Source organism: Terriglobia bacterium, assembly GCA_020072815.1.
GTDB lineage: Bacteria > Acidobacteriota > Terriglobia > Terriglobales > Acidobacteriaceae > Angelobacter.
This window is the reverse complement of the sequence record JAIQGE010000012.1, coordinates 172,566-230,236: the sequence shown is the minus strand read 5'-3', so window position 1 is coordinate 230,236 and position 57,671 is coordinate 172,566. Positions and strand designations below refer to the sequence as shown.

The following is a 57,671-nucleotide window of genomic DNA, read 5'->3' as shown; positions in this document are numbered from 1 at the left end:
TTGGGGACTTGATTCCATGCAGCCATATCCAAAACTTCGAGTTAGAGGTGGAATCGAAGAAAAGCTCTGTTCAACCTGCCGCACATGGAAACCGCTTACGGATTTTTCGCCCGGAGGCAAAAGCCACGAAGGATCGGAAGGAGGTAGACATTGCGAATGCCGGCCTTGTAACGCCAAGCGCCACAGAGATCGTCGCAAAATTATATGAAACCTTGTGTTTGCGAAGGAAGTAACGAGAACTGCCGATATTGCTCAGGATCTGGTTTCGTTCACGACAATATCGGCATCCCACATCCTCGGACTGATCTAAACACATGGAAGCCAGAATCGTTCGTTGAACATCCCCGCCAAAGGACGTCTCCGACCGCACCAAGGTCACATCAAGCTCTCCCTGGACTATGGGGATGCCTGATGTACTTCACCGCTCCAATTCTTGTTTTCCTTCTGCTGCGGCTTTTGTTTGGCAAGTGATCCGCGAAAAACCAGCAAAAAGTTCTACATCGCTAGCCGGTGGCTGCTCTCTTTACGCCCTTGCCGGATCCACCTTTTCCGTGTCCACGCCGAGATCAACGTGGGCCTGCTGCGCGGCTTTGGGATCAAACTTGCCATCGCGGGCCAAGGCCGACAGCGCCGCTGCCGCAATGGACTCCGCGTTGATCTCAAAGTGCCGGCGCAGGTGCGCGCGATTGTCGCTGCGGCCAAAGCCGTCGGTGCCCAGCGTGGACAGGCGCGTTCCCAGCCAGGGAGCCAGTTGGTCGGGGACGGCCTTCATGTAATCGGTCGCCGCGACGATCGGCCCCTGGGCCCCAGCGGCTTCGAGTGTAGAGAGAATGTATGGCTGCTTCATTTTCTCCGCGGGATGCAGACGGTTCCAGCGCTCGGTGGCCAGGGCCTCGCGGCGCAGTTCGTTGTAGCTGGTCACGCTCCACACGCTGGCCTGGACTTTGTATTTCTCCGCCAGGATCGCCTGGGCCGCCAGCGCTTCATTGAGAATGCTGCCGCTGCCGAACAACTGCACTTGCGACTTGCCTCCGCTTGCGTCTTTCAGCTTGTAGAGGCCGCGCAAAATTCCTTCTTCGCAGCCCTTGGGTATCTCCGGCATGTTGTAATCTTCGTTGTACAGCATGATGTAGTAGAAGCGGTCTTCGCGCTCCTGGTACATGCGGCGCAGCCCGTCTTGCACGATCACCGCGACTTCATACACGTACGCCGGATCGTAGCTGGCGCAGGTGGGGACCACGCTGGAGAGCACCAGGCTGTGCCCGTCCTGATGCTGCAGGCCTTCGCCCAGCAGAGTGGTGCGGCCGCCGGTGGCGCCCAGCAGGAAGCCTTTGCCGCGCGCGTCGGCGAACGCCCAGATCAGGTCGCCGATACGCTGGAAGCCGAACATGGAGTAATAAATAAAGAAGGGAACCATGGGCACGCCGTAATTCGAATACGCCGTGCCGGCCGCCGTGCATGACGCCATGGAGCCGGCTTCGGTGATGCCTTCTTCCAGAATCTGCCCGTCTTTGGCTTCGTGATAATAAAGGAGCATTTCCTGGTCGTGCGGTTTATAGAGCTGGCCCTGGTAGGCGTAAATTCCCACCTGGCGGAAAATTGATTCCATGCCGAAGGTGCGGGCTTCGTCGGGGACGATGGGCACCACCAGCTTGCCCAGCTTGGGATGCTTGAGCAGGCTGCGCAGCATGCTGACGTAGCCCATGGTCGTGGATACGGCGCGGCCTTTGGATCCGGCCAGCGATTCGGCGAAGAAATCCAGCGGCGGCGCTTCAAACTTGAAGTCCGGGACCTCGCGCGAAGGCGTGTATCCGCCCAACTGCTTGCGGCGTTCTTTGAGGTAAACGATCTCCGGGCTGTCGTCCGCCGGTTTGTACGGCAGGCCTTCTTTGGCGGCTTTGTCCGGAATGGGAATCTCAAAGCGCGCGCGGAATGCCGACAGCGCTTCGTCGGTCATCTTCTTTTCCTGATGGGTGGCGTTGCGGGCCTGCGCCGACCCCAGCCCGTAACCTTTAATGGTCTTGGCCAGGATCACCGTAGGCTGGCCGGTGTGTTCCACGGCGCGCTTGTAGGCGTTGAATACTTTCTGCGGATCCAGGCCGCCGCGCTGCAAGTGCCAGATCTCATCGTCCGTCATGTGTTCGACCAGCGCCAGGGTCTCAGGATACTTGCCAAAGAATTCTTTGCGCACAAAGGCGCCGTCTTTGGCTTTGAAACTCTGGTATTCGCCGTCCACGCACTCTTCCATGCGCTTGAGCAACATGCCGGATTTGTCGCGGGCCAGAAGGTCGTCCCAGTTGGAGCCCCAGACGACTTTGATCACGTTCCAACCGGCGCCACGGAAGTCGGCTTCCAGTTCCTGGATGATCTTGCCGTTGCCGCGCACCGGCCCATCCAGGCGCTGCAGGTTGCAGTTGACCACGTAGATCAGGTTGTCCAGCTTCTCGCGCGAGGCCATGGTCAAAGAGCCCAGCGCTTCGGGCTCGTCGGTTTCGCCGTCGCCCAGGTAGGCCCAGACTTTGCGCGGCGTCTTCTGGATGATGCCGCGATTTTCCAGGTAGCGCATAAAACGCGCCTGGTACACCGCGCTGATGGGGCCCAGCCCCATGGAAACTGTAGGGAAGCGCCAGAAGTGGGGCATCAACCAGGGATGCGGATAGGAAGACAGCCCCGGCGTGTCGCGCAGCTCATGGCGGAAATTTTCCACCTGCTGCTGGCTGATGCGGCCTTCCAGAAACGCCCGGGCATAAACGCCGGGCGACGCATGGCCTTGAAAGTAAATGAAGTCGCCGGGCTGGTCGCCGTAGCTGGCGCGGAAGAAATGGTTGAAGCCGACTTCCAGCAGAGTCGCCAGGGATGAGAACGTGGAAATGTGCCCGCCGATGCCAGGATCTTTCTTGTTCTGGCGATGCACCATGGCCATGGCGTTCCAGCGGATCAGGCTCTTGATGCGCCGTTCCAGCACGCGATCGCCCGGGTAGGGGAACTCTTCTTCCACGGGAATGGTGTTGATATAAGGAGTATTCAGCGTGGCCGGGACATTGACGCCGGCTTCACGGGCCCGCTTGCCCAGGGCTTCCAGTAAACGCGTGCCTTGCGTGGCGCCTTCCTGAATAATGACTTCGTCAAACGCCTCAATCCATTCTTCAATTTCCTGCTGGTCCGGCCGCGCCGGCGTGGTCACTTTGGTTTCCATAATCCTTCTAGTATGACGCGAACGGGGCGCGATGACAATTGGCCATGTGTTACAACGAAAGCAGAAGATGAACGGACTCAAAAAACTCGCCGCCGATCCGCGCGTGACCGTCCGCCGCGCCGGCGCGCCTGATCCTAACGGCAAATGCGTTGTGTACTGGATGCAGCGCTCGCAGCGCGCGCTGGATAATCCCGCGCTGGAGGTGGCGGTGCGCGCCGCCAACCTGCTGGGCCAGCCCTGCGTCGTGTTCTTCGCGCCCGTGCCGTTCTATCCGCACGCCAATCTGCGCCACTACCATTTTCTGAACCAAGGGATCCCGGCGATCGCCAAGCGGCTGGCGCAGCGCGGCATCGGATTTGTGTTGCGGCGATTTCCTGATCACCATCTGCTCAAGTTTTGCGATGAAGTTCTTCCGGTGCTGGTCGTCGGCGATGAGAACCCCATGCGCGAGCCTGAAAGCTGGCGCGCCCGAGTGATGCAGCGCCTGCGCGTGCCGTTCTGGACCGTGGACGCCGACGTGATCGTCCCCAGCAAGCTGCTGATGAAAGAGCAGTACGCGGCCTACACCGCGCGTCCGGTGATCCGTCGTTTGTTGCCGGAGTTTCTGCGCCCGGTGGGGAATACGAAAGCAAAAGTGAAGTGGAAGGCGCCAGAAGACTTGCAGTCGCTGCAGGCGGACGTGGATATTACAGAAGGCTGGCCGCTGGACCGTTCCGTGCCGCCGAGCAGTTACTTTGTCGGGGGAACCGACGAAGCGCTGAAGCGCGTGAAGCATTTCGTCAAAAACCAGCTTGCCGGATACGTTGCTGATCGCAACAAGCCGGAGCTTGATTCCACCAGCCATCTGTCGCCTTACCTGCATTTTGGACACATTGGGCCGCACACCGTGGCGCTGGCTGTCCAGAAAGCGGCCGCGCCCAAGGCCGCCAAGGCCGCGTTTCTGGAACAGATGATCGTCCGGCGCGAGCTGGCGGTGAACTTTGTGCGCTTCAATCCTGATTACGACAACTTTGAGAGCGGACCACCCTGGGCGCACAAGAGTCTGGCCGCCCACGCGGGCGATGGCCGCACGATTTACACGCAACGCCAGCTCGAATACGCGCGAACCCACGATCCCTTGTGGAACGCCGCGCAGCAGCAGATGACCGTGACTGGCTGGATGCACAACTACCTGCGCATGTACTGGGCCAAGAAGATTCTGGAATGGAGCAAGACACCGGCGCAGGCGTTCAAGACCGCCGTCTATCTGAATGACAAATACGAACTGGATGGCCGCGATCCCAATGGCTACGCGGGCATCGCCTGGGCGATTGTGGGCAAACATGACCGACCGTGGTTTGACCGTCCGGTGTTCGGCATGGTGCGTTACATGGCGTTCAACAGCACTTCCAGGAAGTTTGACAGCAAAAGGTATATCGCCCAGATGCGGAGCCTGGTTGACGCCCAGTCTTCTTAAGTTCAGTCCAGGTCCGCCAATATATAGACTGCCAAGATGCAGGGACGCGTGTCGAGACACTTTTATGGCACCGCAGCACCGTCCTTGGGCATCTAAGTTAAGCGGCAGTTAAAAATCGATTTTTTTTCAAAAGGGAGTTCCCCATGAAACTGGACAACGTGGCTTACGTCGGTCAGCAGGTAAAGGACGAAATCGCAGAAGCAGTAGAAAAAACCAAAGAAATTCCCGCCATCATCAAGAAAAATGTGGATGAAGCTTACAAGTCGGTGGCCAAAGGCGTCCGCCGGACGCAGGTTGCGGCGGAAGAGGCCGCTGAAGATGCCCGCCGGGGGATCAAGGCCCGTCCGCTTACGTCCGTCACCGCTGCGGCGGTCGCCGGTATCGGAGTTGGCGTGCTGGTGGGATGGCTGATTCGCGGCCGTCGCTAACCAAGCGACAGCGGCAAGTCCTTGTTAACATGAAAGCGGGTGATACACGGCATAGGCTGCGTGTCACCCGTTTCGTCTTGCGGCAAGGGGAGGAAACATGTCTGCTGTTCGGGGCATTGCCTTGACGTTGTTCTTGTTGCTTACGCTTCCGACGTTCTCGCCGGTACAGCGCACTCACCGCGGCGGACGCTATGACGAAGGGATTCGCACCGCTGTTGGCCGGTTGCTGGCGGGCAAGAGCGACTACAAGAACGTAAAAGCCGAGGTCGGCGACAGCGTAGTAACGTTGACGGGCAGCGTTGAGCTGGCGAGCACGCGCAAGTTTCTGGTGCGCAAGGTCCGCGACATCGCCCACGTAAACAGCGTCCGCAATGAGATTGCGCTCGATCCCCCGGCGGAAAATGACACGGCAGTTCTGGGACGGGTGCAGCAGCGGCTGGAAGACGCCGGACTGAAGGGCATCACGCTGCGTGTCCGAGAAGGAGCAGTCACGCTGGAAGGAATGGTGCGCAACACGCGCGACCGTGAACGCGCCATGCAAATGGTCCGCGAAACCCCCGGCGTGAAAGAAGTGGAATCAAAGCTGACGGTGGCGGAAGAATAAGCAACTAGCAATTGGCAGCTAGCAGCTAGCCAAGGCAAAGTGTCAACTAGTCTTTGGCACACACGCTCTTATTTCGGTCTTGTCATTCCGAGCGCACCAAGGAATCGGTTTTTGCTATTTGCCAGCTGCTAGTCGCTAGCTGCTTTTTTCAATCCCCCGTCGCCTGCGCGTGTTCTCCTGATTGATCGCGCAAGCCCTCCCACATATGCACGACGCTTTCGCGGAGTTGTCCTGTGATCTGCTTGTAGGTTTCTTCGGGATTCTTCACCGCGTCGGGCGGCTGGATGGGGTCGCCAAACTGCACGCGCAGCTTTGACAGGCGGGGAAGCCGCTTGCTGCGCGGCCAAGCGTCGTAGAAGCCTTCCAACGCTACCGGATAGATGGGCACTTTCAGGTGCGCAGCCAGGATGGCGGCGCCTTTCTTGAACTTCTTCGGCGTGCCGTCAATGGAGCGCTCGCCTTCAGGATAAAGAACCAGGTTGTTGCCGCGACGGAGTCCGATGGCGCCGGCGCGCATGGCGTTGACCAGGTTGGAGTCGGGGTCCACGGGGACGAGCTTGAACATCCGGGCCACAAACTTCAGGATGCCCCGGCCAAAGATTTCACTGGTCCCAACGTAAAACATGTTCTTGAAGAGCCGCCAGGGAATCTGGCTGGCGACTACGGGCCCATCAAGAAAACTCTGGTGGTTGGGTGACAGGATAAACGGCCCGGACTTGGGCAGTTTATCTTTGCCGCTGACGCGCAGATTGAAGAAGACGCGCATGAGCACAGCCACGCATTTGCCCAGCAAGAACCACCACAGCGTGAGCAGCACGTTGTTGTGCAGGGACTTCAAAACGGCCGGGTCATCGGGGTCAGAGGCCAGGATGGCGTCCCATCCGGGAAGGCCGGTTCGCGTGCCGGCAGCGCCGCCACGGGCCTGAAGAATGGCGTCCACCATTTCGCGGACGGTGTAAACCTCAGAGATGACTTTGTCGTCGGCCTTGGCGTCAAGCTCGCGTTCCAGCGCGACGATGAGTTCCACGCGCTCCATGGAGTCAAAGCCCAGATCAAGCTCCAGGTTGGACGAAGGCAGCACGGGCTTCTTGGCCTTGCTGGCATCTTTGATCACAGCCAAGGCCTTTTGCACGTCCGGCTGCGACAGCCACATGGCTTCTTCCGCTGTGGGCTCTTCTACAGCAGAGGCGCTCTCCGCGCCGCCACGCTCACCGGCCATCACGCGACGCAGGATTTCAAAACGCTTGAGCTTGCGCGTGCTGGTGCGAGGCAGCGGATCAAGCCACAGATCAAAACTCAGGATGCGTTTGGTGCTGGGCAATTCGGCGGAAAGATTCTCCACGTCAAAGCGGATGACCTCATGCGAGTTGACGATCTTTCGCTCGCGCAGCACGTCAAAGTCAGGCACAATCACCGCGTGCAGGCGCTCGGAAAACGGCTCGCCCGGCCGGCTCACCAGCCCCATCACGCAGATCTCCTTGATAAAAGGAGAATGCAGGTAATGGTTCTCCAACTCCTCGGGATAGATGTTCTTGCCCGAGCTGAGGACGATGATTTCCTTCTTCCGTCCGGTAATAAAGAGGGTGCCGCGCCGGTCCAGGTAGCCCAGGTCGCCGGAGTAGAGCCAGCCGTCGCGGATGGTTTCGTTGGTTGCGTCGGCACGGTTGTAGTAACCCTTCATCACGATGTCGCCGCCGATGATGACCTCGCCCACGGGATGGGGCAGACCTTCCACGGGCTGCGGGTCAACGACCTTGACTTGCACGAACTGGAGCGGCGGTCCGACCGAGCCCATCACGCCGCCTTTGGGCCGGGTGACGGTGGCGGCGCCGCTGCACTCGGTGAGGCCGTAGGCCTGCAGCACGGTGAAGCCGAGTTTTTCCAGATCGCGGCCTACCGCGGCGTCAAACGCCGAGCCGCCAGTGACGAAGTACCGCATCTTCGGGCCCAGCAGCCGGTGGACTTTGCCGAAGAACAGTCTCCCCAGGTTGATGCCAATCGCGTTCAGGCCGGTGACCCGTCCCGCGGCGGAGATGTTCATGAGCGCGCGGAAGGCCATCCGCGAGGCCCACGGGCGTTTTTTGACTTCCTGCATCACGCGCTCGTGGATCAGGTAGAAGAATTGGGGGACACAGGCAAAGAGCGTGATGTTGCGTTCGCTCAACGCGCGCAGCAAGTCCGTGGTGTTCAGCTCTTCCAGATACACCACGCGCGCGCCCACAGCATAAGGAAGCAGCAGGTTGGCCATCTGCGCCAGCGCGTGGAAGAGCGGCAGCACGCCCAGAATGGCGTCTTTTTCGCTCACCGCAATGGTGCTGAACACGGACTTGGCTTCCGCCAGCAGGTTGCCGTGAGTGAGCATTACGCCTTTGGGATCAGAGGTGGTGCCGGAGGTGTACAAGATCACCGCCAGGTCGCTTTCCTGGATGGTGGCGGGAGTGAAGTCTCCGGGGCCGGCGGCGAACATGCTCAGCAAGTTGGAGTAGCGGCCTTCACCGGAACCGTCAATCATCACCACGCGGACCAGCGTCTGGTCCACGGCCTCTTCGACCACGGGCAGATTCTTGGAATCAGTAAAGATCACGGACGCGCCGCAGTCCCACAGCAGCTTGTTAACCTGGTGGGCGTTGAACGCCGTGTCCAGCGGAACAGCTACGGCTCCGGCGGACATGATGCCCAGGTAGGCTGAGACCCACAGCGGCCCGTTGCCGGCCATGATGGCGCAGCGCACGCCGGCTGACATGCCGGATTCGCGCAGCCAGCGGCCCGCCGACTCCGACTGGCGGCGCAATTCGGCGTAACTGAGGCTCTCCACCGCGCCTGACGTCCGCTGCAACTCGGTGGCGACGCGGTCAGGGAACCTCTCTGCGGATTGGAGAAAACCACTATAAAAGCCATGCATGGCGATATTGGGCTGCGCTCGGGGGTAGGTCTTTGGCTTAACCGAATCTTACCTGCGCGGGCGCAAGAGGACAAGAGTCTGCTGGATTCGAGCTATCATCAAACATATTGGGGTCGCTGTGATTTCTGGAGCGATGGGGGCCCGGGGGCCGTTTAATCGAATGAAAATGTCTTTGTCCTATTTGTGTGCTTCGCCTTTCTGGCGGATGGCGGGCGTGTGTCTCATGGTTGTGTGTCTCGGCCTGACGTGCGCGGCTGTCGCCGCCGATACCGGCCCTGCGGCGCTGGTGAGCGCCGGCCACTTCAAGAGAGCGCGCGTGATTTTGGAGGCCCGCGTGGCGGAGAATCCTCAGGACGCGGATTCGCTCGTGCTGCTGGCTCGCGTGCGCCTGGCCTACGAAGACCACGAGGAAGCTGCCCGGCTGCTGCAACAAGCGCTGGACGCTCAGCCGGCGCACTCGGACGCGCACGTGTACCTGGCGGAAACCTACAGCATGAAGGTGGAGCACGCGGGCGTTTTTGAGAAGCCGGGCATGGCCAGGAAGATCAGGAGCGAATGCGAACGCGCGCTGGCCGCGAATCCCAACAACATTGATGCTATGGAAACGCTGCTGGACTTCCACCTGGAGGCGCCGGGCATGGTCGGCGGCGACAAAGGCAAGACGCACGAGCTGGCTGCGCGCATTGCCAAGCTTGACGCCGTCCGCGGAAATTTTGCCAAAGCGGAAATCGCCGCCAAGGAGAAACGTTTCGACCAGCAGGAGGCCTTTCTGCTGCAGGCCGCCGCGGCCGATCCGCGGTCGTACCCCGCGCTGGTAGCTGTGGCTGAGCTGTACCTCAAAGAGCGCAGGCAAGATTACAACAAAGCCGCCGACTACGCGCACAAGGCGATCGCCGTGGACCCGGGCCGCGTGCGGGCGTACGCAATCCTGGCCCAGGTGCACGCCGCCCGAGATCAGTGGCCTGAACTGGAGCGGATTCTGGCACAGGCGGAAAAAGAAGTGCCAGACGATCTCTTTCCCCACTTTGCCGCCGGCAACACGCTGCTGCTGAGCGGCCACGAGCCCGCGCGCGCAGAGACGTACTTCCGCAAATATCTAACGCAAGAGCCGGAAGGCGAAGCGCCCACGCTGGCTGAGGCCCACTGGCATCTGGGGCTCGCGCTGGAACAGCAAGGGCGCAAGCATGAGGCCATCCGGGAAATCCAGACCGCGCTGAAGATGAAGCCGGGACTAAAAGAGGCGCAAAGGGACCTGAAGAGATTGAAGGGTTAGAATGCTGCGCTGGCGAGGCGGGCCATGCTTTATACCGTGTTTGTTGACGACAATTATCACTACATGGATGAAAGTGAGCGCTACAAGGCGGGCGAGTTCGCCGACTGCGCCTCGGCGGTGGCCGCCTGCAAGCGCATTGTGGACGAGTTTCTTGCCACCTGCACCTTGGAAAACGGCGAAGATGAAATCCTCAAGCAGTACCTCCTTTTTGGCGAGGACCCCTGGATCAGCAGCGATGACCGCGAGTGCCGGTTCTCCGCCAGGGACTATGCGCGGCAACGCGTGCAGGAACTTGCCGGCAAAGACAAGAGTTCTCAGTGATATTCACTTACCGGCATCCCGGCCATCACTGCCAGAGATTTAGAATGCTTCGCGCATGACCATGCAGGAGTCCAACTTCATCCTGACCTCGTCTGACGGCGCGGAGATCTTTGTCTATCGCTGGCTGCCGACGTCCGCGCCGAAAGCCGTGGTGCAGATCGTCCACGGGATGGCGGAACATGCGGGACGTTACGCGCGCCTGGCATCGGCGCTGACTTCCGCAGGCTACGCGGTTTACGCCGGTGATTTGCGCGGGCACGGCCGGACGGCGAAAACTCCAGGGGACCTGGGGCTGTTTGCCGAGCGCGACGGCTGGCACAAATGCCTGGACGACATCTGGCAAATCAACCGGCGCATGGCGGCTGAACATCCGCAAATTCCGATCGTGGTGATCGGCCACTCCATGGGCTCCACGCTGGTCCGCCAATTCATCGCCGAACACGGTGACGCGCTGGCCGGCGCGGTGCTTTCAGGTTGCAGCGGCCAGCCTACGCCGCTCGCCCAGGCCGGGAGGCTCATCACGCGCCTCGAACGTTTGCGTCTGGGCCGGCGGGGAACCAGTTCGCTGGTGCAATCACTCACCTTTGATGCCTTCAACAAAAAGTTTGAGCCGGCACGCACCAAGTTCGACTGGCTCTCCCGCGACCCGGCTGAAGTGGACAAGTACATCGCGGATCCATTGTGCGGCTTTGCCGCGCGCGTCCAACTGTGGATTGACCTGCTGGACGCCTGGGCCAAGATGGCCAAAGCAGCCAGCATGGCGCGGACGCCAAAAGACCTTCCGGTCTATGTGATCTCAGGCACGCATGACCCGGCGAGCGCGGGAACGAAAGCGCTGGAGCCGCTGCTGGCGGCGTATCGGACGGCGGGTCTCAAGAATCTTTCACACAAGTTCTATTCCGAAGCCCGGCACGAGCTGTTCAATGAGACAAATCGGGACGAGGTGACGCGGGATTTGATTGCATGGATGGATACTGTCGTCTGAAGCAGGGAAAAACTGCAACTTTCGGTGTCTAAGGTAATTGAAATGAAAGCGCTCCTCTGGCTCAGCTTGCTGCTTCTGGTTTTTGCAGTTTTGGTTGTGACATACACGGTCTTCCACGGCTACACAACGGTGTTTTGGTTTAGGCCGGCAACGGTAGTGAACGTGAACGGGAGGGCGGTGAAGGGTTTCGTACATCAGTCAACGCAGGCGATGATCATCACGCGGAAGGATAGAGGCGTGTCCCATTCCTACCTCGTCGGATTCAGAGATACCATGAAGCAGCCGGTTCTGGATTGTAGAACCTGGGTTGCTCCGCGATCGCCGATTCTCCTGAGCAATCATCAGCGTCCGCTTTGCCTGTCCTGGTTCTTTGATGACGAAGCGCCGCCTTTAACCATGGAATCACCAGTCGGAGCCGCAAAGATCGATGCGGATCACGTGGAATTCAGGACCCGCGCTGGCGACGTTGTTCGAGTCAACCGCTGAGGCGAGCGGCGGCGTTTGGGGTTTCCCTAGCACGCTTCAGCGCAGGCGAGGGCGGGAAGAATCGCCAGAATCGCGCGCGATCGCCGACCTCGCTGTGATCGGAAAAGCAGATTCCTGGCCTTCGGTGCGGAATGAGAATTCTTGCTGGCTAGCCGTCATTCGCCGTTTTCCAAGCCTGAAACCTGCGCAGGCAAGGGCGACTGCGGTCCATGAAACCCAGTTCAAATGCAGAGATCTTTCGCGCTGCCGCGCTCAGGATTTCGGCTGGCGGCTCGGACGCCGCCAACTCGCCTCAGCTTGCCAGCCTCACACCCGCCGTGTTATTCTGCATAAGTTACTAGAGGGACAAGATTTAGAGATAGGAGTGCACCAGCTTAAGTGTTAGCGAGAGAGCGCAAGTCCGACGTCATCCACCGTTACCGCAGGGACGAGTCCGATACCGGTAGCCCGGAAGTGCAGATTGCCATCCTGAGCGAGCGGATTGGTGAGTTGACCGAGCACTTCAAGACCCATAAGAAGGACCATGCCTCCCGGCGCGGTCTGCTCATGATGGTCAGCAAGCGTCGTCGTTTGCTGGACTATCTAAAGAAGTACGATACCGAACGCTATAAAGACGTCATCCAGAAACTTGGAATCCGTAAATAACCGATTGACCGGACGTTTTTTGCCGACGAATCCCGCGGACGGCACACGTGTGTGAAACGCGCACGGACCAGTGTGCCTATGCCACGCGACTCTCGGAATCGTACTTAGATTGCTCTCGCTCTAAAGAACTGCTGGTCCTCCTGGAAAAGAGGAACTCATGAAACAGACAGCCACTGTTGAACTTGCAGGCGGCAAAACTCTCCTATTGGAAACTGGACATCTGGCCAAACAAGCCCAAGGCTCAGCCATTGTCCGCAGCGGCGACAACGTTGTGATTGGCACGGCGTGCTGCAATCCTGAACCGCGGGAAGGCATAGACTTCTTCCCCCTGACTGTTGACTATCGCGAATACACCTACGCCGGCGGACGCATTCCCGGCGGCTTCATCAAGCGTGAAGGCCGTCCCAGCGAACGCGAAGTCCTCACCTGCCGGCAGATTGACCGCCCCATCCGCCCGCTTTTTCCGGAAGGCTTCCGCAATGAGACCCAGGTGATCTCCCTGGTGCTCTCCGCCGACTCGGAAAACGATCCTGACGTTCTGGCCATCAACGCCGCCTCCTGCGCCCTGACGCTTTCTGACATTCCGTTTCACGGCCCGGTGGGCGCGGTGCGCATTGGCATTGTGAATGACCAGATGGTGGTGAACCCCACCTACGCGGAAATGGCCGAGAGCCTGCTCAACATCATGGTGGTGGGCACGGCGGAAGGCATTTGCATGGTGGAGTCCGGCGCCAAGGAAATCTCTGAAGACCGCGTGCTGGAAGCCATTGAGTTTGGCCACGAGCAGGTCAAGAAGATCTGCGCGGCCATCAGCGACCTGGCGGGCAAAGCGGGCAAGAAGAAGCGCGAAGTCGCAGCGCCGGAGTTCGATCAGGCCTACTTCGACCAGCTGAAGTCCAAAGTCGGCGACGAACTGACCGACGCGCTGGACACCAAGAAGCATCCTAAGCTGGAAAGCTACGAACTGGTCAAACAGATCAAGGACAAGCTGAAAGCCGAGCTTCCGGAAGATGACGACGAAGCCAAACACAAGCTCTCGCATTATTACGAAGCGCTACGCGAGAAGATTTTCCGCGACCAGGTGACGCACAAGCGGCGCCGTCCGGATGCCCGCGAGTTTGACCAGATCCGCGACATCTGGATTGAAGTGGGCGTCCTGCCGCGCGTGCACGGTTCGGCGGTCTTTACCCGCGGCGAGACCCAGGCGCTGGTGACCACCACGCTGGGCACGCCCGATGACGCGCAACGCATCGAGCGTTTTGAAGGCGAAACCCGCAAGCGCTTCATGCTGCATTACAACTTCCCGCCATTTTCCGTGGGCGAAGTCGGCCGCATGACCGGCGTGGGACGCCGCGAAGTCGGACACGGAGCACTGGCGGAACGCGCCATTCTGGCCGTGATGCCCAGTGACGACAAGTGGCCTTACGCCATGCGCGTGGTTTCCGACATTCTGGAATCCAACGGCTCGTCTTCGATGGCCACGGTCTGCGGAGCGTCACTCTCGCTGATGGACGCCGGCGTGCCGCTGTCGTCCGCGGTGGCCGGAGTCGCCATGGGACTGGTAAAGGAAGGCAACGATTACGCCATCCTCACCGACATTGCCGGAGCGGAAGACCATTACGGTGACATGGACTTCAAAGTCGCCGGAACACGCAAGGGCATTACCGCGCTGCAGATGGACATCAAGGTGATGGGCATAACGTCCAAAATCATGCATGAAGCCATGGAGCAGGCGCGGCGCGGGCGGCTGTACATCCTGGACAAGATGGAAGGCGTGATCAGCGGCGGGCGCGAAGATATCTCCGCGTTTGCTCCGCGCATTTACACCTTGCAGATTCCCACGGACAAGATCCGCGACCTGATCGGACCCGGCGGCAAGATGATCCGCAGCATCATCGAGCAGACCGGCGTGAAGATTGACGTGGACGATACCGGCAAAGTCAACGTGGCTTCCAGCGACGGACCTTCCGCGCAGAAAGCCATCCAGATGATCAACGATCTGACCGCGGTGCCGGAAGTTGGCAAGACGTATCTGGGCAAAGTGGTTCGGATCGCCGAGTTCGGCGCCTTCGTGGAGATCATCCCGGGAACGGACGGCCTGCTGCACATCAGCGAGATTGCGGAACATCGCGTGCGCAGCGTGGAAGACGAGCTCAAAGAAGGCGACCAGGTGCTGGTGAAAGTCCTGGGCATTGAAGGCAACCGCATCAAGCTGAGCCGCAAAGCCATCCTGCGCGAACAGCGCGCCAAGATGGGCGGAGGCGGCGGCGAAGGGGAAGGCGGACCGGCGCCGTCCGGCGACGGTGGCGAGGCTCCGGCCCCGCGCGCAGCTTCCAACGCACCCGGAGAAGAAACCGTCACCTTTGAAGGCGGCGGCAACTTTGAAGAAGCTGAAGAAGGCGAACCGAACTTCAATCGTGAAGACGCCAACCGGGAAACCGTTGGCGCCGTTCCGCGGCCTGATCGTCCGCGTGGCGGTGGTGGCGGCCGGCCCGGTGGCGGAGGCGGTGGACGCCGTCATGGCGGAGGCGGTGGTGGACGCGGCGGCCGCGGAGGTCGTGGCGGTCCGCGCGGTGGTGGCGGCGGACGCGGTCCCGGCGGCGGAGGCGGTCACTAGAACTTTCCCAGCGTGTTTCTAAAGGAGCGGGTTCCGAGCCCGCTCCTTTCTTTTTGTGAAGATGGCATTTGGCTCTTGGCAGTTGGCTTTTGGCCGCAGCTCACTTGAAGCCTTCTTCTAGCTTCCAAGGGCCAAGAGCCAAAGGCCAACAGCCGTTTTGTGCCACCCCCTGTTCAGTTGTCAAAAAACGAAATCGGCGAACCGATGTTGTTCATCCGGTCCGCCGTAGCTTCTGGAAGCTAAGAACGTGTCGCCCCTAAAGGGGCTTTCGTTTTTTTTCTACGCTTACCCAGGCCTTAACCACCCCAGCAAGCCAAAGTCGGGCTTGCCGGGGGCCCCGGTCCGGCCTGGGCTAACTCATCCCGCGCCTCCGGCGCTGGGGGCCAATCTGACTTCAAGTTAACCAAAGCCGCAAATTCCATTCCGGCACTGCTTGACAGTAAGGGTGAACGGCCAAGTGCCAATGGCTAAGTGCCAACCGCTGAGTGGTAATGGCTAATGCTAATGGCTAATGGCCAAAAGCTAGCAGCTAGCGGCTAGGCGCTAGCTGCTACTTACGCTGTCTGCTCCGCGCCGTGGCATTTCTTGTACTTCTTGCCTGATCCGCAAGGGCAAGGATCGTTTCTCCCCACCTTGGCTTGTCCGCGGACAACCTGTTGCGGCGCGGTGCTGCCGTTCGATCCCGCCATGCGTGCCTGCTCGAGTTCGCGTTTCTTGCGGCGCTGGAATTGCGCTTCCAAATCGTCCACCGAAGTCGAAGCCCGCCTGCGCGACGGAGCCGGCGGCTCGCCGCCATTTTCTTCGGCGTCATTTTTTTCGGCGACCATGGCTGGCGCCTGCTGGGCCTCCACCAGTTGCATGTGGAACAAGTAGCGCACCGTATCTTCCTGGAAGCGCTGCATCATGCTCTCAAACATGTCAAACGACTCGCGTTTGTACTCCACCAGGGGATCGCGCTGGGCGTAACCGCGCAGCCCGATGCCTTCCTTTAGGTGGTCCATGTTGAGCAGATGGTCTTTCCACTGGGTGTCCATCACGCTGAGCATGATCATGCGCTCGTGGTAGCGCATGGCGTCCGCGCCCATCTGTTTTTCTTTGGCGTTATAGAGTTCCTGCAGTTTTTCAAAGACGGCGTCGCCCAGCTCCTGGCGATTCAGCTTGTCGGCGTCAACGCCGGCTTTGGCCAAGTCCAGGCCAAAGTTGTCAATCAGGTACTTGCGCAGCCCGTCCAGGTCCCACTGTTCCACGTGGACGTCGCGCGGGGCAAAGCGGTCCAGCGCTTCGGCCACCATCCCAGTCACGTAGTCTTCCAAGATCAGTTCTTTCTGATCAATGCCGGAAAGCAGTTCGCGACGCAGGCCGTACACGGCTTCGCGCTGCTTGTTCATCACGTCGTCATATTCCAGCACGTGTTTGCGCGACTCAAAGTTCTGCGCTTCCACCGCTTTCTGCGCGCCTTCAATGCGTTTGGAGATCATCCGCGACTCAATGGGCACGCCTTCTTCCATGCCCAGCCGCTGCAGCAGCCCGGACACCCATGCGCGCGCGAAGATGCGCATGAGGTCGTCTTCCAGTGACAGGTAGAAGCGCGACGAACCGGGGTCGCCTTGGCGTCCGGCGCGTCCGCGCAACTGGTTGTCAATGCGGCGGGCCTCGTGGCGTTCGGTGCCCAGAATGTGCAGGCCGCCTACGCCGACCACCTTCTCGTGGTCCGCGTCCGTATCCTTCTTATACTTATTGAACGCCTCGTTCCATTTGTCCAGCGGGCATTTGTACTCGACGCCGTTGTAGTAGAAGACAGTGGCTTCCGAGGTGTCCTGCTCCAGCACGACTTCGCCGCCCGCGGCTTTCAATTGCTGGGCGATGCCTTTCTTCACCATCTCCTGGCGCGCCATGAATTCCGGATTGCCGCCCAGCAGGATGTCCGTGCCGCGGCCCGCCATGTTGGTGGCGATGGTCACCGCGTTCAGCCGACCGGCCTGGGCCACGATCTCGGCTTCTTTCTCGTGGAACTTGGCGTTCAGCACCACGTGCTTGACCTGCTTCTTCTTCAGCAGATCGCTGAGCCGTTCAGATTTTTCGATGGATGTGGTGCCCACCAGAATCGGGCGGCCGCCTTCGGCGATCTTCTGGATTTCGTCGGCCACGGCAAAGTATTTTTCTTTCTCCGTGCGATAAACAACGTCCGGGTACTCCACGCGGCGCATCTCGCGGTTGGTGGGAATCACCGTGACTTGCAGTTTGTAAATCTTGTCAAACTCCGCCGCTTCGGTTTCCGCCGTGCCGGTCATGCCCGCCAGCTTCTTGTACATGCGGAAGTAATTCTGGAACGTGATGGTGGCCAGCGTCTGCGTCTCGCGTTCGATTTTGACCTTTTCCTTGGCTTCAATGGCCTGGTGCAGCCCGTCTGACCAGCGGCGTCCGGGCATCAGGCGGCCGGTGAACTCGTCCACAATCAGGACTTCGCCTTCCTTCACCACGTACTCCACGTCGCGTTTGTACATGGCGTGGGCCTTCACCGCGGTTTCCACGTGGTGCTTCATCGGCCAGTTGTCGGGATCGGCAATGTTGTCAATGCCCAGCAGCTTTTCGACTTTTTCCCAGCCCTGGTCGGTGATGGTGCAGGTCTTGTGCTTCTCGTCAACCACGTAGTCGCCGGTATATTCCTTGGGCTCGCCCGGCGGTTTTTCAATCTCCTCGCCCTTGACCAGGTGCGGGACCACGCGGTCCGCGCGGTCATATTTGTCGGTGGATTCGTCGCTGGCGCCGGAGATGATGAGCGGGGTGCGGGCTTCATCAATCAGGATGGAGTCCACTTCGTCCACGATGCCGTAATTGTGGCCGCGCTGGCAGCACTCGGCCAGATCAAACTTCATGTTGTCGCGCAGGTAATCGAAGCCGAATTCATTGTTGGTGCCGTAGGTCACGTCAGCCAGGTAGGCTTCGCGGCGCTCGTCGTCGTCGAGCTCGTGGACGATCACGCCCACGCTCAGCCCCAGAAAACGGTAGAGCTTGCCCATCCATTCTGAGTCGCGTTTGGCCAGGTAGTCATTCACCGTGACCACGTGCACGCCGTCGCCGGCCAGCGCGTTCAGATACACCGGCAGCGTGGCGACCAGCGTTTTGCCTTCACCGGTTTTCATTTCAGAAATCTTGCCCTGGTGCAGGATGATGCCGCCAATCAACTGGACGTCAAAGTGGCGCATGTTGAGCACGCGGCGGCCGGCTTCGCGGGCCACGGCAAAAGCTTCCGGCAGGACCTCATCCAGCGCGGCGTTGCGCAGTTCCAGGCGGCGCTTGGTGAACTCGCCCATCTCGTCGCGAAGCTGCTGCGCCGGGGCGGTCTGCATCTCGCCTTGCAGGCGGGCCAACTCGTCGTCCTCATGCTGGAGCCGGGCTTTGATGCGCGCGCGGAAGTCGTCGGTCTTGGCGCGCAGCTGCTCGTCCGTGAGCTGCTGCATCGCGGGCTCAAGCGCGTTGATCTCATCCACCAGCGGATGTATCCGCTTCAGATCACGTTCATTTTGGGTGCCAAAAACCTTGGCGAGTACTTTTCCGATCAATGGTTAGTCCCTTTTGACTTCTAACTCTTGGCGACTTGTATGGATCCTGACTTGTTAGACAAAGTCTTCCGTTTCAAGCCTAGCACATTGGATGCAGCCGATTTCCTCGCCGACTTACCGCCGCTCCCGCGCTCATATAGAGGTACGCGCGAGAGCGTCCGGGGTTTCCGAATCTCCCCATTTTAGGCACAGAAAGTCAATTAAAAGCGTAACACATTGGATGGGGGAGGAGTTCACCGCAAAGGACGCAGAGAGCGCAAAGGAATTTTACCGCGGATGAACGCGGATGGGGGCTGACGAGCGCCGAAGGCGCGAAAGAGCCTAGCCCAGGTGCGTAAGCCCTGGGTGAGGGTGAGATTAGAAGGTGAGCCCCGGAGGGTGCGACACCTCAACCAAAAACAAACCTTGGATCGTAATCAATCCCGTGTTTTTTCAGAAGCGCAACGAATTCCTGCTCAAACGTTCTTGCGCCCCGTTTCGGGGCTTCCGCAGGCTGAGGGCCACAAAAAACACCCCCGTTCATGAAATGGTTTTGTCAAGATGTACTAGTTCGTGATTGATTCGTCTATCGAAACGTGCTAGGGTCTCTTATCTTTCGTCCCATTTCTCCGATCAAAACGACGCTGTTGGCTGTTGGCCTTTGGCTATTGGCCAGAGTCGGAAAACCAGATTTCACCGCAAGGTCGCAAAGGACGCTAAGGCTAAAGGGATGAAGGGGTTAGGAGGAAGGTTTATTGATGAGTAAACAGCTGGGTGACCGTTGGGTCGAATCGGATAAACCTTTTGTTTGCAACGCCCGCGCAATGGGAGGGGTGGGGCCTGGGGTAACGGGATGGTGATTAATGGGAGAGTTAATGGATCGGGTCATCGGGACATCGGGACATCGGGTCATCGGAACAGCAAGAAGGGAGTTGAATATGGCAAGCGCAAATAGAAGGGGCAGCATCGGATGATCGCACTTGATCGGGTGATCCACGGCAGGCCGGGACAGGTCGGGTGATCGGAAAAACAAGAAGATGAAAAGCGGAAGGCGCAACGGTCATTGCGTCTGAACAGCAGCTAAACAGTCAGAAACCGGGCGGAGAAAGAGAAGAACAGAACATGGCAATGGAAGAAGTGGCAGGAACTGGAATAGAAGCTGGTTTGGGAATGGAAGCAGGAGCCTTATCGACGGCGGGAGCGGAAATGGCCGTCCGCATGGAAACAGGGATTGGACCGGTGGAGATACCGGAACACCTGAGCGGGGCGAGGCAGGCGGAGTCGCCGGAGCAGGTGACGGAGCTCGCGCCGATAGCGGAAGCTGAATCGGAACCAGAATCGGAACCAGAAGTGGGCAACAGCGGCATGACGGCGAAAGAGAACGAATTGTGGCGCAGCGCGAGGAGCCAGGAGCAATATAACGCCGTGTGGAAGATGCGGGATGAGCGTCGCCTGAGGGAAGCACACGCAACATGGCGGGCCAGTGAAGCCGGGCAACTGCTCAGGCAACTCACTGAAGCCTATGACGCCTACCGGCTCTATCTGGAAAAGAAGCCACACGCACGGGACCTGGCGATGCAATTTGATGAAGGCAGCCAGAACATATACAAGCGGATGCGGGCGAATCTGGAGCGGGCCAACCATGCTCCGCGGTGCACGTGGATCAAGCCGAACGGGTTGCGGTGCCGTGCGCCGAAAGTGCGGGGCAAGAAGCTGTGCCACATGCACGTGGCGATGGACGAGGCGCGTCCGAAGAAGCTGGAACTACCGGCGCTGGACGATGCTAACGGGATACAGATTGCCATTGCCAAGGCCGCCCAGGCGGTGGTGGATGGAACGTTGGACCGCCAACAAGGCGGCTTGCTGGGGTACTACCTGCAACTGGCGGCGAACAACGTGGGCCGGGTGGATTTTGAGGATGAGTGGGAAACCGTGGACATTGAGTGATCGCCGGCATCGGAAAAAACTCAACCACAGAGGACGCAGAGGAACACGGAGGGTGGAAGGAAGACATCGGCAAGAGCCGCACGGACGTCGCCAACCCAGGATGGGAAAAGACGGTGAGAAAACGTTCTTTGAAAACTGAACAGGGAAACTGGAGCGGCTGATGTGTCGCCGCCTACGGGGCTCAATTTCTATCTTTCTACCTTGACCCAGGGCTTACGCACCTGGGCTAGGCTCTTTCGCGCCTTCGGCGCTGGGCTTATTTTCTGAATACGAATCCTCTTCACGCTCTATCCAGCTGCGTCGCCAAATTGTGCCGCGCGTCACCAAAATCTTCAGTACTAAGTGGGCACACGAGCCTGCAATCGTGTCAGAATAGCGGATTCTATGCCGCCACTAAGTCCAAACAGCCTAGATGACGAAAATGGAAACTGCAAACAATGCGGCCATCCTTTCGATCCGCAACTCCTGATTGCCACAGATCCGAACGATTCCACGAAGGGTGGAATCATGCGCTGTCCGGTTGCGAACTGTCCTTGTTTCCACACCTGGAGTTTTAGTCCGAAGCAGTGATTTGCCGCGTCCCATGCCCCCGCAATATCACCACGCCCGCCACCACCGCGCAGGCCAGCATGATCACCCGGACGTAAATCGCCACGTGGATCTGCTCGTCGCCGAAAATCTGGCGGGCCAGTCCGAAGGCGGCGCTGGTGGTACAGCAGGCAAAGTAGATTCGTTCGCGGGCCGTTCCGGAAATTGCCGTCAGGATCAGCAATGCGGTGGTGACCAGAACGTAAATCGCGCCGATCGCCCACGCGCCGGCGGACGATCCTTTATGTAAGGGATGAACGGTGATCATCCCGGTGATCACGGCGACGATCAGAAACGCCACGGTGTGCACCAGGGCGATGATGGCGCGCTTGCGGTTGGTAAGGACCACGTAGCGGAGCATTCTCTGTATTAGTTAACCACAGAGGCCGCGAGTGGCCGCACCAAAAACCTCGCCGCTGATGACGCAGATCGCGCTGATCGGGCAATGGGCTGTGGCGCATCAAGCCTGGGGATTGAGAAAGCTCCCCATATAAGCGTCGTCATCCCGAACGCCGTGGGCGAGGGCGCGCTGTCATCAGCGCCCGAGTAGGGGTGAGGGACCTTGCGGTTCGATTGAAGAAACACAAGGTTCCTCGGGCCGGCTCGCACAATGAAGAAAGCTTGTGCTCGCTTCCGGCCCTCGGAATGACGTTGTTTTAGAAGAGGCGGCATTTTACTGGGCTGGACAGAGCCGACAGTCAGTGGCCGACGCCATCGCGCACCACGATCACGCACCCACGATCGGTGGCGTCGTCGGGCCCGCTTGTCCCAGCGCGCTGCCGCAATAGGCGCAACGGTTCCAGGAGGCGTCCACGGCGCGTTTGCAACTGGGGCAGGCGCGCGCCATTTCCGCGCCGCACTGCGGACAGAAGGCAAACCCGGGACGTCCCGCTGCGCCGCACTTGGGGCAGGGAACCGGCAGCGGATCGCGCATCACGAAATACAAAATGATGCCGATGGAGTTGGGGATCAGCAGGGCCAGCCACGTCCACATCACGTAGCGCATGCCGCGGCGGCGCGCGTCGGCGTTGATGTAGCCGACCAGCAGCACCACGGCGCCCACCAGCAATCCCGGCCAGAAGGCGAATGCAACTTGCCCGGCGAACGGCCACAGGCGCAGCTTGGGATCGTTGGGCATGGCCACGAACAGCAGGAGGCAAAACATGCAGAACTCAACGAGCACGGCAATGATCCATGCCACAGGAGGAATAATGCGAACTTCATCAGAAAAACGGTTCATAGAGCCCTCTCTTCTTGCCGGAAACGCTTGCCCAGTACCGCGGCGGCCAGGGCCGTCGCCAGCCAAGCGGCCAGAATGTATGTGGTCCACAACACGGTGAGTTGCGTGGAGGAAACGTTGAATGTCTGCATCAGCGGGCGGTCGAGCATGCGCAACAGCGGCCAATTCAGCAGCGTGAGCGTCCAGCCCAGCAGAGCCAGCGCGCCGAACATAAGGCGGTTCCAGCGGCGGGCTTGGTGTGTATGGGAACGCTGGGCCTGGGCGCGCAACTCCAGCAGCCGGCGGGTTTGTTGCATCAGCCCCGGAGGCATCTGCGGCATCGGCTGTTCCTGCAAACTCTTGGCGAGCCGGCCCAGCCCGCGGAACTCCGCGCGGCAAGCGTCGCACCGGAGCAGATGTTCTTCCACCTGGCGTTGCTCGACGGCGTCCAGTGCGCCGGCCGCAGCCAGGGTAAGCAGCTCGCGGATCGCGGAATGTTCGTTCTCAGTATGTGCGTCCATGTTTATGTCACTCATATTCGAATCTCGCGTTCAATTCAATTTCCTGTTTTCGTCTGCCCGGACTGCTTTCCAGGCTCCGTACACAACGACTTCTGCAAACTTCTCAGCGCGCGATGCAGTCTGGTCTTCACCGTACCTAGCGGCAGCGCGAGGATTTCTGCGATCTCGTCCAGCTTCATTTCTTCTTCAAAGCGCAGCGTCAAAAGTTCCCTCGCCACCGCCGGCAACTCCGCCACTGCTTCCGCCACGCGGGCGGACCGCTCTTCCGCCAGCATCTGCTGCAGCGCGTCGGCGGCGGGGCCCGGAGTCAGGTCAGCGCGCGTGTCGCCTGATGGCAATTCTTCATCCAGGCTTTCCGGCTGCCGCCGACGCAGGTGGTCAATCGCCAGGTTGTGCGCGATGGCAAACAGCCATCCTTCAAAACTCCGCCGCGGATCGTAGCTGGGCGAGCGCTCCATCACCCGCAGCCAGGTTTGCTGGAAGAGGTCTTCCGCCGTGCTGGGCTGGCGGACCATGCGCAGCATGTAGCGGTACAGGCGATGCTGGTAGCGCTGCATCAGCGTGGCAATGGCATCCACGTCGCCGCCGCGCAGCCGTACTGCTTCGCTCTCCACGCCCAGCACAGTTCCCAGCATTGTCTCCACCAGCGGGCTCATCATATATGTGCCTGTCCGGTATACGGGCCCACCCCGCAAAAGGATTCACGGTTTGTAAGTGCTTGGGCGGGAAGGGGAATATGATTTGAGGGCTGGCGTACACAGCTTTCGCCCCCGAAGTTCGCGCCCCTCGGGCTCACGCTCCCGAACTTCACATGGAAGGTGTGACGTTCGCTGCTCGGCCCTTGGGGCGGGGAACGAATGTGATTAATATCACCGTTTTGGGCGACGCCCCGGACATAGGATGATGACCTAGCATGCTAAAGAGGTGAATTATGGCTGCACCCAACCTGATCGCGCCAACTTCCCCTAAGCTGAAGAACATTCTCTTCGCCACCGATTTCTCTGAAGCTTCGTTGACCGCTCTGCCCCACGCCAGCGCGGTTGCCCGGGCCTTTGCAGCGACGCTGCATCTCTGCCATATCGAGCCGGCTGCGCCTTTTTCTTCCGGCGTGTCCGACCCCCGTCTCTATGAAGCCGCGGGCAAGAACGCCACGGCGCAACTGGTGGCCCTGCGCGATTTGCCGGTGCTCAAAGGGATGAAGCCGGCGCTGGTGCTGGGGGAAGGCAACCTCAAGGATGAATTGTTGAAGATCGTCGCCAACAATCACATTGATCTGCTGGTGGCCGGCACTCGCGGACGCACCGGCCTGCGCAAGATGTTGCTCGGCTCCGTGCTGGAAGAAATCTGCCGTGTGGCGACTTGCCCCATCCTGACCGTTGGTCCGGGAACCACCTTTGACGCCGAAGCGCCGTTCAAGAGCATCCTCTATCCCACCAACTTGTCCGAACTCAGCAAGAAAGCCTTGCCGTACATTGCTCTGTTGGCCAGGCAGTACGGCTCGAGCGTCACCGTGCTGCACGTCGTCCCGGAAGGCGAAGCTACCACGTCCGACGAAAAGTCATTCCGCGAGACGGTCGCTAAGAAGATGAGCAACACGTTTGGCCCGGCGCTGGCGGAATTTCATCCGGAATTTGAAGTTGCGTTTGGCAGCACGGCGGAGACCGTACTGCGCGTCGCTGAAGAAAAAAAGGTCAGCCTGGTGGCTCTGGGCATCCGGAACGCCTTCCGGCCCGGAGTCTTGCGGGCGCGGACGGCGTATCGCATCATGGCCGGCGCACCCTGCCCGGTGCTGACCGTGCCGTAAGAAATCGGCGGCCTGCTTGGCCTTTGGCGCCTGGCGGGTTGAAAATTTCTGTAAGAGAGAAGTTACGCGGGCAGCGGATCGCTGAGGTTCGTGCGGCAGCGCGCTGCGCTGTTGGCCAGGCGATTGGCTTCGCCGTTATGTTCCCTGGGAATGTACGCGATGCAGAAATTCATCGAGCGGGCCAGCTTGCGGCACATCCAGTTCAGGGAATAGAGGCGCGGACTTCGGCAGGCGTACTCGCCGGTCATTTGCTTCACCACCAACTCGGAATCGGAATAGACGTGCAGCGCCGTTGCTTTCAGTTCCACTGCAAATTGCAGGGCTTCAAGCAGCGCCGCGTATTCGGCCACGTTGTTGTCCTGATGTCCGATCCATTTGGCAATGCGGACCAACTCGCCATCCGGCTTTTCGATGACCACGCCAATGCCCGATGGCCCCGGACTGCCGTGCGAACCGCCGTCAACGTATGCGATGAGGTTTGCCATTTACTCCCGGTGGCTTTTATGCCGTCTCAGCAACAATGAGGCAAGCGGCGCTGCGCGTCAAGAGATTCGTTGGATACCGCCCGGCCACCGACCTTTGACTTCAGACAGTTTGTGGAAACTGCTGTGGATATCGCGGGTGAAATTCCGTGCGCACATTTCCCATCCGCATTTTTTGCGGCTTGCACATTCAACATGTGATGTCGAAAAAAATCTTCGTTTGCACAACTCTTGTGTATTGACAACACGCGTCCTTAATGTAGGATTGCCCACGTCGACGGTCGAAAGGTTCAGTTGAAATAAACAGCTTCTGGGCCGAAGTAGACTGGGTGATTGGTTCGGTGAAGCAATTTGCCGGACGCTCCGACCCGAAAAATCCGGCAGTCTCTGCGAGGGGAAAGCCGGGGTTGGGGGCTGCGAAAGCAGTATTCACATCAAGGGCTGTGACGGTACATGCATCCACGTTGTTGACTCCCTCGCAGGAGTTGGCGGCTAGAGCATAACCAATGTCACAGCCTTTACCTTTTCCCGGGCCTTTCTTCTGACCGCTCCCTCTTCGCAACAACCTGCTTAGAACGCACCAAGCCCTCACGGACTTGTCATCAGATCCCGAGAATCCTCCACCTGCCATGCAGCTACGGTGAGTTTTCACCACGCTCTCTCGGCCCGAACCCGAGGGTATTTGGTAGGAAACTAATGGGGAATGTTCGTGATGTTTCTGCTTGAATCTCCCGCTCATCTCATCGCATCTGTCGTTATCTCCGGATGCTACAAACTTTAACTCTCCCTTCACATTCCTTTAAACAACGGCAGCTAGATTTGCCCGCTGCCCAGGTTGTTCCGTTTTGCGGACAGCCCGGCGCAATCAACGGAGAGGAATCTGAATGACAACCATGAAAGACGTGACGCGCAATGTGTTCGTGCTGGCCATCGCCGTGCTGGCTCTTGCGGTAACCACCATCGCCCAGTCCACACAGGGCCGCGACAACGACAGCCGTGACGACGGCGAACGCCGCAGCAAGTATGCCATCGGACTCTGGGGCGACCTGCCGTACTCTGACGTGCAGGCGCAAGTCGGCGTTCCCAACTTGATTGCCGACATGAACAAGCAGGAGTTGGCATTCACCGTGCATGACGGCGATCTGAAGGCCGGCAACGGCACACCGGGTTCGGTCACGCCTACCACTTGCACGGACGCTCTCTACACGCAGGCTCTTGGGTTCTTCAACGCGCTGAAGGCCCCGGCCGTCTTCACCACCGGCGACAACGACTGGACCGATTGTGACCGCGCGTCCAACGGCGGCTTCAACTCGCTCGAACGGCTCGACCACGAGCGCGCTTTGTTCTTCAGCACTCCGTTTTCGCTCGGCCAGAATCCCATGCGCATGGAAGTACAGTCCACGCCGCTTTGTCTGGGCGTGAAAGGCCCAACGCCTTGCGTGGAGAACCGCCGCTGGACTTTTGGCGGCGTCACCTACATCACGCTCAACATTCAGGGTTCCTGCAACAACCTGTGTGACACCAACCCCGATCCTCTTGAGTTCGCGGCCCGCAACGGTGCCACCATCGCCTGGATGCAAGACGGCTTTGCAGCGGCCAAAGCCCACGGTTCCGCAGCGGTCATGATTATTTCCCAGGCTGATCCCGGCTTTGATCTTTCTACTGGAGTCGGCGCGCCGCTGCGCGACCCGAAAACGCTCGTCGAGACTGACGGCCTGCCTGACGGCTTCCACGATTTTCTCGTCGCGTTGCGCGACCAGGTGATCGCCTTCGAGAAGCCGGTAGCTTACGTCCACGGCGACTCGCATTATTTCCGCGTTGATAAACCGTTCCTCGACTCCAAGGGACGCCGCCTGGAAAACTTCGTCCGCGTGGAGACCTTTGGCGACAACCAGGGCAACGGCACCAATGACGTGAACTGGCTCAAGGTGTTCGTAAACTCCCGCAGCCGCGAGGTGTTTGCCTTCCAGCCGCAGATCGTCCCCGGCAACCGCGTGGCCGTCCCCGCGCCCTAAGTAGAAGACGAGAGACCGGAACACCGGCAAGACCCAGCCATCCCCTGGCAGGCAACAGCTTCCTGTCAGGGGATTTTGGGTATTGAGTCAGGTTGAGCTGGCCCCAAGCTCGCGTGGCACAGCCCGGGTCCCCACCACACGCTTCGCGTGGCGAGGTGGAGCCGCCCTCGGCTGTGCGGATCTCACGCTTTTTGCCGCTCAAGTCTCTGCGCTAAAATCTACGCCGGAGAAACCGCCATGGCAGAGGGCACTCGGGCGCGCGTTCATTTTGAACACAGTGAGCCAATCTTGCGCGTAGAAAACATGAAGGCCAGCCTCAAATTTTATGTTGACCTGCTGGGCTTTAGGAACGCCAGTTGGGGTTCAGACGATTTCACCTGCATCTCGCGCGATGCGGCTGTCATCTACCTGTGCCGCGGCGGTCAGGGACGCGGCGCGGCCTGGGTCTGGGTCGGCGTGGGAGACGCCGAACAGCTCTACGAAGAATGTAAGGCCGTGGGTATCCCCGTTCGCATGCCGCCCAAAAACTATCCGTGGGCCCTGGAGATGCAACTTGAGGATCCCGACGGCAATGTGCTTCGTCTGGGTTCAGAACCGAAGAATGATCAGCCTTCCACGACGTAATTGAAGTGCGATGTATCAGTGATATTTCAATTCTCTTGGCCAGCGGACACGATTCTGCCTGGCGCTGGAGAACACGCTCCCAGACTCAAGGACCGTGTGGCACCGGCACTCCTGCCGGTGCTGGTGTAAATTCTCCAGAAAACAAAGTCGTCGGGGAGTCGCAAATGCCCTACCTGAAGGGTTTACGTGAGACACATCCCCGCTCGCTCACCGATCTCCCAAATCGCGTTAGACTAATTCGCGCCCATGGACCTTTCCTTCTCCCTCGCAACCCCCGCGCACGCAGCCGAGCTCGCCGCGCTCCACAACCTGGTAGCGGACGATCTCACCGCGCGCTACGGCCACGGACCATGGTCGGCCCACGTCACGGAACGAGGCGTGCTCTTCGGTATGCGGCACGCGCAAGTGGTGATCGCGCGCAACGGGAACGCGATCGTCGGAACCCTCAACTTGCCTACCAAGAAGCCCTGGGCGATTGACACCACTTATTTCACCGCCGTGAAGAAGGCGCTCTACCTGACCAGCATGGCCGTGGTTCCGGAGATGCAGCGCCAGGGAATCGGCCGGTTGCTCCTGGAAGAAGCGGTGCGACGGGCGCGGGCTTTTCTTGTCGGCGCCATCCGCCTGGACGCCTTTGATGCCGATGCCGGCGCGGGCGAGTTTTACGCCAAATGTGGCTTCCGCGAAGTCGGCCGCGTGGTCTATCGCAAATCGCCGCTCATTTACTTTGAGATGGTATTTTGATGCGACATCATCGCGAGAGCTATCTCCAAGATGTTGGCTCTGAGCGCCGTCAGGCGCGACCCGAGGTTAGCCCACTGTGAGGCGAGCGCAGCGAAGCCGGAACGGTGGGTAGGCAGCGCAATGAGCTTGAGCGCCGTAGGTGCGGCACGTTTCTAATTCCCGCTTCTTACGATTGCTATTTCGCTCCCAATCAAGTACTTTTTTCCGTCAAAAAGATTGAGGTGTCCATGTTCTGCTTCAAGTGCGGTTTCAACATGCCGGATACCGCAACGGTTTGCCCGCAGTGCAATACCCCGGTGACCAATGCGCCTCAGCCGCCGGCCCCCTCGCCTTCTTCCGGCCAACCGGCGTCACCCTGGCTCAACGTGCCGGCGATGCAGGCCATGCCAAGCCAGGTGCTACGGCCAGGCATGGAGCCTCCCACCGACGGCAAAGCTACCGCAAGTCTGGTGCTGGGGATCCTGTCCGTCACTTGCTTGTGGATCTTCGCCGGCATTCCCGCCGTGGTGCTCGGACACATGTCGCGCAAGAAAATCCAGGAGAGCATGGGGCGTCTTAAAGGTGGATGGCATGGCCCTGGCCGGCTGGATCCTGGGCTACAGCAGCGTCGTTGTCGGTATCCCCGTCATGTTGATCATCGCCGCCATCGCCGTTCCCAACCTGCTGCGCTCCCGCATGGTGGCCAATGACTCTGCAGCCATGAGCACGGTGCGCACGGTCAACACCGCCTAGGTTGCTTATAGCACTGCCTACCCAAGCGCCGGATATGCTCGCGACATGGCCCTCCTGGGATCGGGCGGCGGCGACTGCAGCAGAACTGACTATCCTTCCGCCCAGCATGCCTGCTTGGTGGGTGACTTGATTGCCGGCCCCTCCTGCACCGGCGGCGTCTGGTGCAATAAATCGGGATTCAAATTCAGCATGTCCGCCGCCTGCACGGCCGAAGGCTGCACCGAATACGTGATCACCGCCACGCCCATCAACCCCAGCACCGGTAGCCGGAGTTTCTGTTCGGCTCCCGATGCCGTGCTGCGGTATCGTCGTGGTCCTCCACTCACCCAGCCTCTCGCTTCCTCAGCCGATTGCCTGACGTGGACGCCCTTATGAGCATTGCGAACTTTATAGAGACGGCCAAGGTGAGCTAAGCGATGGTTGGCTCAATTTCTTGCTAACCTGAGATGTGAGCTACCGCTCTCAGCTTGTCTGGCAAGGTGTCTTGGAGGATGAACGATGAACTATTCTTGACCTGGCTGGCATGCTTACGCTAAACGAAACGGACCGGGCGAGTTCAATGCTCGTCCGGCCAGTTTTCATTCTGTATTCTTCGCACTCGCCCGGCTGGTGTCACCCTTGCTTCGCCGCCCGGAAGCCTGATGCCGACGGCTAATGGCTAAGTGCTAATGGCTAACGGCTAATTGCCAATTGCCATTTGCTTACTTCACTCCCAGCAATTCCACGTCAAAGATCAGGGTGGCGTTGGGTGGGATCACGTTGCCCGCTCCCCTGGCCCCGTAGCCGGCAGCGGGTGGAATCTTCAACTGGCGCTTCCCGCCGACTCGCATCCCGGCCACGCCTTCGTCCCATCCTTTAATCACGCGGCCCGCGCCCAGCGGGAACTCAAAAGGCTCGTCGCGGTCCACAGAGCTGTCGAACTTTTTGCCGTCCGTGAGCCAACCGGTGTATTGGACGCTCACGGTCTTGCCGGACACGGCAACCGCGCCCGTGCCCACCTTGATGTCCCAGTATTCGACGCCGGAAGCGGTGTTTTGCGGTTTCCCCATAACTTTTGTGGGGCCGGCGGGTGCGGCTTCTTTCTTGGCCTGGGCGAACAAGAGTCCCATGCCCGTCAGCACCGTAAGAACAACAACGAATCGTTTCATCTGGTCTCCTCGAGAAATCCATCATAAATCAGAAAACGCACACATTTGAATTCTTCAAAGCCAGAACCACGTAGGACGGGACGCGTGGCCCACGCTTTCGCTCGCTGTTGGCGAAGCGACGTATGGCCCGCCCTTCCGGCCCAATGGCCCACATCCCGCAAGTCCTACCAAGACTCCAGGCTGCCTTAGAATGATGGGAGAATATCGAAAATGGCGATCTTACCCAACACGCTGAATGAATCGCTAAGAAAAATCAGGGGCAGAGCCCTCAGTTCAGTGGAATTCGTGCTGGACTATGTTCAACTTCGTTTCGACGGACCAACTTTGACTGCATACACTTGGCCTTGTCTCTCTACGGCAGAGAAAACTGTGTCGTGGGGGGAAGAGGGGTATAGAGATACTCTATGTGCTCGGATTGGTGTCAAAGTGAAGGATGCCAGCGTTGTCGAGGGGACCGATCTCGCGATCTATTTTGAGGATGATTCAGTCCTCAGAATTTCCCTCCGCGACGAAGACTACCGTAGCATAGAAGCTGTTTATTTTGTGAACGAAGACGGTTCCTTGTGGGTCGTTTAGGGGGCGGGGGCCACGGCTGTTGGCCCACGCTTTCGCCTGCTGTTGGCGAAGCTTGGGGATTCGAACGCTCAGCCTTTGCCCCATCCTGACCTCACCCACCCTTTTTCCCACCAATCCCCCAAAAAGCACGTGTAAGACACCCCTGCTCCCCGATTTTGAGCTTCAAAAACCATGGGCTATTGGGTTTTTTCCACGAAATGTTGAATATCTTCATGCTAATATCGTGGACACAAGTTGCACAGGCCGTGCCAGGTATTCAGGTTCGCAAGACAAGGATTGACGCATACAAACAGCTTTCCCGGGAAGAAATGGCGGCAAGTCCTTCGGATTGACCTTCTCACGGTCCCGACCACAGCTCAACCCAGTGCCAGGTAGAAAACCAGGCAACTCCGAAGCTCGCAAGACTTCCGGGCGCCGGATTTGCAAGCTTGGCTCGGGATCAGGCTGTGCAGCGTGCAAGCCTCAGTCGAACCAGGTGAACGCTCTGCAAGTTTTTTTGCAGGTACCTACATGGAATCCTCTATTTCCGGTGTTTTTCCGGAAATAGCAGCCAGATTGTTTAGGCGTCCATGCGACTGAGACGGCAATTCTCAGGGCGCGTGGATGCTTCTTCCACCGCATCCTGATCACAAGTGCAGTTTGGGCCGCGGGCCCGCAGGACCCCCAGCTCAGGAGGCGGGATGCTCGGGCGAACTCTGGGACATTATCGGATTGAAGAGCAGCTGGGCGCCGGCGGCATGGGCGTGGTCTACAAGGCCCGTGACACGCGTCTGGACCGCGACGTCGCCGTCAAAATCATTTCTCCGGAATCCCACAATCCTGCTTTGGAAGAGGCCTTTCGCCGCGAAGCGCGCTTGGCGTCGTCGCTCAATCATCCCGCCATCGTCACTATTCTTGACATCGTCCATGAAGGCGACCTGGCCTGCATTGTCATGGAGTATCTGGCCGGGCAGACGCTGAACTACCTGATTCCTGAAAACGGCTTCCCCGTGGAGACCGCGTTGGAACTGGCCCTGCAAATTGGCAGCGGAATCGCGGCGGCGCACGCGGCCGGGATTGTCCATCGCGATCTCAAGCCCGGCAACATTGTGGTGGGGCCCACCGGCCGGATCAAAATTCTGGATTTCGGTCTGGCCAAGCTGGCGGAGCGGTCCACGGACAGCACCACGCGCAGCGTGAGTGTGTTCGGCGACAAAGTTGTCGGCACCATCGCCTACATGGCGCCGGAGCAGGCCCGCGGCGAGCAAGTGGACCAGCGCGCGGACATCTTTTCCTTCGGCGTGATCTTCAGCCAGATGCTCACCGGCCAGTTGCCCTTCCACGCGCCCAATCCGGTCGCCTTGATTCGCGCCATGCAAATCTCTGAGCCCACGCCGGTGCGCCAGCTCCGGCCGGAAATCCCCGCGAGTCTGGAAGCAATCACGCTGCGCGCGCTGGCCAAGGACCGCGAAGAGCGCTTTCCCACCATGACAGAAATGATGCGGGCTCTGACGCAGCGGATCACTCCGGCCGGGTGGCAAGCCGATGACAGCTCGCCCGAGTCGGCTGCGGCCCGCTCACGCTCCGCGCCAGTTGTTTCCAGTACGACTACATCCTCAATCCTTCCGCCGGCAACCGGAACGGAAAGGACATCCATCGCGGTCCTGCCGTTTAGCAGTGTCGCCGCCGATCCGGAAGATGGTTACTTGGCATCGGGACTCGCTTCTGAAGTCATCCGCGCCCTCACCGGGGTCCCCGGTTTGCGCGTGGCGCCGCAGAGGGCGTCCTTTCAGTTGGGGGAACAGGCGTCTGATCCCATGACGGTGGCCAGGACGCTGAACACCCGCTACGTGGTCACCGGCACGGTGCGCCGCGCCGGCCCGCGTCTGCGCGTCGTGGTCGAGTTGGTGGACGCCATTGAAGAGCGCGTCGCCTGGGCCCAGAAATATGACCGCATGATGACCGACATTTTTGACATGCAGGAGGAGATTTCCAAGGCCATCGTCAGTTCCGTCGGCGGGCACCTCATCCGCGTGGTCACCGACTTCGCTTACCGCACACCCACCGACAACCTGGACGCCTGGGGCCTGGTGCGCAAGGCCTACCACATCTGGAACTATGAGTTCAGTCCCGCCGGCGTGGCCCAGGCCATCTCCATGCTTCGCCGGGCCATGGAACTGGATCCCGCTTACGCCGCCGCGCATGCGTTTCTCAGCATGTATCTCATGCAGACCGTGCTGCACGGGATATCGCCCAATCCGCAGGGCGACTGGGCGGAAGCCATTGCCGCCGCGGAGCGCGCAGGTGAACTCGCGCCTAACGAATCGGAGGTCCTCGCGTCGTGCTCGCTGGTCTGGCTGCAAAACGGCCAGTATGAAAAAGCCGTTCAGTGCTTGAATCGCGCCGTGCAAATTGCGCCATTTGACCTGGTTGCCTGGGGCTACCTTGGCCTGGCGCACGCCAGCGCGGGCGGCGAGAAGGAGATTCTTGAGGCCCATCGCATCCTCAGCCGGTTATTGGCGGACGCGCCGGATCACCCCTCGGTCCCTTACTGGCTGCAATTCATTACCGTCGCCAATTTACGGCTCAACCGGAATGAAGATGCGGTCACTAGCGCCCGGCGCTCGGTGGAGTTGCAGCCCGGCTATACCTTCCATCAGGTTTTTTATGCTGAAGCCTTGTGCCGCTGCGGCCATAAGGATGAAGCGCTCAAGGTCCTCGCCGCCATCCAGACCTATAGCCCGGGGTTTACCCTTGAGCATTTCGAAAAGATCTGTTTGGGTTTCACGCGTTCGGCCGCTATCGCCGAAAAGATTTGCGGCTGTATCAAGGCCCTGGAAAATTCCCACCTGCGGCAGAGAGGTGCTTGATGAGTCTTCGCCAATCTGAATTCGTCGAAGTTGCCAGTGGCTTGGGATACCCGGAAGGCCCCGTCTATCTCGCCGACGGCAGCCTGGTTGCCGTGGATGTGAAAGCCGGCGCGCTGCTCCATTTTCTTCCTGACTCCGCCAACCCCGGAAAATTCCTGCCGCCCAAATCCATCAACCTCGGCGGCTCGCCCAACGGCTGCGCTCTTGGGCCCGACGGCGCTCTCTACGTCTGCAACAGCGGAGGCTTTTCCTTTGAGACGGTTCCCGGATTGCCATGGACGCTCAACATTCCCACCATCCAGGCCCCGGGATACGCCGGCGGAGAAATTCAAAGAGTTGACTTGACAACCGGCGCCTTTGAAACCTGGTGTGGGCCGCAATCAGTTGTGCCCCAAACCAATCCCAAAGTGCTGGCCTGCGGGATTCCCGCCTTGACCGATCCTCGCGGTCTTCGCGCCCCTGACGACCTGGCCTTCGATTCAACCGGCGGGCTCTGGTTTACCGACTGGGGCAAAGACGAAGGGTTCACCCGCGACGTCACCGGTGTTTACTACCTGCCCGCGGGATCGCGCACGCCGATTCTGAAGATTCCCGGACGCATGTCTCCCAACGGCATCGTGCTTTCTCCCCAGGAAGACCGCCTCTACGTGGCGGAAACCCTTTCACGATGGATCGTTTACTGGGAACTCTCCTCCCCCGGGACCATCAAGTGCAATATGCGTCCTTCCGGATTTCCGCTGCGCACGCTCGACGGTTCGTACTTGCTCACGGCGAAGATTCCCGGCTGCGGCCAGCTGGATTCCATGACCATGGACGCCGAAGGAAACATCTACGCGGCCACCATGATGCCGCAGGGCCTGGATCCCATGGTCAACGGTGGCATCACCGTGGTCTCTCCTAAAGGCGAAATTCTGGAGTTCATTGGATTTGATATCGGTGCGCCGGAACCGCTGCCTTCGAACATGTGTTTTGGCGGGCCTGACGGCAAAACGGCGTTCATGACTCTGGCCGGCACCGGCCGGATCGTAAGTTGCCGCATGGCCATTCCCGGATTGCAGCGCAAGTTTTCCAACACTTGAGTAGTTCTCACGCGGGCCCCGGCCGTTTCTGCATAAGAAAGGAACACAGGCGATATGGCGTCAAATCCTTCCCCTCAGGGCTCCCGCGGTTTCTGGCGCTGGCTGATGGACCAGTTCCACATGTTCTTTGATCATCCGCTCGACTTTCTGTGGGCGAAGATCCGCGCACTGGGAATGTTTCTCTGGAAAATCCTCAAATGGCTTGCCGGCCTCATTTACCGCATGGTCACCGCCGTGAGCCGGCGCGTGTGGATCACGGTGGGCATCACCTTGGCCGTGATTTTCGTTCTACTGGTTGGCGGCTTCATCGCCGCCGTGTCCTACGTTGATCGCCAGATCGCGCCGGCCGCGAAGATTGATGAGGTCCGTTATCTCGGCCAGGGCTGGGGCACGGAGCCTAATTCTCCGCAGCGCCAGACGTACTATCACACTCCCCAAGGCGCTTACGTGCAGGACTTGCGCTATGACTGGATGGTTCACCTCGAGCGTCCCTGGAGTGAAGCGCGCTTTGCCGACGAGAAGTTCATGCGCGCCTATGGTTTCATCGTGGACCAGGCCGATCTCCCCAACAATCCCGGGCATCTGCCCGTGGGCTTTGCCACCCGCTACGATGCTTCCTACGGCGAGATGATGCTCGACCTCACTTGCGCCGCCTGCCACACCGGCGAACTGCAGTACGTCAAAGACGGCGTCCGCTACGGCGTGCGCGTGGACGGCGGCTCCGGGGGCGCCGATCTCAAAGGCATGCATCCCGGCCACTTTGCCATGGACCTGGCTGTCTCACTGGCCGCCACCTACGTGAATCCTTTCAAGTTCTCGCGCTTCGCGGAAAACGTTTTGGGCAAGCACAATAATTCCAGAGCACGCGCCACCTTGCGCCACAATCTGGGCAAGGTGTTGAAGAAGGCGTTCGCCCAAGCCATGGTCGAAAGGCGCCTGCACGTTTATCCCGTAGAAGAAGGTTACGGACGCACGGACGGTCTGGGCCGCATCCTCAACACCGCTTTCGCTGTAAACCTGAGCGAGAAGAACTATCGCGTGGCCAACGCCCCGGTAAGTTATCCGCCGGTGTGGGACATCTACAAATTCGACTGGGTGCAATACACCGGCAGCGTTCGCCAGCCAATGGCCCGCAACCTCGGGGAAGCCATGGGCGTCGGCGCCCGCTATTACCTGGTTGACCCCTACGGACGGCCTCTGCCTGATAGCGAGCGCTATGAAGCCTCCACCATGCTCCCGAATCTTGACAGCATTGAAAGATCGCTACGCAAGCTCACCCCGCCTTGCTGGCCGGAAGACATCTTTGGGCCCATCAACAAGCCTCTCGCCGAAGAAGGCTCCAAACTGTTTGCCACTCACTGCGTGAAATGCCACGGGCCTTATCTGGCCAAGGACTACCAGACTGAAGCCGACGCTCCGCTCAAACTGTATCAGTTCGAATCTGACGCTCCGCCTGATTGGGTGCAGCGCGCTGCCGCCGCCACTGGGCAGGGCAAGACCATGCAAATCAGTATTGGCAGATCTGATCCGCTCAAGCAACCGTCCGTCACCGAGCGCATCGTGCCAGGTACCACGAAAGACGCTCCTCCTCCCAAGCTCGAAACCCCAATCCCGCACTGGATCATCACCATGATCAACATCCAGGACGTCGGCACCGATGCAACTTCGGCGCTCAATTTTGTTCGCTACCGCCTGGACCTAACGGAAACCGGATTGACGGCCGAGCAGGTGCGCAACGCTCTGACTCGCTACGCCGTGCGAGACTATCACCGGCAGGTTGCCTACAATGACGCGCTGTCCAAAGACTCCACAGTCGCTGAAGTCCAGCGCCAGGCCGCAAAAACCCTGCACGATCATCTGGTCAGCGAAGGAGAAGACGGCTACCTCCGCGAGCAGCTTGGCGGAGTGCAACTCAGCTCCGTGTCCCTGGGCGTCGCGCTGAATTATCTGATTACCCTGGTCCGCGACCAGGCCTACCAGGACATGGGTATGCACGACGACCGCGCGCATGACAATGTTCGCCATGTGTGGGACGGCTTCGGCCAGTTGGACCTCCCGCAAGTGTTTCCCCAATACAAGGCGCGTCCGCTGGCTGGCATCTGGGCCACGCCGCCGTTCCTGCACAACGGCTCTGTACCTTCGCTGTACCAGATGCTGGTCCCCGCGTATGAGCGGTCCAAGAAGTTCTATCGCAAGACCACGCTCTTTGATCCTTACGCCGTCGGGCTCTATAGCGATGCTTCGGAGAAAGGCGCGTTCCTGTTCGATACCTCCATCACCGGCAGTTCCAACTCCGGGCATGAATTCCGTGCCGGCTACCGGCCGTGGAAGGAAGGCGATCCGCCCTCCTATGGCGTGATCGGTCCAGAGCTGACCGAACATGAGCGCTGGGCCCTGGTGGAATATCTCAAAGTGCATCGTGACGATCCCAATGACAAGTCCTGCTCCGTGTACGTTGCTCCTCCAGCCCCGAGGTACAAACCATGAAGCACTTGTATATCTTCCTGAAGTGGCTAGCGGCGTTGGCGGTGATCGTGCTGCTCTTTGCGGCCTGGCTCTTTGATCGCGATCGCGCCCCCGCCTGCTCTCCCATGGGCGAGCAGGTCACGGACAACGAACCGTTCCTGACCAGCGAAATCATCCGGATGGCCATAGATACTTCCGTCCAGCAGCGCGCGCATCTGATGGAGAACACGGCCAAGCACGTATCGCCGCCGCCCAGCAGCGAGAAGACTGCTCCCGGATACCGCCCTGATGCTTATCGCCGCGACGCGCATCCCAAAGGCCACGGATGCGTCGCCGCCACGTTCAAGGTGGATAGAGTAGAAGACCGCTTCGCGTTCGGCGTTTTTGCCCAACCCGGCCAGTACGACGCATTGATCCGCTTCTCCAGCGGCAGTCCCACCTTGCAGCCGGACTTCATGAAAGACGCGCGCGGCATGGCCGTAAAACTTTTCAACGTTCCCGGCAAGAAGCTGCTGCCCTTTGAAGAGGACGACACCACGCAGGACTTCACCATGATGAACAACCCGGTGTTCTTCATCCGCACGCTGGAAGAATACGCGCAGTTCAACCAAATGTTGGCTTACGGCAACCCAAAGGAATACTTCATTGACCCCACGGGCAATCCGCTGAAGTGGCATCTTCGCGAACTCTGGCTGGGCACCGGCACGCAGAAGCCGCGTCCTGACAGCCTGGCCACCACTCGCTTTTACAGCGCGTCGGCCTACGCGCTGGGCCCCAACGGTTACGTCAAATACAGCGCCGTGCCATGTTCCAGCAACAAAGTCATGCCGCCGGATGCCAAGCAGTCCAAAGAATTTGATTACGACTACCTCCGCCTGGAGCTGGCCAACCAGGCCGTCAGCGGCAGCGCGTGTTTTGATTTCATGGTGCAGGCCCAGGTTCCCGGCAAGAACATGCCGGTGGAAGATACCACCGTGGAGTGGAATGAGGCTGATTCTCCCTTCATCAAGGTGGCCACCATCACCTTCAAGCCTGACCCCAACAACAACTCCGCGGAACGTAACACGGCGTGCGAAGCCATGTCCTTCAATCCCTGGCACTCGCTGGCGTCCCACCGCCCGGTCGGGGTGATGAACCGCGTGCGCAAGGCCCTTTATCAGGAGATGTCGCGCTATCGCACCACCAAGAATTGCGCCACATTCTGCCAGGAGAGATGCACGGCCAACGCGTGCTCGCCTGGCTGCAGTGAGAGCTGCACGGCTGCGTGCCCGCTGCTCAACGAACCCGCAACAGCTGAACTTCCCGCGGACGTTTGCCATCCTCCGGCGGTGGCGAAGACGGCTGCGCGCGTGCGATGATCGGGGGCGAGTTTTCTGCTGATGCGGGCCGGACAGTCTTTTCACAATCAGCCGGAAACATTCGAGCCGTTGATGAAGCGCGAGTCGCTCGAGTAATCACTTCTCCAGCCACATTTCACACAACTTTTTGCCGTATTCAGATCGGCCTGGGGCCTTTGGTGGCCACCAGCACCGCCAATATCGTGGCGGTGTTGCGAAGGCTTCTGGCGATGGTTACAAGTGCCTCTGAGACCGGCGGATGTAGCTCTGCCAGGTCTTCAAGGCGTGTGGAGACGCCATGGATCTGCTCAACTTCAGTCAGGATCGCGTCAAAAGCCATTGGTACACTGCTTTTCGAAAGCAACCTAAGGTGTGGAAAAACTTCAGATGGACTGGCTTAGGTCAGAAGACCTGAAAGAGGGGAAGGTGGTAACCACCTCAATTTCACTATAACACACCCTGCGTGCTGTCGCTGCTCCAAACTCGACCTTAGTTCTGTAAGCGCATCGCGAAGCCTTAGGCGTCTGCTGGCCGAGTAGCGCTGATCGCCCCGGAATCTAAAATACTCTGCAGCCGGGACGTCAAGACAAGACAGGAGTTCTTGCCGATGCAAAAGTGAGATCCACGAAATGTTCCCGAAGGTCGTTGACCAGGCTGACAAACTTGCCCTCATGGGGGACGCCGTCTATCGTGACATGCATCTCGCCCTCATGGTCCGGAGATTGCCGAATGGTGACGTGGTAAACCGTTTCCTGGAAACGGTAGTGGACTTTGAAGCTTGTCCACTCCAGGGGAAAACATGGCGCAAAGTGAAGCTTGTCAACTTCCAGTCGCAGTCCCAGTAAGGATTCGATGAGAAGCCTGTACATCCAGCCGGCGGACCCCGTGTACCAAGTCCATCCTCCACGGCCGGTGTGCGGCTCCAAGGCATAGACATCAGCCGCCACCACGTAGGGCTCCACCTTGTAGGTTGCAACCGTTTCGCTGGAAAACGAATGGTTGACTGGATTGATCATGCTGAAAAGCTCCCACGCGCGGGCGCTGTCACCCAGGGCGGCGAACGCCATGGCCGCCCAAATGGCAGCATGCGTATACTGCCCGCCGTTTTCCCTCACGCCAGGGACGTATCCTCTTATATAGCCGGGATCGAGATTGGATTTGTCGAAGGGCGGAGCCAGCAGCTTGATCAGGCCGTGATCGCGGTCCACGAGGTACTTGTCCAGGGAATCCATGGCTATCCGCGAACGGTGCTCAGCAGCTGCGCCCGACAGAACCGACCAACTCTGGGCGATGGAGTCAATCTGGCACTCCGGATTCGAAGCGGACCCCAGCGGTGAACCATCGTCGAAGTATGCGCGCCGGTACCATTCTCCGTCCCACGCAGTCTCCTCAATAGCGTGGCGCAACTGCACCGATTCAGAGCGGCAACGCTCGGAGAAGGCCACGTCACCGCGGCGGCTGGCCAGCTCGCCAAAGCGCGCCAAAACCTCAAGCTGGAAAAATCCCAGCCAGACGCTTTCACCCTTGCCCTGTTCACCTACCAGGTTCATGCCGTCATTCCAATCTCCCGTGCCGATTAAGGGGAGACCGTGTTCACCTCTCTTTAGGCCGGCCATGATCGCCTGCACGCAATGGTCGTACAAAGATCTGGTTGTTTCAGAGCGCCCGGGCAAGTCGTAATATGAATCCTCTTCCGGCTTTACTGGGCGCCCCTCAAGAAATGCCACATCTTCATCCAGAACTCCAGTATCACCACTGCTCGAAACGTATCGGCAAACAGCCAGCGGCAGCCACAGAAAGTCATCCGAGCAGTGGGTGCGCACACCGCGGCCGGCCGGAGGGTGCCACCAATGCTGGACGTCGCCTTCACGGAACTGGCGCGAAGCGCAAAGTAGAAGCTGCTTTCGAATCAAGCCCGGTTCAGCGTGCACCAGCGCCATTACATCCTGCAGCTGGTCACGGAAACCGAAAGCGCCCCCGGACTGGTAGTATCCGCTGCGGGCCCAGAGACGGCACGCCAAAGTCTGGTACAAGAGCCAGCCATTGGCCATGACGTTGATTGACTGGTCAGGTGTGTCAACGTTTACGGTGCCGAGAGTGTGCGTCCAGTAATGCCATACTGATTCCAGTGCGTGACGTGCGGCTTCTGTGCCGCGATAGCGCTGCACCAGTTCAACGGCCTGTGCGGGCGATTGTCCTACTCCCAGGATGAACACGATTTCGCGTTCTTGCCCATCCAAGAGGTCAAAGGGAAGGCGGATGGCGGCGCAAGGATCCAGGCCGCTGCCGATCTTCCCTGAAAAGCGCGCCTTATGCATGCCCGCCGGGTTTGAGAGAATTCCATTGCGCCCCAGAAACTCCGTCCGGTCTCCAGTGATCGTCCGTGTCGACTGGCTGGCGTCAAAGAACGCCGTCCGATGAGGAAACTCTGCGTTGTAAGCGTTGCGAGCGAAGAAGGCTCCCGTAGCCGGATCGGTCTCCGTGGTTACGTGCATGGTTGATTTCGGCCGAGTGTCTCCCAGGACCCATTCCACATATCCCGTGGCAGAAAGTTTGCGGCTGACGCCAGAATGGTTGTGCACCTTCAAAACCGAGAATTTTATGGCCGCATCTGGATTTACATACACCCACAACTCTGAAGCGATGCCGTCTTCTGTATGTTCAAAGACGCTGTAGCCGAACCCATGTCTAGTGACATAAGGCCCCATGCCGCGAGACGGCAGCGGCGACGGCGACCAGAAACTGCCGCTCTCCTCATCGCGCAGAAAAAATGCCTCTCCGCAGGTATCGGTTACCGGATCGTTGTGCCATGGCGTCAGGCGAAATTCGTGGGCATTTTCACTCCACGTATACGCCGAGCCGCTCTCGGAGATCACAGTTCCAAATTCCGCGTTTGCTATTACATTCACCCAGGGTGCGGGAGATACTTCATCCTGGGCAAGCGTAATCACATATTCGCGCCCGTCGCGGGTGAAGCCGCCGAGCCCGTTGAAATGAACCAGGTCGCGGTAAGGTAGCTCAACCCGCTGGGTTGGCTCGCCGCGGCTGGCCCTTCTGGGCCGTACACGCGGGACTTCAGTTTCCACGGCGCGACGTGTACTGATCTGCGAACTCAACGGACCGCGCGCGTCTGTGATGATCGCCCGCGCAACGGCTTGGAAGAGTACGCGGTCCTCATTCGATATCTGCTCGGCGATCCGGACAAAAATCTGCCCTCCCCGTTCCGCCGGGCTGGCTTGAACTCCTGCCGCCATCAAATCCGTGATCTGGTCCTGCAGCAGTTGCCGGTATCCGGCATGGTCTTCATTCCAGATCACCAGGTCCACCGCCAGCCCCTTCAGCCGCCAGTAAGCGTGCGCTTGTACGAGCTGGCGGACCAAGTCCATGTTGGCGACGTCCGCAATCTGCAGTAATACGATCGGCAAATCACCGGAAATGGTGTAGCCCCACAGACCGGACTGCGTCCGGCTGTTTTTGCTCAGCACGGAAGCTTCAGCACGCAGTGACGGATTGGCATAGAGGATCGAACTGGCAAGCCGTCCAAAACTCTGGGCATCCGCCTCGGTGGCATTCAGCTGTCGCAGGACTACCTGGCTGTGCGTCCATGCGAGATCAAAGACTCGATCCGCCAGATGGCGGTCTTGATACTTATCGACCAACTGCACACAACGGTCTCGATTCTCGCCGACGCCAGAAACCAGGTTGGCGGTGGCAGACTGCCCCGGCTCCAGGGTGATCTGATAGCGGATGGCGACAATAGGATCAAGCACGGAGCCCTGGCTGCCGGACAGCGACGCTGGACCGGCCGGATTCATCGCCTGGGGATTCGCCGCAGTTCTTCCTCGGCCGATGAATCGCATGCGGTCGGTTTCGTAGGACACGGCGACTACCTCCGCGCCATGGACCACCAGCAGATGAAACATCCAGGGCGGCTGCTCGGTATGAGACCGGGCCCGCCGCGTGCAAAGAATCGCGCGTCGCTGTTCCAGTATCTCGGTTTGCACGAAGAGGTTGCTGAAGGCCGGGTGCAGGTCGTCAGACGCAGGTGAGGCCAGAACAACTTCAGCGTAACTGGTTATCTCAATGACCTTGCGTTTGCGGGCATGGTTGGTAAGCGTGACTCGCCGAAGCTCGATGTCGTCTTCCGGCGAAACCGCGATCTCTGTGTGTGCTTCCAGTTCTCCCTCACGGCAACGAAACTCGACTTTGGCCTCCGAAAAAATGGCTTCGTAGTATTCCAGGGGCTTGGCGGTTGGTTGGTGGGCGGTGGACCAGAACCTTCTTGTGGCAACGTCCCGGATGTAACAGAAAGTCCCCCAGGAATCGCAGGTGGAGTCTTCACGCCACCTGGTCACCGCCATGTCCTTCCATCGGCTGTACCCGCCGCCGGCATTGCTGACCATGACGTGGTATCTGCCATTGGACAGCAACTGCACTTCGGGAATCGGAGTGTTTGGGCTGTGAAAGACGCGCACCGGGGTTGCCAGCTCATCCGCGACTCTGTGCGTCTGGGGAAGATCATAGGCCGCGGAGTACAGTGCTGTTGCTTTGGGGACCTTCTCATGGAGAAGTAACGTTGTGGCCTGGAAGATCGGCACCGATTCAAACCGGCGTTGCATCGGCCGGTCCAGCAGAACATGAGAGAGGGCCAACAAGCTCATTCCCTGATGATGGGACATATACGAACGGACAATAGCTTTCGACTGGCCCCGGGGCACACGTGATGGAGTGTAGTCCGTGGCTTCATAAAAGCCGTGTTTGCCTGCCGCGCCCGCAAGCGCGAGCCTTTGCAGGTTGGCGCAGGCCTGCTCGGGAGCCACCATCAATGCTAAAGCTGATGCGTAAGGCGCAACCACCAGGTCAGCGCCAAGTCCGCGCCTCAGGCCAAGGCCAGGCACTCCAAAGGCCCTGTATTGGTAATTCATGCGGGCATCGACTACGTTGTAACCAGATTCTGATATCCCCCAGGGCACGCTTCGCGCCGCGCCGTACTCGATCTGCCTTTCCACGGCTGCCTTGCAAGTCTCATCCAGCAGAGAATTTTCGTAGGTAGGCATCACGAGCAGCGGCATGAGGTACTCAAACATCGAGCCGTCCCACGAAAGAAGCGTTGGCCCCGCGGAAGAACTCGTAAGCTGGCGGCCCAGAGCAAACCAGTTCTCTTGAGGAACCTGGCCTTGGGCAATGGCCACAAAGCTGGCGAGTCTTGCCTCTGAAGCCAGCAAATCGTAGTAGCTGGAATCACGCCGCCGTTCGCTCACGTTGTACCCAATCGTCATTAAGTGACGAGTTTCATCGTAGAGGAAGTCGTACTCGACGCGAGCAAACTCCCTGCACTGCAGCGTGAGCCGCTCAATCTCCGCAATCCGGTTCCTGGCGCGATGACTTGCTTCACCGATCAGAAGCCTCAAGGCTTCCACCCGCTGGCGCAACGCCTCACGGTCGTTGCGCGAGTCCTGGATGACGGAGACAAATTCCGCATCCCAAGCTACTGTCAATGCAGCTAAGTCACGCAGCGTGGGAATGGAGTTTAAGTGGAACTCGTCCAGTGCATCGGACGAATGCGCCAGCACCGTCCAAGGAGTGAGGAAGGTCAAATCGTCAAGAGCAGCCTGGCACTGGCGAGCGAGAGCGTCCGCCCACCAAACCGGCTCGCTTCCCAGCAGGTCCTTAGCGAGTTCGGCCAGACTCGCAGCTTTTGTGGAAAGCTCTTCCAACCGGACGCGCGCGGCCGCCAATGTGGTTGGCGGTTGCGCGCACGAAGCGTCCAGTTGTTTCAGTAGATCAGCAGCACAAACAAGTGCGGGGTTTGCCAGTTTGGTATCGTGAGGCGCCGGGACCCTGGTAACGTCCAGGAAAACGCGGAGCGTATCAAGAAGCCCGCCAAACAACCGAGGCGCTAGTATCTTCTGATCCACCAGGCCGGCCAGCCCAGGCTCCAGGGTGAGCGTGTGGGCCGCAAGGTTCCCGCTATCAACAGTAGAAACATAAAGCGGCGAGAGCGGTTTCAATGTCAGCGTTTCATACCAGTTATAGAAGTGTCCGCGATGCCGTTCCAGTGATCCCATGGTCTGGAACGCCTGGCCGGTCCGTTGGAGCAATTGGGCAGCTGAGAGATAACCAAAGTCGTAGGCGGAAAGATTTGCCAGCAACGCCAATCCCATATTCGTGGGCGACGTGCGGTGCGCCAGAGTGGGCCCCGGGCTCTCCTGATAATTGTCGGGGGGAATCCAATGGTCTTCTTCGGTGACGAACTTCTCAAAAAACGACCATGTTTTGCGGGAGAGTTTGCGAAGGAAGATAGTCTGTTCCAGAGAGAGCCTTGGCTCGTGCCGCTGGAGTGGACGACTAATCCACCAAGTAACCGCGGGGGCTGCCAGCCAAACCAGCAATATCGGAGCGGCTATGCTTAGGCTTGACGGCTTCAGCAGGCCCACGCCAATCAGGCAGGCAACTGCAAAGGCAGGAGCAAACCACATACGCCCGTAAGATTCAGCCAGGCCGGATTGGCTCTGATGTTTATGCTCGCTTGACGGATTCCACTCCAGGAGCCGTCGATGGGAGAAAAGCATCCGCCACGTCGCCCGGAGAATTGCATCAAGGCTGTAGAGAGCTTCGTAGGGCAAGCAGGCAAACGCAGTCAACTCCTGGGCCAATTGCCGTCCGAAAGACCGCAGCGCTTCCGGAAAGTGCTGCCTGGCGGCCACGTCTCTTGGTTTCTGAAACAGGTCGAAGCCAAAGGCGAGAGCAATGGGAACAAAGAGCATCGCAAGGACCGCCAGGGTCCACGCGCCGGCCGGCGCAAGTCGCAGCCAAATCAACAGCAGCAGGAGAACCAGTGATGCTGGCGTCAGGCTGCGGCGAAGATTGTCAGCAATTTTCAAGCGGGAGAGAAACGACAGCGGATTTGGCACTGCCTCGCCCTTTGGGCCAGGCACGCGCGGCAGGATCCAGCGGGCGATCTGCCAGTCGCCTCGAATCCAACGATGACGCCGGGCTACGTCACCTTCATAGGTTGGCGGATAGTCTTCGTAGAGCTGCACGTCGCTGAGGAGAGCGGACCTCGCATAACAACCTTCAATCAGGTCATGGCTGAGGATCCGATTTTCCGGAAAGCGGCTGCCCAGCGCCTGCTCGAAGACATCAACTTCATAAATCCCTTTGCCAATGAAGGACCCTTCGCCGAACAAATCCTGGTAAACGTCAGACACTGCGCGCGTGTAGGGATCAATGCCTGGTTCACCGCCCCAGAGCCGGGTGTAGCGCGACCGGTTGACGCCTGGGAGACTCACGGCAACGCGCGGTTGCAGGATGCCGTAGCCCTGGGTAACGCGTCGTTTTGTGCCGTCGTAAACCGGCTGGTTGAGAGGATGCGCCATGGCCCCCACCAGCTGCCAAACGGTGTCGCGCGGCAACTGTGTGTCCGTATCAAGCGTGATCACATACCGGACGCTTCGCAGAATGGCCGTTCTCCCGGCGATGCGCAAGAAGCGGTCTCCTGGATGGCCGCGCAGGAATGCGTTCAAGTCTTCGAGCTTGCCTCGCTTGCGCTCGTGGCCCATCCACATCCGCTCGGTTGCGTTCCAGCGCCGCGGGCGATGGAGCAGGAAGAAGATATCAACGCCCTGGCTGCTGTACTTCTCATTCAGCTCTGCGATCTTTGCCTCGGCGAGATCCAGGAGAGGGGAGTCTTCCGGAATATTCTCCGCATCGGCATCACGAAAATCCGACAACAGACAGAAGTGCATATGGTCAAGGCGGTTGGCTAGAAAGCGGACTTCCAACGCTTCCACCAGGTCGGCAACGCCTTCCGCGGTCGTGAACATGCTGGGCACCACAACGAGAGTGCGTAACTCCGGAGGGATTCCGTGAGAGAAGTCCATCCGCGGCAACAGGCGCGGCTTGGTCAGCTTGGTCAGCAGCCAGTTGAACACGGTGACCGCAAACTGGCTGACAACGCTCAGTGCGAGAATGGTGAAGGCCGCCAACCTTGCGCCCCGCACGCCATGAGCGTGCGCTCTTACGCTTAGAGTTTTGGTTAAGAGGGCGGTGGCTGCAAGAAGTGTTCCCGAATACAGCAGCAAAGAGTGCCGCCGACCCGCCAGTCGCAAAGATCGCAAAGTGGACCGGCGCATGGCGACCGCGCGTTCCAGAGTCGCTCGCCCTTCCGCGATTAAATAAAAGCCAACATGTCCGGCCCGGTCTTCTTTGTTCTTCCAGCTTTCGATGGCCAGTTGAACGGCTTTGCCAGCCACCTCGACTTCTGATAAGTCACTTTTCCGCGCGATCTTTTCGACGACGTGGCGGTAGCGGTCGCGTGTGGCAAAACTCATTTTGCCGTACACACCCTGGGGATCCTCGCGCAGGGTGCTCTCAACAGCGCTCATGGACTCAACAAACTCGCGCCAGTCCGTCGCATCCAGGAACCTGAGACTGGCAATGCTGTTGCTGATGGAAACCTGGTCCGTGGCTTGCTGCTGGTTCTCTGACCGCACCAATTGCTCAATCGTCAGTCCGGATTCCGAGAGCTGTTGCTCAATCCAGGTAAGCGGCAATCCCAATGCTGGACCTTGTCCCTGCAGGCGTCGCGCCAACTCGGCAATGAACGAACTTGCCATAGGAGGACGCGACCGCGCCATATCTGCGACTACGAGAATCAGGTTTTTGGGGTCTTTTTCTGCAACTCCCGTCAGCTTATCAGCCCAACTGTCGGCGAGGTTGCGGTCGAGCCTGTCAGCCGCAATCGCCGCAGCCACGCGTCTAAGATTCTCAATGAGAGCCAGCCGCAGCATGATGGGAATGGCCCACAACTCGCCTAGGTTGAGGGCCGTGATCGTCTGGTAAGAGGCCACGAACCCGCTGAGGCTTTCCAGATCGACTCGGGCGTCGCTGTGAGAAATGGCTTCCAGGGCCAAGTCATATACACGAGGCAACCCCGCTGAATGGCCGTCCAGCAGCCGCGGGAGTACCCGGCTGTACCCTTTAGGCAAATGTCTCTTGGCGGTCCGGATTTGTTGTTCGATCAGGTAGAAATTATCGAGCAGCCATTCGCCGGCCGGCGCGATACGCCGGTTCTCTTCTATCGCCCTGGTCAGAAGGTGACAGGTTTCGGTTAGGACTTTTTCGTTGTCCGCTAATCTCGATAAGAGCTGGTCCGGTGCGGGTTCCAGGGCAACGTGGTGCGAGGCTGCCAGGACCCTGCCATGCTGCTTCATCTGCTCTCTGCTGAACAACTCTGAGCGCAGGGGGGCTTCTTCCGCGTTAGGCCTTGTCTCCCACAAGCTTTTGCGCAGCAGAGTCCCGATTTGGTGCAAATTTCCGTGTCTCGGACGGCGGTTCAACGAATCAGCTCTCTTTCCCAACGAAAGTGTCGGACCTGTGTCATTGGGCAGGCAGCCCGATTGGAGCTGTAACCCTGATTAGACCTGTAACTAAGATGCAAGGGCGAGCCCAGGCGTAACCTAAAGCTCAATCCGCTGACGCAAATCGGTACGGCCAACCCGAACTTTTGTGTGCTGGGATGGAAACGGGCCAGACATGGATTCCGATTCGATTATTTGCGATCGTCAGGAAGAATCGGGGCGTGTTTCCCAATCACAGCGAAAGTTGCAGAGAGCATTCATGTTGCTTCGCAGCACAGAATGATTGAACCGAGAACCGGGGCCTTCGCTGGACACAACCGCTGCCGCGCCTGTTTCGCTCGGGGGCCAAGGATCATTCTGAAGACAACTAGGAAAATAATCTGAGCAAAACTGCTCACATCAGGATGAGGCGCCATTTGTTAGTTCAGCAGAGCGTCGGGTGGACATCTTGATCGTGTATCGCATGATTACTACGGGCAAAGGTGGCCTGCCATGTCCGTCTTCGCGCCGTGGACTGAAAGTGTCATTGAGTGCGCCTAGGCGTGAAACGCGGATTTGCCGGGCGCAGGTGCTTCTGTGGCACAACTCGCTCCTCGTCCCACATTCCGCTCGGCAGCAAGCTTCATCACCGCGGTTTTCTGCTGCTCGGGCGTGATCCCCAGCAATGCCAGCAGTCTCTGAGTTTCAAACGCCACATCTCGCGTTCCTTGCTGCACTCCTAGCTCGAAACCCTCAATCAGGCCATTCGCATAGCCCTCTTCATAGGGTGACTTCTGCTGCCTGCTGCTGCTCATGCTTTGCCAGCCCTTTCTAAACGGCCCGATATTATGCCCCTGCAATGCCGGGAATGCCTGTTCAAAAAAGCACACAACGCTGCTTTTTCGTGTTTGTGACTGTTTCCCGCTCTCTTGATTTATGAGCTATCTTGCTCAGCAACGAAAGCCTTTGTCTGCCATTATTCAGTCTCCTGAGTTTGTCAACAGAACTTGCGACACCAAAAACTCGTAGTCACATCGCGTACCACATCCAGCTGATTGGCGTTTTTTTCAACCGATTTCAACGCAAACACGGTGTGTCACCCTTGAACGCATAGAAGGGGATCCCCGAAACACGAAAGGCTAGGAAATAATGCCCCTCATTCAAGTCCTGGAAGTTCTCATCGTGGTAGGTGTTCTATTGTGGCTGGTAAATCGCTTCATCCCCATGCAGTCGTCAATTAAATCGATTCTGAATGGCGTGGTGGTGATTGCGGTGGTCTTGTGGCTGCTGAATGTTTTCGGGCTGTTTCACGCCCTGTCCAACATGCACGTTCGGACTTGACGGCTGGTCCGCCGCTTGCCGGTCTCGGCCCGGCGATTTTCAGCGAGCAGGCAATCTTATGGACCATCCCGCTAGAACCCTTCTGTATGATCTTTTCGTCAGTCCTCTCCTTCAGTTGCTGCGGCGAGTGATGGATTGGGTTGCGTAGCACCTTCCAGCAAGGCTGATGCGAGTATCGAAGATCGCAGAGGACGCGGACTAATCGTGAAGAACGACATTGAGCAGTGAACTGTGGACTTGTAACCCGCCGTCTTCACCCCCGGCGTAGTCAATGAAGCCCATCTTCCTGAACCGGTTCATAAAGAAGCTTACCCGCGAACGAGTCGTTCCCACCATCGCCGCCAGAGTCTCCTGGCTGATCTTGGGGACCACGGTCTCAGGTACCCCCTCCTTGCCGAAATGGGCCAGCATCAGAAGCACGCGAGCCAGTCTCTTTTCGCTGGAATTGAACAGCTGGTCCACCAGGTCTTCTTCGTAGCGGACATTGCGCGCCAACAAATATGCCACGAACAAATCGGAAAGGGAGTGCTCCCGATGAAGCGCATCCATCATTGCCTTCTTTTCAATCCGTAAAAGATGGCAATCGGTCATGGCAATGGCAGATCCCATGCGGAGAGCCTGTCCGGCCAGCGAGCCTTCCCCAAAAAAATTCTTCTCACCCAACATGCCGATTGTGGCTTCCTTGCCGGCTTTGGACACGACGGTGAGCTTGACCCTGCCCTTCTGGACATAAAAAACGGCGTCAGCCGCGTCTCCCTGGGCGAAGATGGCTTGCTTTTTGGAAATTGTCAGGTTTTTTCTTCCCTCGCCAATGGTGGCTAGGAAAGTGTTGGGATCGAACTCGCGGCTCTTCTTGGCAACTACAGCTAAACTCATCTACTACTATTCTAGTCCCTGAGAACAACCGATGGGCATAAATCGGGCTCCGTCGCCCGTGTGCTCTACCGGCACGATTCTGCTGGCAATTCCGAAAAGTAACAAAGCGGTACACATAGGACTGCTGTTGCGCTGGTCTAACACTGAGGAAGAAAGAGTCTTAGCGTTAGTGGAGCGAGTTATTTCTCGGCAGCGGTCAGCCGTCGGTCCCGATGCGGCTCAGTCCTGGGCAGACCGGTACTGAGCTCACACTTCTCGCCCCGTTTGGCCCCGCAAGTAGGGCACCGAACCTTGAGCGACTGCTTTTCAGTAACCTTCATGGGTACATCATGAACGTTTACTGGGCAGGAATCTGGTCACTTTTGACCACTGTTCGCGTCGCCATTGCTGCTCGACTAGTGGACCAGGCTTCCAAGACCGGCGTGAGCGATTGTGATCAGACTTGCCCGTGCTGGCAGGCGATACTTAATGAGCGTCTCGGGACTCCGCTTGCGATTGAAACAATCTTCGTGGCGATGCTTCCGAAGCTGAGAAATCGCTTTCCATGGCAGAGAAACAAAGGACCCTTATGAATCTACTGATGTGGATGTTGCAGTTTGCCTTTGGGTGTCATCACAAACGGCTGAGCCGTGTATTTACCATCAAGAAACGGACCTACCAGGTCTGTGTTGAGTGCGGACAGGAATTTGAGCACGCAGCGGCGCCGGGATCCTCTCTGCCGCGGGAGATAAATGTCGCCGCTTAAGACGCCGTTGCGCGGCTTCCGGCGCAACGGAAATCGCGGTGGTCTAAATCCCTCCTGCCGCACAAGCCCACACCGTCAATCGCAACATGTGAGCAATCCGGCTCAGACGTGAAGGCCCCCTGCCTGTCATCATTGAACCTATTGAGTGTGCAGATTGGGCCGCGACTGCTGAACTTGCAGCTCCCATTCCCTTAGGCCTCAGGTCGGATCCAGTTACGGCGAAGCGGCCGCATCCGTCCCACTGGCATTTTTTGCGGGTATTGCCGTGAATTTCACCGGCGCAACACGAATCGCCCGCACAGGTTCTTGAACATCGAAAACCGGGCTTCAACTCCTCCAAGGAGAGGAGTTGGGCCGCGAAACAAGGAAGGTCAAACCTATGCCTTTAATTCAACTGCTGGAGATTCTGATTGTAGTGGGTGTCCTTCTGTGGCTGGTGAATCGTTTCATTCCCATGCAGAAAAACATCAAGTCCATTTTGAACGGCGTTGTGATCATCGCCGTTGTTCTTTGGCTCCTGAACGTCTTTGGACTCTTTCACTCGCTTTCAGGGATCCGCTTACGAACGTAAAAGATGGCCCAACCACAGCCCGACAAGAAGGCTGAACGCACCATCCATTCGCGAATGCAATGCAACACGGCAGTACATCTGCCTTATGGAGATATCTTGAAGCCTAAGTTTTGGCTCGCAGCCGGAATCGTCCTCGGTTTGAGCGCATTTGCTCAAACCAATTCACAAACCATGAAAGTCGAACATCTAAGCCCGACGCCGGTCTTCCGCATCACCGTCACCAGCCGCAGCGTGGATGCAATCAACTACAAGCATCGCGGCGGAGCCACCAAGGTGGATTTTGCCGGCACCGACTTGATGCCCCTGGCGAACGGCCAAGCCAAAGTAGAGAGCAAGAAGGGCTACATCGAAATCGAAGTGGAATTTGGCAATCTGCAGCGGCCTACGACTTTCGGCCATGAGTATCTGACCTACGTTCTGTGGGCCATTTCGCCCGAAGGCCGCGCCGTCAACCTGGGCGAGATCCTGGTGGGCGACAACCACCGCAGCAAAGTGGACGTCACCACGGACCTGCAGGCCTTCGCTCTGATCGTTACCGCGGAACCTTACTATGCCGTGCGCCAGCCCAGCAACGTGGTAGTGATCGAGAATGTCATTCGCGAGGACACCAAGGGAACCTTCGAGACGGTGCACGCGAAATATGAACTGATGGATCGGGGAGGCTACATTCCCACCGGCTACAGGTTTGACCCCGTGGTCTTGCATGCAAATCTGCCGCTGGAATTCTTTGAAGCCCGCAACGCTCTGCGCATTGCGCAGTCTGAGGGCGCCGAGGAATACGCGTCCAGCAGTTATCAGCACGCTGTCCAGCTCATGAACCAGGCCGATGAAATGGCTTCAAGCAAGCACATTGACAAGAAGCCGCTGATCGCCGTGTCCCGCGAGGCTGTGCAGACGGCTGAAGATGCGCGGGAAATCGCCGTCAAGAAGATGGACGAAGTGCGCCTAGCCAACGAACGCCAGGCTTCTTCGGACGCGCAAATGAACACGCAGGCCCAGGCCAATGACGCCATGATGCAGAAAGAGCAAGCTGAGCGCGATGCGGCGAAAGCGCAAAGAGCAACGGCTCGGGCGGAATCTGCTACGGCAAATGCCCAGGCCGGCCAGGCCCAGGCAGAGTCGGATGCAGCCAAGGCCCGGAACGACGCGGCTGATGCCCAATCGGCGGCGGCAAGGGCCAAGGCGGATCAGGCGGACAGCCAGGCTTCATCGGCCAGCGCGCTCTCCGCAGCCCAGGCGGATGCGGAACAGTCCCGCCTGGCCGCGCAGCAGGCGCAGATGAGCGCGCGGCAGTCGGAAGCCGACAAGGCAGCCATGCGTGCGCAGTTGTCGGAACAGTTGAATCAAGTCCTGCAAACGCGCGACAGCGCGCGCGGGCTGATCGTCAGCATGTCCGACGTCCTGTTTGACACCGGGAAATATTCACTGAAACCGGGCGCGAGAGAGAAGCTGGCGAAGGTCGCCGGAATTTTGCTCGCTTATCCCGGACTCAACATTGAAGTCGGCGGCTATACCGACAACGTCGGCGGCGACGCGATGAACCAAACCCTTTCAGAGAACCGCGCCGGCTCGGTGCGCGATTACCTGGTGCAGCAAGGCGTGGCGACCAACGCCGTCACCGCCAAAGGCTTCGGCAACACTTTGCCGGTGGCCACCAATGACAACTCGGCGGGCCGGCAGCAGAACCGCAGAGTGGAACTTCTGGTCTCCGGTGAGGCCATCGGTAAACAGGTCAACGCGACGACAGGAAGCTTGCGCTAGGAGCACGGCGTACGCGTCCCAGCAGTAATGGAGAAAACATGATGAAACGAATTGGAATCTTGAGCGCAGCGTCCCTGGCTGTGCTTCTCGGAATCTCTGCTCCCGCGGCTTTGCCTTAAAAGTGCCTCTTGCCCAAAAAGTCGGCAGTCTGCCCAAAAAAGCTAGTGCCAATTACCAAGCACCAAATACCTTGAAAACACATCGTCTAAACGTCGCTTTACAATCGACAATCGCTGTTGGGTTTCTTGTATAGTCGTGAATCTCTTGGCAACTGCTCGTTGCGCTGTAATGTCAAATCCATTGGAGTGCTGCTTTACTGGGATCGCCAACGAAAGCAATCTCATATTTGTCAACGACGAACGAAATGACCTGTCGAAACTTTCCTCTGACCGAAGAAGACACAGAGCATAAAGCACATATTCCGGGACAATGCTCTTGTCTAGAATTTGGATCGCCCCGCAGTGATCGGTGGTGGCGAACACCTGCCCAGCTGGAATCAGGTTATAGTTGAAAAGACTGTTGTCAATGCCCCATAAAATGACAGGGCAACTAAAGTCTGAAATATTTGACTTTTCAACGTAGCCCATCGGCTGGATTGCATTCGCGCTGTACAGTGGCACGCCCAGCAGCCGCAACAACGGCGGAACACGGAACAACCGCGCGCCCAGCAACAGCAGCAGCCACAACGCGCGCAGCAACAGCAGCAAAACCGTAACAAGCAACAGCAGCGCGCTCAGCAGCAGCCACGCCAGAACAATCAACCGCGCGCGCAGCAGCAGCAGCAACGCCAGAACAACCAACAGCAGCACGCGCAGCAGCGGGGCAATGCACGGCCGCAGCGCACCCAGGAACAGCAGCGGGTCCAGCAGAGCGCATGGCATGAGCACAGCTCACAGCGCTGGGCGTCTGATCATCGCACCTGGCAACAACGCGGCGGCTACAACGGCTACCGCATTCCGGACGACCGCTTCCGCGGATACTTTGGACGGGACCATGGATTCCGCATTTACGGTCTCCCCTTCGAAGTGGTTGGCGGATTTCTCCGCTTCCAATACAACGGGTACTGGGTCAGCGTGGTTGACCCCTGGCCACTATCCTGGGGCAACAGCTGGTATGACACCGATGATGTCTATGTCACCTACGTGGACAACGGATACTACCTGTTCAACCGCAGGCATCCCCGGACGGGGATCGCGATCAGCATCTCGCTTTAGCCGTATGTGCGGTGCAGCCTCGGGAGAGGCTGCACCCAGCGGCGAAGCGTCCTGCCCGAATGATAAAAGAAGGAGTGAAGCATGCTTGGAATGATATTGATTGTGATTCTGATACTGGCGCTCTTTGGAGCGTTACCCAGATGGTCGCATAGCAGAAACTGGGGTTATATGCCGATGGGGGGATTGGGACTGGTTCTTCTCGTGGTTGTAATCCTCGTGGTGCTCGGGCAAATCTGAACCATGCGTCGAAAAGAGCGGCTTCGATGGAGCCGACATCGCCGAGTATGGCCAGCCTGGATCGAACGGGCTCACTCTTGATACCACCAGCGCGCCGGGCGAAGACGCGATTGACGGCATTTTGGTGGATGAGGGCGGCAATCTATATGTCTCCGGTTCGGGCGGAATTTGGGTGATCTCGGCCGAAGGAAAGCACCTGGGCACCATCATTACTCCCATGCACGCGCACAATCTGGCTTGGGGCGACGATGACCGCCAAACGCTGTACTTGACGGCGAAGACCGGGCTTTATCGAATCCACCTCAGCGTGAAAGGCGCAGGTGTTCCGCGATACCCCGCCACGACGTAGTAGATTTTGGAGAGCAACATTGTGCTCATGCCGCACCCGCGCAGGACTCGCCGCTCTCATCTTGTTTGATCAGCCGGGAATCGCGCAGCCATGTGCTGCGCTTTCCCGTTTGTAAGATCATGTGTGTGGCGGACTTGAGCTGCGCGGGTGCGGAACTGGTTGCGGCAATTGGGCTAAAGCTTCTGCGCATGGACCACGAACCTTTTCGGCGCTGCACCGAAATAGTAAAAGGGGTAGCAAGTCACAAGCGTGAGAGCTGCTTCAGTTGAGGGGGCCAACACGCTCATATCGCCGGGGCCGACCACCCGGAACCAATCCACCCGATAGCGGGACAGCCCAGTTGCTGTTTGAATTTGAATTTCGTCGTTCTGCCGAATGTTCTTTAATGGACGAAAGAACGTATCGCGGTGCCCCGCGATTCCGCTGTTCCCGGGTTCACCAAGAAGTGCGGTGCCTTCGATGTGCCCGGCGCCCAACCGGAGGATCCGCGAGCTTGTGCCTTTTAGCACGGCCACGGATATTCCCAGTCTGGGAATTTCAACGCGGCCAAGAACATCTCCATCTTTGGCTGCTGGCTGAGGAGGGCTGACCCTCTTCTCTTGTTGCATTTGGATCTGCGAATCCAGCAAACGCTTGGCATTCGCCTGATACACCCATGCGTCGAGCTTGGCAAAGGCAAAGTAGCAGAGCGCGATGACACCAGCGCCGACGAGCAGCGATTGGCTGAAACGCAGGACCCATTCAGTGCGCGTTGCGGCAAGCGCCTTCTGCTCAGTCGTAGGTGTCATGGTCGGGAACTTTCGCTGCAGGCGACGGTTGCGTCGGCGATGGTTGCGTTGGTAATGGCTGCGTCGGCAATGCCGCGTAGTAACCAGCCCGCGTGCGGACCAACAAATGCCCGTGTCCGGGCGCGCTGGCCTTCACCTGTATGTTCCGGTAGCTTCCATCCCGCAGACGGTTGGCGGGGACATATGCGATCGTGTACTGGTTGCGGATATCGCGGGCGATGCGTTCACAAATTGGGATTGCCTCCTTGAGTGAGCGGGGCAGAAACACATCGCCGCCCGTGTCCGCCGCAAGTTGCCTCAGAACATGCGGATTACGGTCGTCATCTTCGTCGTCAAAGAGGCCAATGGTGTAGATGATTGCGTCGCTGTACCGCGCCAGGGCCATAATCTGGACCAGGGTGTGTCGGCTGGCATTGTCGCCTCCGTCGCTGATTACAATCAGCACTTTCTTGTCGCGGTCACCCTTCTTCAATTGTTCGAGCGCTGCTGCCACGGCGTCGTAAAGCGCCGTCTGCCCACTGGTGATGATTGTGGACAGAGCAATTTCAAGCTGCGGCGCCTGGTCGGTAAACGGCGCGGCCCCCGGAAGCGCGAACCGAACATGCTCATTGAAGTTGACCACGAAGATCTGATCGTGCGGATTGCTGGAGCGGGCAAACGCCAACGATGCCGCGATGACTTCCGCCCGCTTCTTTCCCATGCTTCCGCTGTTGTCAATCACCAGCCCGACGGTAACCGGAACGTCTTGGTGGCTAAAATATTTGATTGCTTGGAGCACTCCATCTTCGTAAATCTGAAACTGTTCTTTATTGAGTCCGGAGACAAGGACGCCTTTGTGGTCGTGTGCCGTGGCGTGCAGAACTACCTCGCCAACATTCACGCGGATGGTGTAGGCATCGCTCTTCTGTCTGTGCGATGGCAACGATTCTTGCGGCCGCACCGCGCTGGGTAAAGCAAGCATGGCAACAAGTGCGAGCAGGAATCGGAAAGTGAAATGGTGTCCTCCGGCAATGCCTTCTCCAGCGCCGGGATAGTCGGCATGCTGCCTCGGGCAGCCGTACAAACTTGCTCGAGCTGTAAACGGCTGAGCCATGCGCGTGGCGCTTTCATGGAGCAACGCTTCTCGCCTTCACTCCGGGATGTGGGACTTGGTTCTTTACGACGAAAGGAGGTGGCGCCTGCGCACCACCTCTTCCGTGTTTCTTACAGCTGATTGCCTTGCCTGCGATTACATTTGCTCGGTCAAAGCGGGTTTCCTAGAAATCAGTTTCAGGCCAAAGCCGACGCCTAAGCCTGCACCCAGGGATAGCAGTCCCATCATTCCGATCAGTGGCAATAAGCTGCCCGTCGCAGGCAGGTTTTCGCTGGCAATCGGCGCAGCGGCGGCGGCCGGCGCTGGTTCAACCGCCGGTTCTGTTGCAACTGCGGGAGCTGGCTCCGTTACCGGCGGCGCTTCAACAACCTGCGCCAGTTGTACCGGTTCGCCTTTTGGGTCAACGGCTTCCACCGGCGCCGTCTTCAAAGACTCAATAGGCGCCGCTGCAAGTTCGACCGGAGTAGAGAGAACTGGCTCATTGGTTATCTTTGCCAGTTCCACGGCCCTTGTCTTGTTGTAAACAAATTCCTGGCCCCAAGTTGCCCCGGGATAAAACCACGCCCGGATCGCTTCTGGCTGGCCTTCTGCTCTTTCCCGGAAAGTCATTACGGTCTTGTCGGTTGCGTGCAAACGGTAGTTCGGGATTGCCAGGATGGTTGTGTACAGATGAGTTCCATCTTCGTTGAAGATCTGAACGATGTTCCGGTCCGATGGCGAATCCATCAGCTTGAAAAGATACGTGCCGGCCGGCAAAACCTGGGCGCCC

The 57,671-nt window shown here is 58.8% G+C and carries 44 protein-coding genes (1 of these 44 only partly in view); 26 read left to right on the top strand and 18 right to left on the bottom strand.

Annotated elements, in window-relative coordinates; translation table 11 throughout:
- Nucleotides 1–523: 523 nt before the first annotated feature.
- Nucleotides 524–3,196, bottom strand: a complete 2,673-nt coding sequence (gene aceE, locus LAO20_16230) for a pyruvate dehydrogenase (acetyl-transferring), homodimeric type (protein ID MBZ5532978.1) — start codon at nt 3,194–3,196, stop codon at nt 524–526.
- A gap of 31 nt (nt 3,197–3,227) precedes the next feature.
- On the opposite strand from aceE, the gene LAO20_16225 reads away from it, so the two are divergent.
- The 3 genes from LAO20_16225 (at nt 3,228) to LAO20_16215 (ending at nt 5,684) form a co-directional block, all read left to right on the top strand.
- Nucleotides 3,228–4,652: a deoxyribodipyrimidine photo-lyase gene (locus LAO20_16225; GenBank protein ID MBZ5532977.1), complete on the top strand. Its 1,425-nt coding sequence runs from the start codon at nt 3,228–3,230 to the stop codon at nt 4,650–4,652.
- Between the two features lie 143 nt (nt 4,653–4,795).
- Nucleotides 4,796–5,080 carry a hypothetical protein gene (locus LAO20_16220; GenBank protein ID MBZ5532976.1) on the top strand — a complete coding sequence of 95 codons (285 nt, stop codon included), beginning with the start codon at nt 4,796–4,798 and terminating at the stop codon, nt 5,078–5,080.
- 97 nt (nt 5,081–5,177) lie between these two features.
- Complete coding sequence (locus LAO20_16215) at nt 5,178–5,684, top strand: BON domain-containing protein (protein MBZ5532975.1); 507 nt, start codon at nt 5,178–5,180, stop codon at nt 5,682–5,684.
- A 148-nt stretch (nt 5,685–5,832) separates the two neighbouring features.
- Here the strand turns inward: LAO20_16215 and LAO20_16210 are convergent, their stop codons facing one another.
- A complete protein-coding gene (locus LAO20_16210) occupies nt 5,833–8,586 on the bottom strand; it encodes an AMP-binding protein (GenBank protein MBZ5532974.1) in 2,754 nt (917 codons plus the stop codon).
- A gap of 223 nt (nt 8,587–8,809) precedes the next feature.
- Between LAO20_16210 and LAO20_16205 the strand changes: the two genes are divergently transcribed.
- The 6 genes from LAO20_16205 to pnp all read left to right on the top strand — a co-directional run bounded on the left by LAO20_16205 (nt 8,810) and on the right by pnp (nt 14,913).
- The gene (locus tag LAO20_16205; protein ID MBZ5532973.1) at nt 8,810–9,859 is read left to right on the top strand and encodes a tetratricopeptide repeat protein; all 1,050 of its coding nucleotides are present in this window, start codon (nt 8,810–8,812) and stop codon (nt 9,857–9,859) included.
- A gap of 24 nt (nt 9,860–9,883) precedes the next feature.
- Nucleotides 9,884–10,180, top strand: a complete 297-nt coding sequence (locus LAO20_16200; GenBank protein MBZ5532972.1) for a hypothetical protein — start codon at nt 9,884–9,886, stop codon at nt 10,178–10,180.
- A 61-nt stretch (nt 10,181–10,241) separates the two neighbouring features.
- Nucleotides 10,242–11,165, top strand: coding sequence for an alpha/beta hydrolase (locus tag LAO20_16195; protein ID MBZ5532971.1), 924 nt, complete (start codon nt 10,242–10,244; stop codon nt 11,163–11,165).
- A gap of 42 nt (nt 11,166–11,207) precedes the next feature.
- A complete protein-coding gene (locus tag LAO20_16190; protein MBZ5532970.1) occupies nt 11,208–11,651 on the top strand; it encodes a hypothetical protein in 444 nt (147 codons plus the stop codon).
- Between the two features lie 378 nt (nt 11,652–12,029).
- Entirely contained in the window at nt 12,030–12,296 is a 267-nt protein-coding gene (gene rpsO, locus LAO20_16185) for a 30S ribosomal protein S15 (GenBank protein ID MBZ5532969.1), read from the top strand.
- Between the two features lie 157 nt (nt 12,297–12,453).
- The gene (pnp, locus tag LAO20_16180; GenBank protein MBZ5532968.1) at nt 12,454–14,913 is read left to right on the top strand and encodes a polyribonucleotide nucleotidyltransferase; all 2,460 of its coding nucleotides are present in this window, start codon (nt 12,454–12,456) and stop codon (nt 14,911–14,913) included.
- A gap of 554 nt (nt 14,914–15,467) precedes the next feature.
- Here pnp and secA read toward each other — a convergent pair.
- Nucleotides 15,468–18,476, bottom strand: coding sequence for a preprotein translocase subunit SecA (gene secA, locus LAO20_16175; protein ID MBZ5532967.1), 3,009 nt, complete (start codon nt 18,474–18,476; stop codon nt 15,468–15,470).
- Between the two features lie 1,101 nt (nt 18,477–19,577).
- Here secA and LAO20_16170 point away from each other — a divergent pair.
- Both LAO20_16170 and LAO20_16165 read left to right on the top strand, forming a co-directional pair.
- On the top strand, nt 19,578–20,402 hold the full coding sequence (locus LAO20_16170; GenBank protein ID MBZ5532966.1) for a hypothetical protein: 825 nt from the start codon (nt 19,578–19,580) through the stop codon (nt 20,400–20,402).
- Nucleotides 20,399–20,563: a hypothetical protein gene (locus LAO20_16165; GenBank protein MBZ5532965.1), complete on the top strand. Its 165-nt coding sequence runs from the start codon at nt 20,399–20,401 to the stop codon at nt 20,561–20,563. The genes LAO20_16170 and LAO20_16165 overlap by 4 nt, the downstream gene beginning before the upstream one ends.
- Before the next feature lie 392 nt (nt 20,564–20,955).
- On the opposite strand, the gene LAO20_16160 is transcribed toward LAO20_16165, so the two are convergent.
- The 4 genes from LAO20_16160 to LAO20_16145 form a co-directional block, all read right to left on the bottom strand.
- A complete protein-coding gene (locus tag LAO20_16160; GenBank protein ID MBZ5532964.1) occupies nt 20,956–21,351 on the bottom strand; it encodes a hypothetical protein in 396 nt (131 codons plus the stop codon).
- Between the two features lie 366 nt (nt 21,352–21,717).
- Nucleotides 21,718–22,230 carry a zinc ribbon domain-containing protein gene (locus tag LAO20_16155; GenBank protein ID MBZ5532963.1) on the bottom strand — a complete coding sequence of 171 codons (513 nt, stop codon included), beginning with the start codon at nt 22,228–22,230 and terminating at the stop codon, nt 21,718–21,720.
- A complete protein-coding gene (locus LAO20_16150; GenBank protein ID MBZ5532962.1) occupies nt 22,227–22,730 on the bottom strand; it encodes a zf-HC2 domain-containing protein in 504 nt (167 codons plus the stop codon). The genes LAO20_16155 and LAO20_16150 overlap by 4 nt, the downstream gene beginning before the upstream one ends.
- A gap of 35 nt (nt 22,731–22,765) precedes the next feature.
- Entirely contained in the window at nt 22,766–23,389 is a 624-nt protein-coding gene (locus LAO20_16145; protein MBZ5532961.1) for a sigma-70 family RNA polymerase sigma factor, read from the bottom strand.
- A gap of 272 nt (nt 23,390–23,661) precedes the next feature.
- Between LAO20_16145 and LAO20_16140 the strand changes: the two genes are divergently transcribed.
- Nucleotides 23,662–24,534 (top strand): universal stress protein, encoded by an 873-nt coding sequence (locus LAO20_16140; GenBank protein MBZ5532960.1) that lies wholly within the window; start codon nt 23,662–23,664, stop codon nt 24,532–24,534.
- Nucleotides 24,535–24,596: 62 nt separating this feature from the next.
- Here LAO20_16140 and LAO20_16135 read toward each other — a convergent pair whose 3' ends face one another.
- Nucleotides 24,597–25,019: a ribonuclease HI family protein gene (locus LAO20_16135; protein MBZ5532959.1), complete on the bottom strand. Its 423-nt coding sequence runs from the start codon at nt 25,017–25,019 to the stop codon at nt 24,597–24,599.
- A gap of 1,025 nt (nt 25,020–26,044) precedes the next feature.
- Here LAO20_16135 and LAO20_16130 point away from each other — a divergent pair.
- The 4 genes from LAO20_16130 (at nt 26,045) to LAO20_16115 (ending at nt 29,088) form a co-directional block, all read left to right on the top strand.
- Nucleotides 26,045–27,031: a hypothetical protein gene (locus tag LAO20_16130; protein ID MBZ5532958.1), complete on the top strand. Its 987-nt coding sequence runs from the start codon at nt 26,045–26,047 to the stop codon at nt 27,029–27,031.
- Nucleotides 27,032–27,268: 237 nt separating this feature from the next.
- Nucleotides 27,269–27,655, top strand: coding sequence for a VOC family protein (locus tag LAO20_16125; GenBank protein MBZ5532957.1), 387 nt, complete (start codon nt 27,269–27,271; stop codon nt 27,653–27,655).
- A gap of 246 nt (nt 27,656–27,901) precedes the next feature.
- Nucleotides 27,902–28,399, top strand: a complete 498-nt coding sequence (locus tag LAO20_16120; GenBank protein ID MBZ5532956.1) for a GNAT family N-acetyltransferase — start codon at nt 27,902–27,904, stop codon at nt 28,397–28,399.
- A 227-nt stretch (nt 28,400–28,626) separates the two neighbouring features.
- Nucleotides 28,627–29,088 (top strand): DUF4190 domain-containing protein, encoded by a 462-nt coding sequence (locus LAO20_16115; protein MBZ5532955.1) that lies wholly within the window; start codon nt 28,627–28,629, stop codon nt 29,086–29,088.
- Between the two features lie 132 nt (nt 29,089–29,220).
- Here LAO20_16115 and LAO20_16110 read toward each other — a convergent pair whose 3' ends face one another.
- Both LAO20_16110 and LAO20_16105 read right to left on the bottom strand, forming a co-directional pair.
- Nucleotides 29,221–29,457, bottom strand: a complete 237-nt coding sequence (locus tag LAO20_16110; GenBank protein MBZ5532954.1) for a hypothetical protein — start codon at nt 29,455–29,457, stop codon at nt 29,221–29,223.
- 375 nt (nt 29,458–29,832) lie between these two features.
- On the bottom strand, nt 29,833–30,240 hold the full coding sequence (locus tag LAO20_16105) for an FKBP-type peptidyl-prolyl cis-trans isomerase (protein ID MBZ5532953.1): 408 nt from the start codon (nt 30,238–30,240) through the stop codon (nt 29,833–29,835).
- A 1,295-nt stretch (nt 30,241–31,535) separates the two neighbouring features.
- Between LAO20_16105 and LAO20_16100 the strand changes: the two genes are divergently transcribed.
- Genes LAO20_16100 through LAO20_16085 form a run of 4 tightly spaced genes read left to right on the top strand, consistent with a single transcriptional unit; the run spans nt 31,536 to nt 38,607 of the window.
- Entirely contained in the window at nt 31,536–33,704 is a 2,169-nt protein-coding gene (locus LAO20_16100; protein ID MBZ5532952.1) for a protein kinase, read from the top strand.
- Nucleotides 33,704–34,783 (top strand): SMP-30/gluconolactonase/LRE family protein, encoded by a 1,080-nt coding sequence (locus LAO20_16095; protein ID MBZ5532951.1) that lies wholly within the window; start codon nt 33,704–33,706, stop codon nt 34,781–34,783. The genes LAO20_16100 and LAO20_16095 overlap by 1 nt, the downstream gene beginning before the upstream one ends.
- Before the next feature lie 54 nt (nt 34,784–34,837).
- Complete coding sequence (locus LAO20_16090; GenBank protein MBZ5532950.1) at nt 34,838–37,270, top strand: hypothetical protein; 2,433 nt, start codon at nt 34,838–34,840, stop codon at nt 37,268–37,270.
- Complete coding sequence (locus tag LAO20_16085; protein ID MBZ5532949.1) at nt 37,267–38,607, top strand: catalase family protein; 1,341 nt, start codon at nt 37,267–37,269, stop codon at nt 38,605–38,607. The genes LAO20_16090 and LAO20_16085 overlap by 4 nt, the downstream gene beginning before the upstream one ends.
- Before the next feature lie 136 nt (nt 38,608–38,743).
- Here LAO20_16085 and LAO20_16080 read toward each other — a convergent pair whose 3' ends face one another.
- From LAO20_16080 to LAO20_16070, 3 genes are all read right to left on the bottom strand, one after another.
- Nucleotides 38,744–38,926: a hypothetical protein gene (locus tag LAO20_16080; GenBank protein MBZ5532948.1), complete on the bottom strand. Its 183-nt coding sequence runs from the start codon at nt 38,924–38,926 to the stop codon at nt 38,744–38,746.
- Nucleotides 38,927–39,167: 241 nt separating this feature from the next.
- The gene (locus tag LAO20_16075) at nt 39,168–47,801 is read right to left on the bottom strand and encodes a cyclic beta 1-2 glucan synthetase (protein MBZ5532947.1); all 8,634 of its coding nucleotides are present in this window, start codon (nt 47,799–47,801) and stop codon (nt 39,168–39,170) included.
- Between the two features lie 683 nt (nt 47,802–48,484).
- A complete protein-coding gene (locus LAO20_16070; protein MBZ5532946.1) occupies nt 48,485–48,817 on the bottom strand; it encodes a hypothetical protein in 333 nt (110 codons plus the stop codon).
- 259 nt (nt 48,818–49,076) lie between these two features.
- Here LAO20_16070 and LAO20_16065 point away from each other — a divergent pair, with 259 nt between their 5' ends.
- Complete coding sequence (locus tag LAO20_16065; GenBank protein MBZ5532945.1) at nt 49,077–49,268, top strand: hypothetical protein; 192 nt, start codon at nt 49,077–49,079, stop codon at nt 49,266–49,268.
- A gap of 198 nt (nt 49,269–49,466) precedes the next feature.
- On the opposite strand, the gene LAO20_16060 is transcribed toward LAO20_16065, so the two are convergent.
- Nucleotides 49,467–50,144: a Crp/Fnr family transcriptional regulator gene (locus LAO20_16060; protein MBZ5532944.1), complete on the bottom strand. Its 678-nt coding sequence runs from the start codon at nt 50,142–50,144 to the stop codon at nt 49,467–49,469.
- 1,124 nt (nt 50,145–51,268) lie between these two features.
- On the opposite strand from LAO20_16060, the gene LAO20_16055 reads away from it, so the two are divergent.
- Nucleotides 51,269–51,460 carry a hypothetical protein gene (locus tag LAO20_16055; protein ID MBZ5532943.1) on the top strand — a complete coding sequence of 64 codons (192 nt, stop codon included), beginning with the start codon at nt 51,269–51,271 and terminating at the stop codon, nt 51,458–51,460.
- Between the two features lie 96 nt (nt 51,461–51,556).
- Complete coding sequence (locus tag LAO20_16050; protein MBZ5532942.1) at nt 51,557–53,221, top strand: OmpA family protein; 1,665 nt, start codon at nt 51,557–51,559, stop codon at nt 53,219–53,221.
- A gap of 161 nt (nt 53,222–53,382) precedes the next feature.
- Here the strand turns inward: LAO20_16050 and LAO20_16045 are convergent, their stop codons facing one another.
- Complete coding sequence (locus LAO20_16045; protein ID MBZ5532941.1) at nt 53,383–54,102, bottom strand: hypothetical protein; 720 nt, start codon at nt 54,100–54,102, stop codon at nt 53,383–53,385.
- 144 nt (nt 54,103–54,246) lie between these two features.
- Here LAO20_16045 and LAO20_16040 point away from each other — a divergent pair, with 144 nt between their 5' ends.
- The 3 genes from LAO20_16040 to LAO20_16030 all read left to right on the top strand — a co-directional run bounded on the left by LAO20_16040 (nt 54,247) and on the right by LAO20_16030 (nt 55,021).
- Nucleotides 54,247–54,435 (top strand): hypothetical protein, encoded by a 189-nt coding sequence (locus tag LAO20_16040; protein MBZ5532940.1) that lies wholly within the window; start codon nt 54,247–54,249, stop codon nt 54,433–54,435.
- Nucleotides 54,436–54,516: 81 nt separating this feature from the next.
- On the top strand, nt 54,517–54,672 hold the full coding sequence (locus tag LAO20_16035) for a DUF3309 domain-containing protein (GenBank protein ID MBZ5532939.1): 156 nt from the start codon (nt 54,517–54,519) through the stop codon (nt 54,670–54,672).
- 37 nt (nt 54,673–54,709) lie between these two features.
- Nucleotides 54,710–55,021, top strand: a complete 312-nt coding sequence (locus tag LAO20_16030) for an SMP-30/gluconolactonase/LRE family protein (GenBank protein MBZ5532938.1) — start codon at nt 54,710–54,712, stop codon at nt 55,019–55,021.
- A 173-nt stretch (nt 55,022–55,194) separates the two neighbouring features.
- Here LAO20_16030 and LAO20_16025 read toward each other — a convergent pair whose 3' ends face one another.
- The 3 genes from LAO20_16025 to LAO20_16015 form a co-directional block, all read right to left on the bottom strand.
- Nucleotides 55,195–55,809, bottom strand: coding sequence for a class D sortase (locus LAO20_16025; GenBank protein ID MBZ5532937.1), 615 nt, complete (start codon nt 55,807–55,809; stop codon nt 55,195–55,197).
- Nucleotides 55,793–56,731: a VWA domain-containing protein gene (locus LAO20_16020; protein MBZ5532936.1), complete on the bottom strand. Its 939-nt coding sequence runs from the start codon at nt 56,729–56,731 to the stop codon at nt 55,793–55,795. Before LAO20_16020 ends, LAO20_16025 begins: the two co-directional genes overlap by 17 nt.
- 306 nt (nt 56,732–57,037) lie before the next feature.
- On the bottom strand, nt 57,038–57,671 hold the 3' portion of the coding sequence (locus LAO20_16015; protein ID MBZ5532935.1) for a hypothetical protein. It continues 137 nt past the right edge of the window; the window shows 634 of its 771 coding nt (coding positions 138–771); its start codon lies beyond the right edge, outside the window; its stop codon occupies nt 57,038–57,040.

Bases quoted from the DNA above. Each gene is read 5' to 3' on its own strand.
- aceE (MBZ5532978.1), bottom strand. From the start codon at position 3,196: ATGGAAACCAAAGTGACCACGCCGGCGCGGCCGGACCAGCAGGAAATT.
- LAO20_16225 (MBZ5532977.1), top strand. From the start codon at position 3,228: ATGACAATTGGCCATGTGTTACAACGAAAGCAGAAGATGAACGGACTC.
- LAO20_16220 (MBZ5532976.1), top strand. From the start codon at position 4,796: ATGAAACTGGACAACGTGGCTTACGTCGGTCAGCAGGTAAAGGACGAA.
- LAO20_16215 (MBZ5532975.1), top strand. From the start codon at position 5,178: ATGTCTGCTGTTCGGGGCATTGCCTTGACGTTGTTCTTGTTGCTTACG.
- LAO20_16210 (MBZ5532974.1), bottom strand. From the start codon at position 8,586: ATGCATGGCTTTTATAGTGGTTTTCTCCAATCCGCAGAGAGGTTCCCT.
- LAO20_16205 (MBZ5532973.1), top strand. From the start codon at position 8,810: ATGGTTGTGTGTCTCGGCCTGACGTGCGCGGCTGTCGCCGCCGATACC.
- LAO20_16200 (MBZ5532972.1), top strand. From the start codon at position 9,884: ATGCTTTATACCGTGTTTGTTGACGACAATTATCACTACATGGATGAA.
- LAO20_16195 (MBZ5532971.1), top strand. From the start codon at position 10,242: ATGCAGGAGTCCAACTTCATCCTGACCTCGTCTGACGGCGCGGAGATC.
- LAO20_16190 (MBZ5532970.1), top strand. From the start codon at position 11,208: ATGAAAGCGCTCCTCTGGCTCAGCTTGCTGCTTCTGGTTTTTGCAGTT.
- pnp (MBZ5532968.1), top strand. From the start codon at position 12,454: ATGAAACAGACAGCCACTGTTGAACTTGCAGGCGGCAAAACTCTCCTA.
- LAO20_16170 (MBZ5532966.1), top strand. From the start codon at position 19,578: ATGGCAATGGAAGAAGTGGCAGGAACTGGAATAGAAGCTGGTTTGGGA.
- LAO20_16160 (MBZ5532964.1), bottom strand. From the start codon at position 21,351: ATGCTCCGCTACGTGGTCCTTACCAACCGCAAGCGCGCCATCATCGCC.
- LAO20_16155 (MBZ5532963.1), bottom strand. From the start codon at position 22,230: ATGAACCGTTTTTCTGATGAAGTTCGCATTATTCCTCCTGTGGCATGG.
- LAO20_16150 (MBZ5532962.1), bottom strand. From the start codon at position 22,730: ATGGACGCACATACTGAGAACGAACATTCCGCGATCCGCGAGCTGCTT.
- LAO20_16145 (MBZ5532961.1), bottom strand. From the start codon at position 23,389: ATGATGAGCCCGCTGGTGGAGACAATGCTGGGAACTGTGCTGGGCGTG.
- LAO20_16140 (MBZ5532960.1), top strand. From the start codon at position 23,662: ATGGCTGCACCCAACCTGATCGCGCCAACTTCCCCTAAGCTGAAGAAC.
- LAO20_16135 (MBZ5532959.1), bottom strand. From the start codon at position 25,019: ATGGCAAACCTCATCGCATACGTTGACGGCGGTTCGCACGGCAGTCCG.
- LAO20_16125 (MBZ5532957.1), top strand. From the start codon at position 27,269: ATGGCAGAGGGCACTCGGGCGCGCGTTCATTTTGAACACAGTGAGCCA.
- LAO20_16120 (MBZ5532956.1), top strand. From the start codon at position 27,902: ATGGACCTTTCCTTCTCCCTCGCAACCCCCGCGCACGCAGCCGAGCTC.
- LAO20_16115 (MBZ5532955.1), top strand. From the start codon at position 28,627: ATGTTCTGCTTCAAGTGCGGTTTCAACATGCCGGATACCGCAACGGTT.
- LAO20_16105 (MBZ5532953.1), bottom strand. From the start codon at position 30,240: ATGGGACTCTTGTTCGCCCAGGCCAAGAAAGAAGCCGCACCCGCCGGC.
- LAO20_16100 (MBZ5532952.1), top strand. From the start codon at position 31,536: ATGCTCGGGCGAACTCTGGGACATTATCGGATTGAAGAGCAGCTGGGC.
- LAO20_16095 (MBZ5532951.1), top strand. From the start codon at position 33,704: ATGAGTCTTCGCCAATCTGAATTCGTCGAAGTTGCCAGTGGCTTGGGA.
- LAO20_16090 (MBZ5532950.1), top strand. From the start codon at position 34,838: ATGGCGTCAAATCCTTCCCCTCAGGGCTCCCGCGGTTTCTGGCGCTGG.
- LAO20_16085 (MBZ5532949.1), top strand. From the start codon at position 37,267: ATGAAGCACTTGTATATCTTCCTGAAGTGGCTAGCGGCGTTGGCGGTG.
- LAO20_16080 (MBZ5532948.1), bottom strand. From the start codon at position 38,926: ATGGCTTTTGACGCGATCCTGACTGAAGTTGAGCAGATCCATGGCGTC.
- LAO20_16075 (MBZ5532947.1), bottom strand. From the start codon at position 47,801: ATGAAGCAGCATGGCAGGGTCCTGGCAGCCTCGCACCACGTTGCCCTG.
- LAO20_16065 (MBZ5532945.1), top strand. From the start codon at position 49,077: ATGCCCCTCATTCAAGTCCTGGAAGTTCTCATCGTGGTAGGTGTTCTA.
- LAO20_16060 (MBZ5532944.1), bottom strand. From the start codon at position 50,144: ATGAGTTTAGCTGTAGTTGCCAAGAAGAGCCGCGAGTTCGATCCCAAC.
- LAO20_16055 (MBZ5532943.1), top strand. From the start codon at position 51,269: ATGCCTTTAATTCAACTGCTGGAGATTCTGATTGTAGTGGGTGTCCTT.
- LAO20_16045 (MBZ5532941.1), bottom strand. From the start codon at position 54,102: ATGCCATGCGCTCTGCTGGACCCGCTGCTGTTCCTGGGTGCGCTGCGG.
- LAO20_16035 (MBZ5532939.1), top strand. From the start codon at position 54,517: ATGCTTGGAATGATATTGATTGTGATTCTGATACTGGCGCTCTTTGGA.
- LAO20_16025 (MBZ5532937.1), bottom strand. From the start codon at position 55,809: ATGACACCTACGACTGAGCAGAAGGCGCTTGCCGCAACGCGCACTGAA.